Origin of the sequence: Planosporangium flavigriseum (assembly GCF_011947225.1) — a bacterium.
GTDB lineage: Bacteria > Actinomycetota > Actinomycetes > Mycobacteriales > Micromonosporaceae > Planosporangium > Planosporangium flavigriseum.
In genome coordinates this window covers 1-56,837 of the sequence record NZ_JAATVW010000024.1, presented here as the reverse complement: position 1 = coordinate 56,837, position 56,837 = coordinate 1, and the positions used below count along the sequence as shown (strand labels likewise).

General features: G+C 69.9%; 54 protein-coding genes (1 of these 54 running past the window's edge). 27 read left to right on the top strand and 27 right to left on the bottom strand.

The genetic code is table 11. The features are described 5' to 3' along the window. The 3 genes in view from HC028_RS24160 to HC028_RS24150 are tightly spaced (at most 22 nt apart) and all read right to left on the bottom strand, a layout consistent with a single transcriptional unit that may run on beyond the window. Positions 1–205, bottom strand: the 5' portion of a protein-coding gene (locus HC028_RS24160; protein ID WP_168079704.1) for a DUF1697 domain-containing protein. The gene continues 332 nt to the left of window position 1, outside the view; the window shows 205 of its 537 coding nt (coding positions 1–205); its start codon is at positions 203–205; the stop codon falls past the left edge of the window. 22 nt (positions 206–227) lie between these two features. Continuing rightward, positions 228–1,460 carry a YncE family protein gene (locus HC028_RS24155; RefSeq protein ID WP_168079703.1) on the bottom strand — a complete coding sequence of 411 codons (1,233 nt, stop codon included), beginning with the start codon at positions 1,458–1,460 and terminating at the stop codon, positions 228–230. Further along, positions 1,460–2,275: a polysaccharide deacetylase family protein gene (locus tag HC028_RS24150; RefSeq protein WP_168079702.1), complete on the bottom strand. Its 816-nt coding sequence runs from the start codon at positions 2,273–2,275 to the stop codon at positions 1,460–1,462. Before HC028_RS24150 ends, HC028_RS24155 begins: the two co-directional genes overlap by 1 nt. 196 nt (positions 2,276–2,471) lie before the next feature. On the opposite strand from HC028_RS24150, the gene HC028_RS24145 reads away from it, so the two are divergent. Further along, positions 2,472–2,822 (top strand): STAS domain-containing protein, encoded by a 351-nt coding sequence (locus HC028_RS24145; protein WP_168079701.1) that lies wholly within the window; start codon positions 2,472–2,474, stop codon positions 2,820–2,822. Here HC028_RS24145 and HC028_RS24140 read toward each other — a convergent pair. Then, on the bottom strand, positions 2,819–3,121 hold the full coding sequence (locus tag HC028_RS24140; RefSeq protein WP_168079713.1) for a hypothetical protein: 303 nt from the start codon (positions 3,119–3,121) through the stop codon (positions 2,819–2,821). The two genes, HC028_RS24145 and HC028_RS24140, sit on opposite strands and share 4 nt — an antisense overlap. 59 nt (positions 3,122–3,180) lie before the next feature. Next, positions 3,181–3,774: a TetR/AcrR family transcriptional regulator gene (locus HC028_RS24135; RefSeq protein WP_168079700.1), complete on the bottom strand. Its 594-nt coding sequence runs from the start codon at positions 3,772–3,774 to the stop codon at positions 3,181–3,183. A gap of 263 nt (positions 3,775–4,037) precedes the next feature. On the opposite strand from HC028_RS24135, the gene HC028_RS24130 reads away from it, so the two are divergent. The 3 genes from HC028_RS24130 to HC028_RS24120 are packed head-to-tail and all read left to right on the top strand — an operon-like array spanning position 4,038 to position 7,290. Continuing rightward, positions 4,038–5,558: a flavin-containing monooxygenase gene (locus tag HC028_RS24130; protein WP_168079699.1), complete on the top strand. Its 1,521-nt coding sequence runs from the start codon at positions 4,038–4,040 to the stop codon at positions 5,556–5,558. Further along, the gene (locus tag HC028_RS24125) at positions 5,555–6,499 is read left to right on the top strand and encodes an SDR family oxidoreductase (protein WP_168079698.1); all 945 of its coding nucleotides are present in this window, start codon (positions 5,555–5,557) and stop codon (positions 6,497–6,499) included. Before HC028_RS24130 ends, HC028_RS24125 begins: the two co-directional genes overlap by 4 nt. 2 nt (positions 6,500–6,501) lie before the next feature. Beyond that, positions 6,502–7,290 carry an alpha/beta fold hydrolase gene (locus HC028_RS24120; protein ID WP_239075680.1) on the top strand — a complete coding sequence of 263 codons (789 nt, stop codon included), beginning with the start codon at positions 6,502–6,504 and terminating at the stop codon, positions 7,288–7,290. Positions 7,291–7,307: 17 nt separating this feature from the next. On the opposite strand, the gene HC028_RS27910 is transcribed toward HC028_RS24120, so the two are convergent. Next, positions 7,308–8,270 (bottom strand): serine hydrolase, encoded by a 963-nt coding sequence (locus HC028_RS27910; protein ID WP_168079697.1) that lies wholly within the window; start codon positions 8,268–8,270, stop codon positions 7,308–7,310. A 66-nt stretch (positions 8,271–8,336) separates the two neighbouring features. Continuing rightward, positions 8,337–9,854 (bottom strand): alpha/beta hydrolase, encoded by a 1,518-nt coding sequence (locus tag HC028_RS28605; RefSeq protein ID WP_168079696.1) that lies wholly within the window; start codon positions 9,852–9,854, stop codon positions 8,337–8,339. Between the two features lie 248 nt (positions 9,855–10,102). Between HC028_RS28605 and HC028_RS24105 the strand changes: the two genes are divergently transcribed. Beyond that, the gene (locus HC028_RS24105) at positions 10,103–10,312 is read left to right on the top strand and encodes a hypothetical protein (RefSeq protein ID WP_168079695.1); all 210 of its coding nucleotides are present in this window, start codon (positions 10,103–10,105) and stop codon (positions 10,310–10,312) included. A gap of 1 nt (position 10,313) precedes the next feature. On the opposite strand, the gene HC028_RS24100 is transcribed toward HC028_RS24105, so the two are convergent. Further along, on the bottom strand, positions 10,314–10,718 hold the full coding sequence (locus HC028_RS24100) for a barstar family protein (RefSeq protein ID WP_168079694.1): 405 nt from the start codon (positions 10,716–10,718) through the stop codon (positions 10,314–10,316). 182 nt (positions 10,719–10,900) lie between these two features. Between HC028_RS24100 and HC028_RS24095 the strand changes: the two genes are divergently transcribed. Then, positions 10,901–11,302: a pyridoxamine 5'-phosphate oxidase family protein gene (locus HC028_RS24095; RefSeq protein ID WP_168079693.1), complete on the top strand. Its 402-nt coding sequence runs from the start codon at positions 10,901–10,903 to the stop codon at positions 11,300–11,302. 90 nt (positions 11,303–11,392) lie between these two features. On the opposite strand, the gene HC028_RS24090 is transcribed toward HC028_RS24095, so the two are convergent. Beyond that, positions 11,393–12,298 carry a hypothetical protein gene (locus HC028_RS24090; RefSeq protein WP_168079692.1) on the bottom strand — a complete coding sequence of 302 codons (906 nt, stop codon included), beginning with the start codon at positions 12,296–12,298 and terminating at the stop codon, positions 11,393–11,395. Between the two features lie 687 nt (positions 12,299–12,985). On the opposite strand from HC028_RS24090, the gene pgi reads away from it, so the two are divergent. After that, positions 12,986–14,620, top strand: a complete 1,635-nt coding sequence (gene pgi / locus HC028_RS24085) for a glucose-6-phosphate isomerase (RefSeq protein WP_168079691.1) — start codon at positions 12,986–12,988, stop codon at positions 14,618–14,620. Between the two features lie 51 nt (positions 14,621–14,671). Here the strand turns inward: pgi and HC028_RS24080 are convergent, their stop codons facing one another. From HC028_RS24080 to HC028_RS24070, 3 genes are all read right to left on the bottom strand, one after another. Then, entirely contained in the window at positions 14,672–16,483 is a 1,812-nt protein-coding gene (locus HC028_RS24080; protein WP_168079690.1) for a bifunctional metallophosphatase/5'-nucleotidase, read from the bottom strand. Positions 16,484–16,545: 62 nt separating this feature from the next. Then, positions 16,546–17,316: a F0F1 ATP synthase subunit A gene (atpB, locus tag HC028_RS24075; protein ID WP_168079689.1), complete on the bottom strand. Its 771-nt coding sequence runs from the start codon at positions 17,314–17,316 to the stop codon at positions 16,546–16,548. A 125-nt stretch (positions 17,317–17,441) separates the two neighbouring features. Continuing rightward, positions 17,442–18,098, bottom strand: a complete 657-nt coding sequence (locus tag HC028_RS24070) for a cyclase family protein (protein WP_239075679.1) — start codon at positions 18,096–18,098, stop codon at positions 17,442–17,444. 75 nt (positions 18,099–18,173) lie between these two features. Here HC028_RS24070 and HC028_RS24065 point away from each other — a divergent pair, with 75 nt between their 5' ends. Further along, positions 18,174–18,698 carry a DUF2269 family protein gene (locus HC028_RS24065; protein ID WP_168079687.1) on the top strand — a complete coding sequence of 175 codons (525 nt, stop codon included), beginning with the start codon at positions 18,174–18,176 and terminating at the stop codon, positions 18,696–18,698. On the opposite strand, the gene HC028_RS24060 is transcribed toward HC028_RS24065, so the two are convergent. The 4 genes from HC028_RS24060 to HC028_RS24045 form a co-directional block, all read right to left on the bottom strand. Beyond that, positions 18,661–19,476, bottom strand: coding sequence for an aminoglycoside adenylyltransferase domain-containing protein (locus HC028_RS24060; RefSeq protein WP_168079686.1), 816 nt, complete (start codon positions 19,474–19,476; stop codon positions 18,661–18,663). The two genes, HC028_RS24065 and HC028_RS24060, sit on opposite strands and share 38 nt — an antisense overlap. Positions 19,477–19,498: 22 nt before the next feature. Then, the gene (locus HC028_RS24055; RefSeq protein ID WP_168079685.1) at positions 19,499–20,392 is read right to left on the bottom strand and encodes a hypothetical protein; all 894 of its coding nucleotides are present in this window, start codon (positions 20,390–20,392) and stop codon (positions 19,499–19,501) included. Continuing rightward, a complete protein-coding gene (locus HC028_RS28600; protein ID WP_168079684.1) occupies positions 20,389–24,858 on the bottom strand; it encodes a cation-translocating P-type ATPase in 4,470 nt (1,489 codons plus the stop codon). Before HC028_RS28600 ends, HC028_RS24055 begins: the two co-directional genes overlap by 4 nt. Before the next feature lie 497 nt (positions 24,859–25,355). After that, positions 25,356–25,583 (bottom strand): hypothetical protein, encoded by a 228-nt coding sequence (locus tag HC028_RS24045; protein WP_168079657.1) that lies wholly within the window; start codon positions 25,581–25,583, stop codon positions 25,356–25,358. On the opposite strand from HC028_RS24045, the gene HC028_RS24040 reads away from it, so the two are divergent. Then, positions 25,497–26,000: a cellulose binding domain-containing protein gene (locus HC028_RS24040; protein WP_168079683.1), complete on the top strand. Its 504-nt coding sequence runs from the start codon at positions 25,497–25,499 to the stop codon at positions 25,998–26,000. The genes HC028_RS24045 and HC028_RS24040 overlap by 87 nt on opposite strands. Positions 26,001–26,004: 4 nt before the next feature. On the opposite strand, the gene HC028_RS24035 is transcribed toward HC028_RS24040, so the two are convergent. Beyond that, a complete protein-coding gene (locus HC028_RS24035; protein ID WP_168079682.1) occupies positions 26,005–26,454 on the bottom strand; it encodes a hypothetical protein in 450 nt (149 codons plus the stop codon). Positions 26,455–26,512: 58 nt separating this feature from the next. After that, positions 26,513–27,235, bottom strand: a complete 723-nt coding sequence (locus tag HC028_RS24030) for a class I SAM-dependent methyltransferase (protein ID WP_168079681.1) — start codon at positions 27,233–27,235, stop codon at positions 26,513–26,515. Between the two features lie 519 nt (positions 27,236–27,754). Between HC028_RS24030 and HC028_RS24025 the strand changes: the two genes are divergently transcribed. The 3 genes from HC028_RS24025 to HC028_RS24015 all read left to right on the top strand — a co-directional run bounded on the left by HC028_RS24025 (position 27,755) and on the right by HC028_RS24015 (position 32,244). Then, on the top strand, positions 27,755–30,010 hold the full coding sequence (locus HC028_RS24025; RefSeq protein WP_168079680.1) for a glycoside hydrolase family 3 N-terminal domain-containing protein: 2,256 nt from the start codon (positions 27,755–27,757) through the stop codon (positions 30,008–30,010). 96 nt (positions 30,011–30,106) lie between these two features. Next, entirely contained in the window at positions 30,107–31,417 is a 1,311-nt protein-coding gene (locus tag HC028_RS24020; RefSeq protein WP_168079679.1) for a glycoside hydrolase family 16 protein, read from the top strand. A 41-nt stretch (positions 31,418–31,458) separates the two neighbouring features. Then, positions 31,459–32,244 carry a thioesterase family protein gene (locus HC028_RS24015; RefSeq protein ID WP_203981536.1) on the top strand — a complete coding sequence of 262 codons (786 nt, stop codon included), beginning with the start codon at positions 31,459–31,461 and terminating at the stop codon, positions 32,242–32,244. 18 nt (positions 32,245–32,262) lie between these two features. Here HC028_RS24015 and HC028_RS24010 read toward each other — a convergent pair whose 3' ends face one another. Together HC028_RS24010 and HC028_RS24005 are read right to left on the bottom strand one after the other, a co-directional pair. Beyond that, positions 32,263–32,589 carry a DMT family transporter gene (locus HC028_RS24010; RefSeq protein WP_168079677.1) on the bottom strand — a complete coding sequence of 109 codons (327 nt, stop codon included), beginning with the start codon at positions 32,587–32,589 and terminating at the stop codon, positions 32,263–32,265. Positions 32,590–32,675: 86 nt separating this feature from the next. Next, entirely contained in the window at positions 32,676–33,620 is a 945-nt protein-coding gene (locus tag HC028_RS24005; RefSeq protein WP_203981535.1) for a nucleoside hydrolase, read from the bottom strand. A gap of 526 nt (positions 33,621–34,146) precedes the next feature. Between HC028_RS24005 and HC028_RS24000 the strand changes: the two genes are divergently transcribed. The 13 genes from HC028_RS24000 to HC028_RS28595 all read left to right on the top strand — a co-directional run bounded on the left by HC028_RS24000 (position 34,147) and on the right by HC028_RS28595 (position 48,007). After that, on the top strand, positions 34,147–34,629 hold the full coding sequence (locus HC028_RS24000) for a cupin domain-containing protein (RefSeq protein ID WP_203981534.1): 483 nt from the start codon (positions 34,147–34,149) through the stop codon (positions 34,627–34,629). A 6-nt stretch (positions 34,630–34,635) separates the two neighbouring features. Then, positions 34,636–35,169: a pyridoxamine 5'-phosphate oxidase family protein gene (locus HC028_RS23995; RefSeq protein ID WP_168079675.1), complete on the top strand. Its 534-nt coding sequence runs from the start codon at positions 34,636–34,638 to the stop codon at positions 35,167–35,169. 144 nt (positions 35,170–35,313) lie between these two features. Then, positions 35,314–36,123 carry a glutamine amidotransferase gene (locus tag HC028_RS23990; protein ID WP_168079674.1) on the top strand — a complete coding sequence of 270 codons (810 nt, stop codon included), beginning with the start codon at positions 35,314–35,316 and terminating at the stop codon, positions 36,121–36,123. 4 nt (positions 36,124–36,127) lie between these two features. Further along, entirely contained in the window at positions 36,128–37,162 is a 1,035-nt protein-coding gene (locus HC028_RS23985; protein WP_203981533.1) for a LacI family DNA-binding transcriptional regulator, read from the top strand. A 14-nt stretch (positions 37,163–37,176) separates the two neighbouring features. Beyond that, the gene (locus HC028_RS23980; protein ID WP_168079673.1) at positions 37,177–38,157 is read left to right on the top strand and encodes a PfkB family carbohydrate kinase; all 981 of its coding nucleotides are present in this window, start codon (positions 37,177–37,179) and stop codon (positions 38,155–38,157) included. A 136-nt stretch (positions 38,158–38,293) separates the two neighbouring features. Continuing rightward, the gene (locus HC028_RS23975) at positions 38,294–38,683 is read left to right on the top strand and encodes a nuclear transport factor 2 family protein (protein WP_168079672.1); all 390 of its coding nucleotides are present in this window, start codon (positions 38,294–38,296) and stop codon (positions 38,681–38,683) included. A gap of 757 nt (positions 38,684–39,440) precedes the next feature. Further along, entirely contained in the window at positions 39,441–40,901 is a 1,461-nt protein-coding gene (locus HC028_RS23970; protein ID WP_168079671.1) for a nicotinate phosphoribosyltransferase, read from the top strand. Positions 40,902–41,077: 176 nt separating this feature from the next. Next, positions 41,078–41,755, top strand: coding sequence for an HAD family hydrolase (locus HC028_RS23965; RefSeq protein ID WP_203981635.1), 678 nt, complete (start codon positions 41,078–41,080; stop codon positions 41,753–41,755). Continuing rightward, the gene (locus tag HC028_RS23960; protein ID WP_203981634.1) at positions 41,737–42,777 is read left to right on the top strand and encodes a ribose-phosphate diphosphokinase; all 1,041 of its coding nucleotides are present in this window, start codon (positions 41,737–41,739) and stop codon (positions 42,775–42,777) included. The genes HC028_RS23965 and HC028_RS23960 overlap by 19 nt, the downstream gene beginning before the upstream one ends. 14 nt (positions 42,778–42,791) lie before the next feature. Further along, positions 42,792–43,829 (top strand): glucose-6-phosphate dehydrogenase (coenzyme-F420), encoded by a 1,038-nt coding sequence (gene fgd / locus HC028_RS23955; protein WP_168079670.1) that lies wholly within the window; start codon positions 42,792–42,794, stop codon positions 43,827–43,829. A 175-nt stretch (positions 43,830–44,004) separates the two neighbouring features. Then, positions 44,005–46,452, top strand: a complete 2,448-nt coding sequence (gene cofH, locus HC028_RS23950; RefSeq protein ID WP_203981633.1) for a 5-amino-6-(D-ribitylamino)uracil--L-tyrosine 4-hydroxyphenyl transferase CofH — start codon at positions 44,005–44,007, stop codon at positions 46,450–46,452. Then, entirely contained in the window at positions 46,449–47,228 is a 780-nt protein-coding gene (gene pgl, locus HC028_RS23945) for a 6-phosphogluconolactonase (RefSeq protein WP_168079668.1), read from the top strand. Before cofH ends, pgl begins: the two co-directional genes overlap by 4 nt. Before the next feature lie 140 nt (positions 47,229–47,368). Continuing rightward, entirely contained in the window at positions 47,369–48,007 is a 639-nt protein-coding gene (locus tag HC028_RS28595) for a GNAT family N-acetyltransferase (RefSeq protein WP_168079667.1), read from the top strand. A gap of 37 nt (positions 48,008–48,044) precedes the next feature. Here HC028_RS28595 and cofC read toward each other — a convergent pair whose 3' ends face one another. From cofC to HC028_RS23920, 4 genes are all read right to left on the bottom strand, one after another. Continuing rightward, positions 48,045–48,743: a 2-phospho-L-lactate guanylyltransferase gene (cofC, locus tag HC028_RS23935; protein ID WP_168079666.1), complete on the bottom strand. Its 699-nt coding sequence runs from the start codon at positions 48,741–48,743 to the stop codon at positions 48,045–48,047. A gap of 195 nt (positions 48,744–48,938) precedes the next feature. Beyond that, positions 48,939–50,366, bottom strand: coding sequence for an aldehyde dehydrogenase family protein (locus tag HC028_RS23930; protein WP_168079665.1), 1,428 nt, complete (start codon positions 50,364–50,366; stop codon positions 48,939–48,941). Between the two features lie 135 nt (positions 50,367–50,501). Beyond that, the gene (locus HC028_RS23925; protein ID WP_168079664.1) at positions 50,502–51,965 is read right to left on the bottom strand and encodes an aldehyde dehydrogenase family protein; all 1,464 of its coding nucleotides are present in this window, start codon (positions 51,963–51,965) and stop codon (positions 50,502–50,504) included. Between the two features lie 40 nt (positions 51,966–52,005). Continuing rightward, on the bottom strand, positions 52,006–53,139 hold the full coding sequence (locus HC028_RS23920; protein ID WP_168079663.1) for a CaiB/BaiF CoA transferase family protein: 1,134 nt from the start codon (positions 53,137–53,139) through the stop codon (positions 52,006–52,008). A 123-nt stretch (positions 53,140–53,262) separates the two neighbouring features. On the opposite strand from HC028_RS23920, the gene HC028_RS23915 reads away from it, so the two are divergent. Further along, on the top strand, positions 53,263–54,420 hold the full coding sequence (locus HC028_RS23915; protein WP_203981636.1) for an acyl-CoA dehydrogenase family protein: 1,158 nt from the start codon (positions 53,263–53,265) through the stop codon (positions 54,418–54,420). 134 nt (positions 54,421–54,554) lie between these two features. Here HC028_RS23915 and HC028_RS28810 read toward each other — a convergent pair whose 3' ends face one another. Then, the gene (locus HC028_RS28810; RefSeq protein WP_373314024.1) at positions 54,555–54,728 is read right to left on the bottom strand and encodes a pentapeptide repeat-containing protein; all 174 of its coding nucleotides are present in this window, start codon (positions 54,726–54,728) and stop codon (positions 54,555–54,557) included. On the opposite strand from HC028_RS28810, the gene tal reads away from it, so the two are divergent. Beyond that, entirely contained in the window at positions 54,646–55,767 is a 1,122-nt protein-coding gene (gene tal, locus HC028_RS23905) for a transaldolase (protein WP_168079660.1), read from the top strand. The genes HC028_RS28810 and tal overlap by 83 nt on opposite strands. A gap of 196 nt (positions 55,768–55,963) precedes the next feature. On the opposite strand, the gene HC028_RS23900 is transcribed toward tal, so the two are convergent. Continuing rightward, positions 55,964–56,455, bottom strand: a complete 492-nt coding sequence (locus HC028_RS23900; protein WP_168079659.1) for a TIGR00725 family protein — start codon at positions 56,453–56,455, stop codon at positions 55,964–55,966. Between the two features lie 163 nt (positions 56,456–56,618). Next, a partial coding sequence (locus HC028_RS23895; protein ID WP_168079658.1) for an HNH endonuclease signature motif containing protein occupies positions 56,619–56,837 on the bottom strand: 219 nt, incomplete at its 5' end.

Genomic DNA, 56,837 nt, shown 5'->3' with positions numbered 1-56,837 from the left:
GTTCGCGCAGCAGACCGTCGGAGATCCGCCGGCTCACCCGCTCCGGGTCGCCGTCGGAGGTGGTGATCACGGCGTTGCCGCTCTGGAGATAGGTCGACACGTCCATGTACCCGAGCGACTCGAGGACGCGTCGCAGGTCGGGCATGGCGAGCTTGCCGTGCCCGCCGACGTTGACCCCGCGCAGCAGGACCGCGTACTTCGCCATGGCCGAATCGTACGAGAAAAGATCACCGCAGGATGCCGGTGTGCCCCAGGGAGTAGCGCCCGGGCTGCGGCCACACGCAGAGTCCGTGCGGGCCGGCGCCGGTACGGATACGCGCGATCAGGTGGCCGTCGGTGGTGTCGATGGCGTACACCTCACTGTGGTATCGACCGGACAGCCACAGCACCTTGCCGTCAGGAGACAGCCCGCCCATGTCGGGGCTGCCGCCGCCGGGGATGTTCCACTTGGCGACGAGCTTGCCGGTGGCGAACTCCAGCAGCGAGACCGATCCCTCGCCGCGGTTGGAGATGTACATGTACTTGGAGTCCCGGCTGGGGTAGAGGCCGTGGGCGCCGGCGCCGGTCGGCAGGAGGGTCGGTGTCGTGAACTTGTCGCCGTCGAACACCCAGACGCCGTTCGCGTGCATGTCGGCCACGTACCACGTCCTGCCGTCCGGCGAGATCTTCACGTCCTGCGGCCCGGCGCCCTCGTGCGGCAGGTGGATCTTTCCGATGAGCTTGTGCGTCTCGGTGTCGATCTTCAGCAGGTCGCCGGAGAACTCGCAGCTGGCGATGAAGTAGCGCCCGTCGGGGGAGAAGTCCGCGTGGTTGACCCCTTCGCAGTCGACGTCCAGGCTGTCGTGGATCTGGAACGTCTTGGGGTCGGCGAAGTGGATCTTCCGCCGTAGCTCCGCCATGACCATCGCGTACTTTCCATCGGGCGTGAAGTACAGGTTGTACGGGTCGTCGACCGGAATCGTGGTGCCCACCTTGCCCGTGGTCGGATCGATCGGGGTGATCGAGTCGTACGGGGCGGTGTCGGTGTTGATCAATAAGGTGCTCAGGTCCCACGAGGGCACGACGTGCTGCGGACTGTGCGGCACGGGTACGGTCTCGATCACCTGGTAGGTCGTAGGGTCGATCACGGACAGGGTGTCGGACTCGTTGTTGGGCACGTACACCCGGTACAGGTGGTTCTTGACCTTGTCGGAGAGCGCGTTGGGGCGGATGGCGGCATACAGGTCATCGGGTTTCAGCGGCGGGGGCATGCCGGGCAGCATCGCGTTCGCGGCCGGGGCGGCCGGCGTGACGACGCCCGGCGCGTGATGTGTGGACGCGCTCGTTCTGGGGCGGTCGCGACCCTTCTCGGCGGCGGTGCAGCCGCTTGATACGAGCACGACCGTGGTGAGGAAGGTGACGCACGCCCGGCGCCGTCGCGGCTGCGGGGGTGGAGAGATCAGCGGCGGGGACGACTCCATCAACGCATCAGCTCCGTCATCGTGACCGCGCGCAGGCCGCGTTGGCGCAGCCGATCCAGTAGTTCCGGAATGGCGGCCACCGTCGCGGCGTGGCCGAAGTGCATGCTGACGATCGAGCCGTTGCCGGCCGCCTCGATGACGGCGCGGACCACCGCCGCCGGATCCGGATCGGTGAAGTCCAACGCGTCGACGTCGTAGGACAGGCAGACCGGGTACCCGACCCGCGCCGCCTCGGCCCGGATCGTGTCGTTGGCGTACTGGGTCGCGCTCGGGCGGAACCACCGGCCGATCGACCCGGTCAGCCCCTTGAGCACGGCGGCGCATCCGTCGATCTCCGCGTGGACGTCCGCCGCGCCGAGGTCCGCGATGGCCAGGTGGTGCTGGGTGTGGTTGCCCAGCTCATGGCCACCGTCGAGGATGCGCGCAGCCATCCTGGGATACGCGGACAGCCAGCTGCCGACCGCGAGTACGGTGACCCGGGCGCCGCCTCGTTCCAACTCGCCGAGGAGCGTGCGGGCCTGCGCCTCGGCGCCGTCGCCGTGGAAGGTGAGCGCGAGGGCGGGCGTGTCGGGCGGGCCGTGCGTCACGCCGTCATCCGGGGGGTGATCGTGGCCGGCGCTGTCGTGGCTGCCGCTCGCCTGCGGCCGGCTCGGCGGGCTCGCCGGGGGGTTGACCCACCGGGCTGCCGGCTCGTCCCTGCGGCGCCCCGCGATCGCCGTCGCGCCGGCAGCGGCCGTCGCCGCCAGCAGGAGCGCTCGCCGGCGGATTGGCCTGTCTGGACGGTCGAAGCCGGTGCCGGATCTGTCGCTCCACACGTCGGCGGGGTCTTCCCGCGCAGCGTCGCGGATAACGCGGGAATGTTTCAATGGCCGGCCAGCCGGCTCCGGGGACGCCGATTGCTGTTAGCGGACGGACATTAATTGATCACGAACTGCAGTACCCTTGGCCGTCACCCGTTCCTCCGAACGGGGCCTCGGCTTACCCCGCGCGGCCCTCTAAGGTGAAGCGTGGATGTCCGGCCTGCAACGGGAGAAGATCATGGCTGGTGTGATCACCCGCGCCGATCCTGTCCGGAGTACGACGACGATTGAGCTCCACGGCGAGTTCGACCTCGCGGCAGTCGACCACCTGCGGCACGCGCTCGTCGAGACGATCATGCGCGACCGCCCGGGCCACCTCACGGTGCACCTCAGTGCTGTCACGTTCATGGATTCCACCTGCGTCGGCACCCTGGTCGCCGCCTATCAGACGGCCGACGACGTGGGGGTCGGGTTCTCGGTGACGGGCGCCCAACCCTTCCTGACCCGTGTACTGGCGACCAGTGGCCTGCACCAGTTGTTCGCCGGGCACCACTCAGCCTAGTTGCGGGCGATCTTGACCACGACCTGGCTGTCGGTCAGTTTGTCCAGCGAGACGGCGAGACCGCCCACCTGGGTTGCCGGCTGACCGACGGTGAGCGACAGCTGCTCGCCGGCCACCTCGATCGTGACCTTGTCGCCGTCGGCGGCCAGCAGCTTGGCCTCGATGCCGAGGACCTTCGCGCTGGCGCCCACGCCCCGGTTGAAGGTGACCGTGCAGGCGTCCAAGCTGCAGTCCGTGCTGCCGCTGTCGGAGCTGCACCCGGTGAGGAGGGCGAGGCCGAGCAGGACGCCGGAGATCATCGTGGCAGCGCGGGTCGCGCGGGATCGGTTCAGCACGAGCGCAAGGGTACGGGGCTGGGTCAAGTCGTAGGCGGCGGCGGAGAGGTCAGGACGGCGGTCACAAGCTGGACGACGGTGTCGTTGAGGGAGCGCAGCGGTGCCGCCGGGCGGTGATTCCGGCCGTACGGATCGATGGCCTGCAGCAGCAGCTCGTTGAGTCCGCCGACGAGGGCGATGGCCAGCGCCTGCGACAGCGGCGGGATCTCCGGGTTCGCCGGGCGCGCCTCCTCGACGAGGGCGACGAGCGCCTCGGCGAACTGGCGCTGCTTCTCCTGCCGCAGCCGGTACGCGCGCGGCCCGGCTGCCTGCATCTCGACCAGGAGCGTCCGGTTGACCGCCGGCAGCGACTCCATCGTGGACAGGTAGGCCGTCACCGCCACGCGTACCCGTTCCCGCCACGGCTGGTCCGGGCTGCCGGCACCGCGCAGGACGGCCATGAGCTGGTCGCACGCGTCGGCGTACAGCGCCATCAGGCACTCCTCCTTGTCGGCGAAGTGCTGGTAGAAGGTGCGCTTGGAGACGCGGGCATGCGCCACGATGTCGGCGATCGTGCTTGCCGCGTAGCCCTTTTCCGACACGGTGGCGGCGAGGCCGTGGATGAGGTCCGTGCGCACCTGTGCGGCGGCTCGTGCTGTGCCTGCCAACGCCTTAGTCCACCCTGGTGATGTGTGGGAGAGTTGCCGATGAAGCTCCGTCACGGTGCTCTGGTACCGGATGGTACCGCGTTGGGGTAGGGCTCCGATGCAGGTCTTCCGTGTGACCCTACTCAGTGGTAACTTCCCGGTAATCGAGCGGTACTGATTGGTACCGATCGCCTTCGCGTGGATTCAGTGTTCGCGTCGATCAGTGTTCGCGTTGGTTCAGTGGGAGCGCAATCGTGACGTTCAGCGGCGAGCCGGCACACCACCGGGTGGCTGTCGTCGGCGCCGGATTCGGCGGCATTGCCACCGCGATCCGTCTGAAACAGCAGGGCTACCACGACGTCGTCGTGTTCGACCGGGGTGACGACGTCGGCGGCACGTGGCGTGACAACACTTATCCCGGCTGCGCCTGCGACGTGCCGTCGCACCTGTACTCGCTGTCGTTCGCGCCCAACCCCGACTGGTCGCGCAGCTTCTCCGGCCAGCCGGAGATCTGGGAGTACCTGCGCCGCTGTGTCGCCAGGTACGGTTTGCGTCCCCACCTCCGCCTGCGGCACGAGGTCACTGGCGCGGAGTGGGACGAGGGGACGGGGCGCTGGCTGATCGACACCTCGCACGGCCGCTACAGCGCGGACGTGCTCGTCGCCGCCGGCGGACCGCTCGCCGAGCCGTCCGTACCGGACCTGCCCGGGTTGGGGACGTTTGCCGGAGAGATCTTCCACTCCGCCCGGTGGAACCACGACCACGACCTGACCGGGCGGCGGGTCGCCGTGGTCGGCACCGGCGCGTCGGCGATCCAGTTCGTACCCGAGATCGCCCCGAAGGTCGGCCGGCTGCACCTGTTCCAGCGCACCCCACCGTGGGTCCTGCCGCGGGGCGACCGCGCCATCACCGAACTGGAGAAGCGACTGTTCCGCGTGTTGCCGCCGGCGCAGCGGGCGGTGCGCACCGGGATCTACCTGGCGCGGGAAGGGATCATGGGGACGGGCTTCCTGCACCCCGCCGTGATGCGCGTCGGGCAGCAGGTCGCCCTGCGCCACCTGCGCAAGGCCGTGGCCGATCCGGCGCTGCGCGCCAAGCTCACGCCCACGTACACGATGGGGTGCAAGCGCGTCCTGCTGTCCAACGACTACTACCCGGCGCTGTCGCGCGACAACGTCGACGTCGTCACCGACGGCATCACCGAGGTGCGGGCGAATGGGATCGTCACGCGGGACGGCACCCTGCACGAGGTCGACACCATCATCTTCGGAACCGGCTTCCACGTGACCGATCCGCCCATCGCCCAGTACATCCGTGGCCGGGACGGGCGCACCCTCGACGAGGTCTGGCAGGGCAGCATGCGGGCCTACCAGGGCATCTCGGTGACCGGCTTCCCGAACCTGTTCCTGCTGCTCGGGCCGAACACCGGCCTCGGGCACAACTCGGTCGTGTTCATGATCGAGTGCCAGCTCAACTACCTGCTGGGCGCCCTGCGCCACCTGGACCGCACCCGGCCGGGGCGCTACGGAACGTACGCCATCGAGCCGACGCCGTACGCGCAGGAGGCGTTCGTGGCCGAGGTCGACCGCAGGATGGCGGGCACCGTGTGGACCAGCGGCGGATGCTCCAGTTGGTACCTTGACGCCACCGGTCGCAACTCGACCCTGTGGCCCGGCTACACCTGGTCGTACTGGCGGCGTACGCGCCGGTTCGATCCCAGCGCCTTCCGGGGCGTGCCGATCCGGCAGCCACAGACCGTAGGGGAGGACCGGTGACATCACAGTCGCTCGCAGGTAAGACCGTCCTGGTCACGGGCGCCGCGCGCGGGATCGGTGAGCACACCGCCCGCGTCGCGGCGGCCCGCGGCGCCCGGGTCGCGCTCGTCGGCCTGGAGCCCGAGCGCCTCGCGGCCGTGGCGCGGGACTTGAACGCCGGGGCGCGGGACTTGAACGCCGGGGCCGGCGCGAGCGCCGACGCTGGTGACCGGCATGTCTGGTACGAGTGCGACGTCACCGATCAGGCCAGCCTGGAGCAAGCGGTGCGCGGCACGGTCGAGGCGTTGGGCGGCATCGACGCCGTGGTCGCCAACGCGGGCGTCGCCAACCGGGGCACGATCGCGGTCGGTGACATCGAGGCGTTCGTCCGGACCGTCGACGTGAACCTGATCGGGGTCATGCGCACGGTCGGGGCCACCGTTGAACATGTCATCGCCAGCCGGGGGTACTTCCTGCTCGTGTCCTCGGCCGCGGCCTTCACCGTACTGCCCGGCATGGCCGCGTACTGCGCCTCCAAGGCGGGGGTGGAGCAGTTCGGCAACGCCATCCGGCTCGAGCTCGCCCACCGGGGCGTGGCCGTCGGCACCGCCCACCCGGTCTGGATCGACACCGACATGGTGCGCGACGCCAAGGATGACCTTCCCGAGTTCGGCGACACGCTGCGCAAGCTGCCCTGGCCGCTCAACACGTACACCTCGGTCGAGGCCTGCGCGACCGCCTTCGTCGACGGCATCGAACGGCGCCGCCGCCGCATCTACGTCCCCCGGGCCATCGCCGCCATCCAGGCGCTCCGGACCATCACCACGGGCCCCATCGCGGACGCGATCGTGGGCCGGGCGGCGCGCCGCTCGGTGCCGCTGATGGAGGAACAGGTACGCAAGCTGGGCCGCGCGTTCGGCGCGCACACCGCAACGTCGGCAACCACCCGTGAGAGGAGCTGAGCGTGGAGCTTGACCTGGTGTACGAGCGGCGCGGAGCGGGGGATCCGCTGGTCCTGCTGCACGGCATCGGCCATCACTGGCGGGCGTGGCTGCCGGTCATCGACCGGTTGGCGGCCAACCATGACGTGATCGCCGTCGACCTGCCCGGGTTCGGCCAGTCGCCGATGCCGGTGGCCGACCTTCCCCGCGAGATGCCCCATCTCGTCGCCGACATCGCCGGGTTCTTCAAGAGCATCGGCGTGGAGCGGCCGCACGTGGCCGGAAACAGCCTCGGCGGCGCGATCGCCCTCGAACTGGCCGCCGGCGGCCACGTCGCGTCGGCCACCGCGCTGTCCCCGGCGGGCTTCTGCACCCCCAGCCAGCTTCGGTGGGCGGTCAACGTGCTGCGGGCCCACCGGGTCGCCGCCTACCTGCCCGAGCCGGTGATGCGGCGGATGCTCGCCGTGGAGTCGTTGCGGGCGATGTCGTTCGGCATGCTCATGGCCCGCCCCCGACGGATCACCGCCGAGGCGGCCCTCGCCGACTCGCGCGCGCTGCGCAACGCCAAGGCGTTCGAGGCGGTGGCCCGGTCCGGCCTGCGGTACCGGTTCCGGGGCACCCCGGCCGCACCGGTCACGGTCGCCTGGGGTACCCGTGACCGCATCCTGCCCTACCGGCAGGCGGCGCTGGCGCGACAGCTGCTGCCCGAGGCGCGCCACGTCGACCTGCCCGGCTGCGGACACGTGCCGATGCACGACGACCCGGAACTCGTCGCCTCGGTCATCCTCGCCACGACCGGCGTCAAAGTCTGAACGTCACAGGCTGAGCGTCACAGCCCGGTGCTCGGGTCCGGCACGGTCACCGGCGCCGGGGTCGGCGCGCCGAACACCGTCGCCACGGCGTCGCTGACCGCGTGCACCCCGGCGTCGATCGTGCCGCTGCCCGGTGGCAGGTGGTACATGACGGCGACGATGTACCGGGCGTTGGGCCCGGCGAAGCCGACGGCGCTGGTGCACCAGTGCTTGCCGCCCGGGTCCGACTCGATCGACCAGCCGTCCTTGGTGCCGGGCTGCAGGGCGGCACCCGCCGCCCACACGCCCCACTGCTGGATCTGGCCGACGTGGCGCATCGCGCCGACGATGTAGTCGCGGTCGGCCGGGTCGAGCTTGTCCAGCACGTACGACATCAGCCGCCGCAGGTCCTCCGCCGAGGCCTTCATGAAGCCCCAGTACCGCGGGGAGCCGGGCACGAAGGTCAGGCCCGTCATTCCGTACACCTGCGTGAAGCGCCGCACCATGGCGTCCTTGCCGTAGCGCTTCCACAGCGCGTCGGCGGCATCGTTGTCCGAGACGCTGAACATGGCCGCGATCTGTTGCCGGGCCTGGGCATCGACGGTCACCTCGCCGGTACGGCCCCGCTCCAGCACGCTGGTCGCGATCGCGAGTTTGATGGTGGAACTGGTCCACATGACATGCTCCGGCGTGCCGGTTCGCCACACCGCGCCGGTCTGCCGGTCGACGACGACCAGCCCCAGGTAGCCGGGCTTGGTTTTGACAAGAGCGGCGGCGGCGTCGAAGCGGCGCTGCTGCGCGCACCCCCACGGCCCGCAGTCGGCGTCCGGGCTGGGCGGGGACGCCGCCGCCGGGCCGCTCGCCGACGGTGCCCCGCTCACGGCGGGCGTCGCGCCCGTCGAGGGCGACGTCGGGGTGGCCCACCGCGCCTGGCCACCGCCGCAGCCGGTGAGCAGGGCGACCAGGCCGAGAGCCGTGATGGACACGCGTCGCTTCCGCACCTCGGCGAGACTACCGGGCGGCGACGGGCCCGGATGCCAGCGGTCCTGGTGGCGGCCTATCGCGGCTCAGCGGAGCCCGAGGTCGCCTGACAACTCGGGCAGGACCCGGCCGAACGCGTAGCTGGCGAACTGCCAGTTGTGACCGGCCACCCCGGTGAACTCATGCACGATCAGGCCCCTTCTCGACGCAGCCGCCGCGAGCCTCCTCGACACCCTGAGCTTGCCGACATCCTCGACCCCGGCGGCGAACCAGCCGGTGACGCCTTCGTAGCGGCGTGTCCGCAGCAGCCGGAGCGGGTCGTGATCTTCCATCGCGCCCCATGACCCGCCGAACAGCGCCACCCGGGTCTGGGCCCGGTTGCCGAGGTTGGGGCAGATGTCCCCGGCGAGATCGACGAAGTGCCTGAACGTGTTCGGGTGCCGTAAGGCGAGATCGACAGCACAGGTTCCGCCCGCGGAGAACCCGGCGACCGCCCAGCGGCTGGCGACGTGCGGTATCCGCAGGGCCGCCGTCACGAACGCCGGTACGTCCACGGTCAGGTAGGTCTCGGCGTTGCCCTGCGGACCGTCCACGCACTCGGTGTCCGCGGTGGCCGAGCCGTTCGGGTCGACGAAGACCAGGATCGGCGCCCGGCCGTGGTGGGCGGCGGCGTACGCGTCCGCGGTCGCGGTCGCCTTCCCGGAGGTGGGCCACTGCATGGTGCCGCCCGGTGTGCCGGGCAGCATGACGATCACCGGTAGCTCCGTGCGGGCCGGCGTGAAGTACGCGGGAGGCAGATAGGCGCTGCCGGGACGGTGCGCGAAGTGGGAGCTGACCGCCGGCGGGTCCAGCGCCACGAGGATGCCCCTGGCCGGCGGGAGCATGCCGGGTGGCGGGTTCGGCATCCGGTCGTCGCGCACCCCGCTGTCGAGCGCCTTGCCGCCGCTGAGCGTCCTACCGTTGAGTGCCTTGCCGTTGAGGGTGTGGGCGTTGAGGGCGTGGGTGTTGAGCACCTGGGTGTTGAGCACCTGGGCGTTGACCGCCTCGGTGCGCCCGAGCAGGTCGCCGGCGGTCGGCCACACGCCGTACTCGTTGTTCATCAGCAGCAGCGCCCCGCTGAGGGTCAGCGGCACCGCCGTGCCCGCCGCCCATCGCCGGAGCGCGCCGGCCCGCGTGACGACGACGGGTAGGCTGATCAGCGCGGCCAGCGCCATCCCGACCCACAGCGCGAAGCTGGCCGGGTAGGCGTCCGTCACCGTGCCGGTCAGCCGCAGGAGGGCCGCGACGATCGCGGTCACCGCCGTCGACAGCGCCACGACCGCCGGCAGTAGGACGGTGAGCCAGCGCCGCTGCCGGGACATCCACGAGCCGACCAGAGCGAGCGCCGCCAGCGCCTCGACGGTCACCGCGAGGACCGGATCCAGCAGCGGTATCCGGTCGAAGCGACCGGTGCCGGCCGCGTACAGCGTCCCGGCCAGCACTGCCGTTGCCGACGCGGCCGTGCCGGCGCGCCACAGGGTCGCGGCCCGCGCCCGGCCCGTCTGGGATGGCGCCGTGGCCCGCGGGTCGACCGCGACGTGCGACGGGTTCGGTGGGATGGTCACCGGTTTCATGGTCGCGCCAGCCGGCGCCGCGTGCCCGTCGACGCCGGCGGTGGTGCGCCATCTGAGCAATTCGGTGGTGATCCGCGCCACGGAACCGCTCAGTTACGAGATCATCGCGCTGAGTGTGGGAGCGTGCGGGCTATGGTCGAGCCAAACCCCTCGATCTGGGCGTATCGCGCCGCGTGCGACCCGGACGTACCCCCTCCGCGACCGGTCCGCCGACCGTCGCCCTGCCCCTGCCTGGAGCTATGAATCCCCCGAAGAACCACCGGTGTGGTAAGCACGTCGCCATCGCCAACTCGGCGTCGCCGATCCCGGTCTGGGTCGCCTGCCCGGTACACCGCAGCGGCGACCAGATGATTCGCGAACGGTTCGACACGATTATCCGGCTGGAGTTCTACGGCGAAGAGATCCTGCAGCTGGGGTGGATCGTCGAGTACGGGATGCTCGACCAGTAGATCATTCCTGCGGAGCCGCCGCCGCGATTCGCTGTCGCAGCGCGGGCTCGTCAGCCGGCCCGGCGCGCAGGAGCACCTCCAGCCGGCCCGGGGCCCGTCGGGCCACCCCATCCAGGGCCGCCAGTAGCGTGGTCAGCTCAGCAGCCGGCTCGTCGGCGAGTAGCTGGACCGCGTCGTCGACGCCGAGGGTCAGTGGCGCGCGGTCGGCCACCTCGCTCAGGCAGTCGACCAGGGCGTCCCAGTTGTGCCCGAAGTACTCGGGGAAACGCAGCGCCGAGGCGAACTCGGTGAACAGGTCCGCGCGGGTGCGGCAGGCCGATCCCGCTACGTACGTGGCCCCGGCGGGTGGTTCGCCCGAGGTCACCCGCAACCACGGCTGTCGTTCGTGCTCGGGTGCTGTCGGCATCGCAGTCGAGATCCCTGTCAGGAGGAGCCGGGCGGGATCGTGTCCCGCCCGGCTCGGTGTCCGGTCGCGGAGGTCAGAGCCGGTAGACATCGGTGTAGTGGTTCGGTGAGTACCAGGTGGCCCCGGAGCGCCGGTCGGCGAAGTGGTGGCGGCGACGATGTCGCAGCGGGGAAGATACAGCGATGGGCCACGCTCTCGACCTGTCGGACGAGCGGGTGCGGGAGTTCTGGCGGGAACGCCACCTGTGCACCCTGACGACGCTGCGCGCGGATGGAACCCCGCACGTCGTTCCGGTCGGCGTCACGCTCGATCCCGGCACCGGTACCGCCCGGGTCATCACGTCAAGAAGTTCGCTGAAGGCCAGACATGTCACGGCCGCCGGCCCGACCGGCGCCCCGGTCGCGGTGTGCCAGGTGGACGGGCGCCGGTGGGCGACCCTGGAGGGTCGCGCGGTGGTCAGCCAGGATCCGGCGGCCGTCGCGGACGCCGAGCGGCGTTACACCGAGCGGTACCGGACGCCCCGGCCCAACCCTGAACGGGTCGTCATCGAAATCGCGATCACGCGGATCCTCGGTAGCGTGTGACCCCGGTCAGGTGCGGCGGTCGCGAGCGCCGCACGCCGCACCTCCGCACGCCGCACCTCCGCATGCCGCACCTCCGCATGCCGCACCTCCTCACGCCAGGATGGCGTCCACGATCTGCTCCGCACGCTGCTGGTGCTTGGCGTACGCGTCCGGGAAGGCCGACACCTGGACCCGCTGCGCCGCGACGGTGACGTCAAGCTGCTCCCAGCCGGGAAGCTTGGCCAGCACGGCGTAGAACCGGCGGGCGGATTCCTTCGGGTCCATCAGGTCGTCGACGCCGCCCCAGTTCGGCCGCTGCTGGAACAGGCCGATCGAGTCGTGGTCGTACCCGACGCCCTGGTTCGGGTGGTCCATCGACCCCGCTACGCCCGGGTTGGCGAGGACCTGCAGGTTGCTCTCCTGCAGGGCGGTGGAGATCGCCACCACGTAGGCGCGGCGTGGCAGGTTCATCTCCTTGCCCGCCTCGACGATGGCGATGGCGTTGTCCATTTGTGAGTTGTTGAGCCCGGCGACCGGCGCGGGCTTCGCAGGCTTCGCGGGCGCCTGCTGCTGGTGCTGCTCCGCCGGCGCGGAGTTTTGCTCGGGCGCCGTGCGGGTATGACTACGCGAGGCCGCGTTGTCGGTACGTGAGCGGTCTGCCGCGGTGGCGAGCTGCGGATTGCTGGCAGCGGCAGTCGGTGGCCGGTCCTCAGGGGCGGCGCTCGCCGGAGACGCGATGGACCAGGTCGTGAAACCGATCCCGGCGATCGCGATGCTCGCGGCCACTTGCGTCAGGAACGGATTGACCCGTGGTTTGCCCGGCAGGACCGGCTTGAACTTCGGTGCCCTGGCGAACTCGATGCTCGCGGTCACCTCGTCCGCGATGTTTGTGGCAATGTCCGTCAGCAGCGGATCGAGCTTTGATTTCCGTGCGAGGGCGATGTTCTCGACTGCCCCGTTGAGGAATGGGCCGATCAGGGATTCCGTGGTGTGGCGTCCGCGCCGGTAACGTCGCATGTAGCTGGACGCTCTGCCAAGTTCCTGATCGTTTTCACTATTACGTTGCTGATCATTTTCGGCGTTGCGTGGCACTCGGCGAGCTTAGTTACGTCCGGGTGTCGATTGGCGAATGGAAGTGCGCGATGCCACACGGTTTATCCCACACAGTGGGCAGCTGACTACCGTGCGTAATTAACTGTGTCCGATTCATGCACTATTCTCCGCAATAGAGTGATTGTTTATTTATGTGCCTTCCGGTGTCTTAGGGTCAGTTCTGGGCGCCCTGGCTGATCGCTGCCCTCCTGGCTTGCGCTCGCCGTATCGGGTGAGGGGTGGCTGTGTCGGGCGAGAGCCCTCGAATCGGTCAGCTGAGCTGGTGGGCGGCTTGGTAGAAGGTCATGATCGTGAAGGGCGTAGGTGTCGGGAGTTCCGCTGATGATCCGGTCGCTGGCGCGTCTGATGTGGGCAGTCAATTCTGATCTGGATTTATTTTCAGATCATCATTGGATGGGATCGGATAGGCGTTTATCTGATCAATTCGGTGATTCTTTTTGCCGGTTCGCCGACGTGTCCGTGGAGATTTGAGTGAAGCGCCGCCGTTAGCGGATGTACGCCGCCAAGCGGAGGCGGGCCACCCTCGCGGTGTCCCCCGTGCCCGCCAGGTAATTTGAGGCGGTAAGCCACGCTCGAGCCGGAGGCTGCCTGATGAGTACAGACCCCAGCACCACCGCCGAATGGCAGGCGCTGCAGGCGCACGCGGACAAGGTCCGCGACACTCACCTGCGCGACCTGTTCGCCGCCGACCCGCAGCGTGGTGAGCGGCTCACCGGCCAGGTGGCCGACCTGCACGTGGACTACAGCAAGAACCGGGTGACCGACGAGACGCTGTCGCTGCTGATCGCCCTGGCGGAGCGGGTCGGCCTGCGCCGGCAGATCGAGGCGATGTTCGCCGGCGAGCACATCAACACCAGCGAGGACCGGGCGGTGCTGCACACCGCGCTGCGGGTACCGCGCGATTTCCAGCTGACCGTCGACGGCCAGAACGTGGTGGCCGACGTCCACGAGGTCCTTGACCGGATGGCGGCCTTCGCCGAGCGGGTCCGGTCGGGGGAGTGGCGGGGGCACACCGGCAAGCCCATCAGGACGGTCGTGAACATCGGCATCGGCGGCTCCGACCTGGGCCCGGTGATGGCGTACGAGGCGCTGAAGGCCTACCGGGACACCGACATCACCTGCCGGTTCGTGTCCAACATCGACCCCACCGACCTGTACGACAAGACGCACGACCTGGACCCCGAGACGACGCTGTTCGTCGTGGTCTCCAAAACGTTCTCCACGCTCGAAACGCTGACCAACGCCAAGGAGGCCCGTCGCTGGCTGCTGGAGAAGCTCGGCGCCGACGAGTCGGCTGTGGCGAAGCACTTCGTCGCGGTCAGCACCAGCGAGCAGCGGGTACGTGACTTCGGCATCGACCCGGCCAACATGTTCGGCTTCTGGGACTGGGTCGGCGGGCGGTACTCGTACGATTCCGCGGTCGGACTGTCGCTCATGCTCGCGATCGGGCCGGAGCGCTTCCGGGAGATGCTCGACGGGTTCCACGCCGTCGACGAGCACTTCCGGGCTACCCCGATCGAGCGGAACTTGCCGGCGCTCATGGGCCTGCTCAACGTCTGGTACAACAACTTCCTCGGCGCGCAGACCCACGCCGTCCTGCCGTACTCGCAGTACCTGCACCGCTTCCCGGCGTACCTGCAGCAGCTCACGATGGAGAGCCTCGGTAAGTCGGTGCGCGCCGACGGTACGCCGGTCACGTACCAGACGGGTGAGATCTTCTGGGGTGAGCCGGGCACCAACGGGCAGCACGCCTTCTACCAGCTGCTGCACCAGGGCACGAAGCTGGTCCCAGCCGACTTCATCGGGTTCAGCGAGCCCAACCACGACATCGACGCCATGCACGACCTGTTCATGTCGAACTTCTTCGCCCAGACGGCGGCGCTGGCGTTCGGCAAGACCAAGGAAGAGATCGAGGCGGAGGGTACGCCCGCCGAGGTAGTGCCGCACAAGGTGATGCCGGGCAACCGCCCGACCACCTCGATCCTCGCGCCCAAGCTCACCCCGGCGACGCTGGGCCAGCTCGTCGCGCTGTACGAGCACATCACCTTCACCGAGGGGATGATCTGGGGGATCGACCCGTTCGACCAGTGGGGCGTCGAGTTGGGCAAGGTGATGGCCAACCAGTTGGCGCCGCTGTTGACCGGGGAGAAGCCGCTCGACGCGGCCCCCGACCCGTCGACCAGGCGACTGATCGAGCTGTACCGGTCCCAGCGGGGCAGGGCATAACGACGACGACGGGGCGGGCCGATCGGCCCGCCCCGTCGTGGTTTTTCCCGGTCAGAAGACCGGGGTGCCCTCGCGGACCAGCTTCCAGTTCGGCACGTAGAAGTCGGCCGGGTTGATCACGCCCTTGGCCTGCGCCCAGTCGATGAGTAGCTGACGGATCTCCTGCTGCTTGTTGTACACCTGGGTCTTCACGATGCCGGGGAAGTTGCCGCCGCCGCTGCGCCGGTAGTTGTTCACCGCGACGACGAACTGGTCGGTGTCTTCGACCGGGGCTCCGGCGCGCTCCAACCGCACGATCCGCGAGCCGACGGGCTTGCTGATGTCGATGTCGTACTCGACACCCGACAGCACGTCGTAGTTGTAGTCGGGCACGCTCGGGTCGCTGATCGTCGCCGGGTCGACCGGCGCGCCGGGAGCGTGCGTGCGGAAGTACTTCGCCGAGTACTCCAGGTACGTCTTCACCTCGGCGCCACTGAGCACGACGGCCTCCAGGGTGTTGTCGAAGACGTACAGGCCGGCCACGTCGCGGATGCGCACGTCACCGGCGGGGAAGACCGCGCTACGGCTGAACGGCGCGGCGATCGACAGCACCGGCAGGCTCGCGTACTGGGTGCCGGCCATCGCGGCGCCCACGATCTCGGTCTGCACCGTGCTGATGAAGTCGAGGATCGGGGTGTCCCTGTACCGAGACTCCGCCACCGACAGCTCGACGCTCGACTTGGCGACGATGTTGTTGACGTAGGCGACCGTCTTGGCGTGCTGGGCGCGCACCGCCGCCAGTACCTCGGGGTCTTCGACGACGGTGTTGGTGTTCAGCATGGTCGCGCGCTTGCTGGTGATCTTCCACCGGCCGCGCTCGCGGTTGAGCGTGAAGTCCATCCGGGTCAGCCGCTGGCCCCACTTCGACGGCTCCGACATCAGCACCTGCTCGCCGGTCTTGGCGTTGGTGACGAACTTCTCGACCACCTCGTTGTGGGCGTGGCCGAACAGGATCGCGTCGATGCCCGGCACCTGCTCGGCGATCATCGTGCACGGGTTCTCGTTGGGCAGTTCCGGGCCGTAGCTGGAGGTGCCGCTGTCGCCGCCGTGCGCGGAGACCAGGACGATGTCGGCGCCGCGCTCGCGCATGATCGGCACCCACTTCGCGGCGGTCGCGACCATGTCCTCGAGGCGCAGCTTGCCCTCGACGTTGCCCCTGTCCCAGATCGCCACGCCGGGGTTCGTCAGGCCGAGGATGCCCACCCGTAGCGTCGGCGCGTCCTCGCCGAGTTCGACCTTCTTGATGATGTACGGCAGAAATGCCGGCTTGCCGTCCTTCGCGTTGACCGCGTTGGCGGCGAGCGCCGGGAACCCGAGCTGTCGGATCCACCTGGCCAGCAGCGGCAGCCCGTAGTTGAACTCGTGGTTGCCCAGGGTCACCGCGTCGTACTCGATGACGTTCATCGCGCGCGCCATCGGGTGCTTCTCGCCGGTCGAGGTGATCGGCTCCTGCTTGGCGTAGTACGTCGCCAGCGGCGTGCCCTGGATCGTGTCACCGGCGTCGAGCACGATGGTGGCCTTGCCGCGCCGCTCGGCACGGATCTGGTTGACCAGCGTCGCCAGCTTCGCCACACCGACGTCGTTGTGCTCGCTGTCGTCGTACTCGGCGTCCTTGTAGTAGTCCCAGTTGTAGACGTTGCCGTGTAGGTCGGAGGTGCCGAGCAGGGTCAGGTCGTACATCTTGGGCTTCTTCTCGGGTTCTGATGGCCGGTGCGCGCTCGCCGGAGCGGCGGCGATCAGCGGGGCGGCCGTGGCCGCCGCCGCAGTCGCGAGGAGTTGGCGCCGCGAGGGTCCGACGTTAGCTGATCCGGGGGGAGGAGTCATTACGTGCCTTCCGTAACGGTTGATCGCGCTTCGTGGGCGCCGACCGCACGATAGTGGTCGATTTACGACGTGGTCAGCAGCACGAAGACGTACGCCTGCAGCAGCGCGACACCGGCCTCGAACACCGTGAGCCCGATCGCCAGCGCCCACGAAACCAGGGATACCGGTCGCAGCAAAAGGGTCTGTGCGCCGAGGAGCGCGAAGCCGCCCATGGTGAACACCAGCAGGATCAGGTGGCCGGCGAACATGTTGGCAAAGAGCCGCACGGCGAGGGTCAGCGGCCGGGTGATGAAGGTCTGCATGAACTCGAGCGGGATCATCAGGCCGTACATCGCCGGCGGCACGCCCGGCAGGATCAGGTTGCGTTTGAGGTACGGCCCGAGGCCCAACTTGCGGATGCCGACGCAGTGGAACATCACGTACGAGATGAGCGCGAGAAACGCCGGGAACGCGATGTGGGAGTTGGGCGAGATCTGCGCCAGCGGGATGATGCTGAGGATGTTGGTCACCGCGATGAAACAGAAGAGGGTCGTCAGGTACGGGGCGAACCGCACGCCCTCGGCCCCGATCACCTCGCGCGCCAGGCCGTTCCGGATGAAGCTGTAGATCGACTCGGCGATCCACTGGGTGCGGGTGGGCACGATGGCCGGGCGGCGGTACGCGACGAGAAAGAACACGATGGTCGCGGCGATCCCGATCCACAGCAGTACGGTGATCCTGGAGATCCAGGGCGTCCCGCCGAGTCCGGGCGGGAAGAACTCGTGGACGGTCGGCGGAAAGTGGTCGTCAGTGGGCCGGTCTTGAGCGAGCCAGTCCTGGGCGAGTCGGGTCACGACGTTGGCCCCTTCGCGATTCTTCTGGTCCTTGCACTCCCTGTATGAATTGATTCTCTTGGTTGGATCGTACGACACCCATGATCGTGAAGCCGCCGTACCGGCCGGGGCTACCCGCGGCGCCGTCAGGCGTCGTAGGTGGCCACGGCGCGTACCGGGAACGACGCCATCCCACGTACCGGAGCCGGCAACGCGGTCAGTCGAGCGCCGTCTGCGGGCACGCGGTCCAGGTTGGTGAGGTGCTCGATGATCGGGATGTCGGCTCCGAGTAGCCCGTGGTGCGCCGGGCGGTTCGGGTCCGCGGGGTCGTCGATGTTGAGCGAGTCGATGCCGACCAGCGCCACGTTGGCGTTGACGAGCGCCTCGACCGCGTCGGCAGTCAGGTGCGGGCAGTCGGTCTCGAGGTACCGTGAGGTTCCCCAGTGGCGGGCCCAACCGGTGTACACGAGGACCGCCTTGCCCCACAGCGCACCGGGATCGCCGAGGTGGGCGGCCGTGACCTCCGGCTCGCCGAACGCGTCGACGATCGCCACCGGTACGTTGACCAGCCGTTCGAGCGGCACCTGCGCGACGTCGGCGCGGTCGGCGTGGAAGTGGTACGGCGAATCGAGGTAGGTGCCGGTGTTGCCGACCAGCGCCGCCGACCCGATCTCGAACGACACTCCGGTGCCCAGCCGGGCGGCCGACTGCTCGCGTGAGGTCACCACCGTCACCCGGGGCGGCGCGATCCCGGGGTAGGTGGTCATGCCGGAGACGATCTCGTGTGACAGGTCGACGATCATTGCCGGAGCGTAACCCGCGTGGAGCGACGGCGTCGGGCGGGCGCATGAGGGTTGCGTGAGCATTAGAGTTGAACCGTGTACACGTTCCTGGTGACGCTGCACGTGCTCACCGCGGTACTGCTCATCGGACCGTTCGCGCTGGCGCCTTTTCTCGGCAACCGAGCCATCCGGCGCCACGACGCGGACGACACCCGCGACGCGGCCCGGATTCTGGCCCGCTTCGCGATCGGCTCGCTCATCGTGGCGGCGCTCGGCATCGGCGCGCTCTCCTTGTCGCGCGAGTACTCGTTCCGTACGCCCTGGGTGATCATTTCGCTCACCCTGTACGTGATCGCGATGGGCGTCGCCACCGGGTACACGTTGCCGGCGATCCGCCAGGCTGCCGGTGTGATCGGGAAGGGCGTGCTGGAGCGGCCCGCGGCGGCCGCTGAAGGCGACGGCGAGGCGCCGCCGCCCACGCTCGCGGCGACCGCCACCGACCTGGCGACCAAGGAGCGACTGGACAACCTCGCAGGTCGGGTCGCGGCCTCCGGCAGCCTGGTGTTCCTGTTGATCGTGGTGATCACGGTCCTGATGGTGACCCGGCCGTTCGGTCGCTGAGCTCCTGGTCGCGCAGCCGCTCCAGGACGTACTCGAGAAACGCGGTCACCTCCGCCGCGGACAGTGCCTGGCTGGCAGACTGCCGGGCGGGCCGGCCGGCGGCGTGGCTGGCGAGCGCCGCGTCGATCAGGGGACCGAACTCCGGCGCGGCATTGCGGGTCCACCTGCCGGCGGCCGGCTTCGCGTACCAGCGCCGCTCCACGCCGAACCGCAGCGCCCGGCAGCCGTTGAGGACGGAGTTGTCACCATGCTCGCCGATCGCGTCCCCGTGGGCCCGCACGGACTCGATCACCACCGGTAGGAGCACGTCGAACCGGGCGGGAGTCAGCAGGCTCCGCGGCGACGCGCCGTCCAACGCGAGGTCGCTCTGGTAAGTGATCGAGCGGTCGATGGGGTACCAGAAGCTCGGCCCCTCCGCCGGATCGAGGCTGACCTTCGCCGGCAACTCCCGCCCGGTGTTGAAGTCGAGCGCGTACCCCGCCTCGACACCACCGTCCATCACCGTCTGCTTCCGGTAGACCACCAACTCCAGCCCGGTCGCGGGGCACGGCAGCTCCTCGTGGGCCAGCCGCGCCGCGACGGTCCGCAGCGCCGACGCCGTTGTCTGCTCCGCCACCACGGCGATGAGGTCGAGGTCGCTCCGACCGGGCACGTACCCGGCGAGCGCCAGCGAGCCGGTGGGGTAGACGGCGATCAGCGCGTCGCCCAGCACGGCGCGCAACCGGTGTACGACCGAGGTGAGGTATGCGGCTTCAGCCGACGGTATTGGAATCGTCACCCGTTCACGATGGCAGACCCGTCTATCCTCCGCCTTCGCGTTCAGGATGGCGCTGGAGCTCCTCCCGGACCGCGGCTCTCGCAAGCCGTTCGATCACCCAGGTGCCGGCCGCGAGGACCGCGGCGATCGGCCACTCGATCGCGCCCAGAACGGCGGCGCCGATGAGGCCGCCCAACCAGAGCACACGGCCCGGCCTGCCGGTCGGTGAGGGCAACTTCCGCAGGTGCGGCAGATGGGGCAGCGGGGGCGCGGGGATGCGGGCGCCGATGACGGGCACCGTGATGCCGCGCTCACCTTCCGCCTCGGCCCGCGCTGCCGGCCGCTCCTCCCGGCGCTCTTCTCGGCGCTCCTCCCGCTGCGCCGATGGGCGCTCCTCCTCCGGTGCCTCCTCTTCCCGCAGCGGCACGGGAGGCGGTGCGGGGGGTTCCGGGGGCGCCGCCGCTCTCTCACGGCGGGGTGCCGCAGCGCGCTGCTGCGGCAGCATCGCCAGTTCTGCTTCCCGTTCGGCGCGGGCCGCCGCTGGTGGCGTCTCCGGTGCTGCCGCTGCCGCACGCTTGCGAGCAGGAGCGCGCTTCTCGGCCGCCGGTGCTCGCTTCTCGGCCGCGGGTGCGCGCTTCTCCGCTGCCGCGCGCTTGCGGGCCGGTGCGCGCTTTTCCGCCGCGGGTGCGCGCTTCTCTGCTGCCGCGCGCTTGCGGGCCGGTGCGCGCTTCTCCGCCGGGGCCCGCTTCTCCGCTGCCGCCCGCTTCTGTGCGCCCGCACGCTTCTGCGGTCCACGCTCCGGAGGTGCGGCGGCCGCCCGCCCACGCCGCGCCGCCGTCGCTGCCGTGGCCGTGGCAGCCGCCGCGGGTGCTCTCTTCCGCGGCGCCGCGCGCTTCTCAGCGGTTCGGGTACCACGTGCCGTCGTTTGCGTCGTCATGCCTGCTCCCTTCCGCGCCGAGCCGGGCTCGGCTGTTCCTCCGCGAGCTGGTCGTCCACGGGCTCCTCGTCCACGGATTGTTCGTCCACGGATCGTTCGTCCACATTGGGCAGATTCGGATCTCGCTCGGGCGCAGCGAAATCAGGACCCGTGCCGTTGAGCTGTCCTTCGTCGGGCCATACCCGCTCAGCGGCTCTGGATGCGGCGACGGCACCCGCAGTACCAATTCCGCTCGCCCACAGGCTCGTGGCCCAGCCGACCGGCCCCATCGGGCGGCAACCGAAGAACTGGCTGACCCCCGGCGTCTGGATGATGGCGCCGAGCGCCGCGGCGGACACCGCGCTGGCGCCGAGGACCAGCGGGCTGCGGCGCCCGGCGACCAGGGTCTGGCCCAGCTGCGTGCCGACGAGGGTCACGAGCGCCACTGTGCTGGCGCGCGCCGAGGTACCCGTACCGCGCGCGACGACCCACGCCCCCGCGGTGGCCCCGGCGGTGGCGATGGCGCGAACGGCGGTGTCGCGGGCGAGGCTACGGCCGAGCGACGCCTCCGGGCCCTCGTGCAGCAGGTCTTCCGGGTCACGCTTCGGCGGCGGCCGGACCGACAGGGCCAGGGACGGCAGCAGGTCGGTGAGCAGGTTGACCAGCAGTAGTTGCCGGGCGTTGAGCGGCGAGCCGGTGGGTGCGAGCAGGCCCGTACCGAGCGCGAAGGCGATCTCGCCCAGATTGCCACCGAGCAGCACGGACACGGCGTCGCGTATCGACGCCCACATCGCGCGCCCCTCCACGACCGCGTCGATGATCGTCTCGATCCGGTCGTCGGTGACGATGAGGTCGGCCGACTCCCGTGCGGCGTCGGTACCCCGCTGGCCCAGGGCGATGCCGACGTCGGCAAGCCGGATGGCGGCGGCGTCGTTGGCCCCGTCGCCGGTCATCGCCACGGTGTGCCCCTGGCGCTGCAGCGCCTGGACGATGCGCACCTTGTGGGTGGGGGTGACGCGGGCGAAGACCGACACGCTCGGCAGTACCTCGGCGAACTTATCGTCGTCGAGGTTGTCCAGTTCGGAGCCGGTCACCACGATGCCGCTGTCGAGGATGTTGAGTTCGTCGGCGACGGCCTCGGCGGTCGTCGGGTGGTCGCCGGTCAGCATGATCACCTTGACGCCGGCCTTGCGCAGTCCGGCGACCGCGGCCGCTGCCTCGGGGCGGGCGGAGTCGGCCAGCGCGAGCAGACCGAGAAACTCCAGGTTCGCGATCAGACCGGGGGTGATGTGCTTGGTGGTGGCGCCGACGGGGCGCTGGGCCACGGCGAGGACCCGGAAACCCTGCCGGGCCAGCCGGTTCAGCTCCGCCTCGATCGAGGCCCGGGCCGCTGCGTCCATCGGGACGACCTTGTCGTCTCGGCGCCAGCGCGCGCACGCCGGCAGGATGATCTCCGGCGCGCCCTTCACGCTGAGCAGCCGACCACGCGGGATCGCGCCGAGGGTGGCGTGGTAGCCGCGGGCGGGTTCGAACGGCACGTCGTCGATCACGCGCCAGCTGCGGACACCGTCCTCCGGCGACACGCCGACGGACGCCGCTGCCGAAACGACGGCGCGATCGGTGGGGTGCGGGATCTCATGGTCCATTCCGACCGGGCTGGCGCGCAGCCCGGCGGCGAGCACCTGCCGGGTGTTGGGTGACAACCGGTCCAACGGAGCCTCGTCGAGGCCGTCGGAGACCATTTGGAGCCCGACCCGGCCCTCGGTGAGGGTGCCGGTCTTGTCGAAGCACAACACATCGACCCGGCCGAGCGCCTCCGTCGTCGACGGGTCACGCACCAGGGCGCCACGCTGCGACAGCCGTCGCGCGGCGGCGATCTGACCGACCGTCGCGACCAGGGGCAGTCCTTCGGGTACGGCGGCCACGGCAAGGCTCACCGCGGTGCCGAGCGTAGTGGCCAGCGGGCGGCCCCGCAGCAGACCGCCCACGACGAGCGCCGCTGCCGAGCCGAGCGCGATCGGTATGCTCGCACTGGTCAGTAGCATCAGCCGCGCTTGCACGCCGCGCGTAGGAGGGCCGGCGCCGACGGCCCGGCCGCTGCGGCCGAGTTCGCTGTGCGGGCCGGTCGCCACCACGAGACAGGTCGCCTGTCCGGCGGCGACGATGGTGCCCTCGTACAGCATGCTGCGTCGCTCGGCCACGTCGGCGGCGGCCGTCGGTGCCGCTGTCTTGGCCACCAGTTGGGACTCTCCGGTGAGAGTGGACTCGTCGACCTCCAGGTTGGCCGCGTCCAGGACGCGGCAGTCGGCGGGTACGGCGTCCCCCGCGCGCAGGGAGATGACATCGCCCGGCACGATCTCGTCGGCGTTCACCTCGAGCTCTGTCCCGGCGCGGCGGACCCTGGCCCCAACCGAGCTCGCCCGGACGAGGCGGCGGAGCGCCCGGTCCGCGCTCACCCGCTGGGCGGCGCCGAGGAGCGCGTTGGCGCCCATCACGGAGCCGATGAGCGTCGCATCGGTGACCGAGCCGGTCGCCGCCGACATCGCGGCCCCGGTCGCCAGCAACGGCGTAAGCGGGTTAGCCAGTTCGTCGAGCGCGGTGCGGGCGAACCCATCCTCGCGATGCCCGTCGGCGGACGGCTGCTCGGCCAGCCGCGCGCGGGCTTCCTCCTCGCTCAGGCCGGCCGGTGAGCTTTCGAGCCGGTCCAGCGCCGTGTCGACGTCGAGCGCGTGCCACGGCGTCGTTTCGTTCGGTATGGGATCGGGGCGCTCATCCACCGATCGGGCCTCCCACGCGCCCATCGCCATCGCCGCCATGGCGGTGGCGCCGCTGGCGAGCCGCGCCCGTCCGAACTGCCCAGCCCGGGGGCCGGACAGCGCCAGGAGCGCCGCGGCGACCGACCCGTACAAAGCGATCAGCGCACCGCGACGGGAGACGGCGTGCGCCGCGGCGACGGCGTCCAGGATCCGGCAGGCCTGCTGGAGGCCGGGCCCGCAGAGCAGGTCGGCGCCCCACGGCACCGGACCGCCGTCGGCCAGTACGCCGATCGCGACGTCGGCGGCGGTGAGGGCCGCAGCGCCTTCGCTCGCGACCAGCGCGACCACCCGGCCCTGCTTCTGGAGCTTGCGAATCTCGGCGGCCAGGTGGGTGCCGGTGGGAACAACAGCGTCCGCGGAGAACCGATCGCCCAGCCCGCTGCCCACTCCCGCGATGACGAGGGGGCCGACCGACCGCGCCGACGCCACCAGGTCGGCCGCGTTCGGGCTGAGTTCGGGTACGGCGACGAGTACGGCGACCAGCGTGTTGCCGCGCACGAGGCCGAGCGTCACGCCGCCCGGTGTTCGCAGCCTCTCGGCGGCCGCGCGTACCGCCTGCCGCCCGTCCGGTGCGACCTTGTTCAGCGGCCCGAGCGTCCAGCCGCTCCGCCGGACGACCTTCCTCGGATCGGACGGATCCATCGCGTTGGCGGCCTGTGCCCGCAGCCTGCTCTCCTCCTCAGGCGGTAGGTCGGCGTCCACGCCCCGCAGTTCCCCGATGGTGAAGCGGCCGGAGGTCAGGACGCGGGAGTCGATGACGACGGTGTCGACTCGGTCCAACCGCCGCAGGGCCTGGTTGTCGAACGGAATGACGCCGCGGGCGCAGAGCGCGCGGCCCAGCCGGGCGGCGAACACCTCCCGGCTCAACCGTGCCGCCCTGGGGGCGAAGACGGTCAGGGCGGTTCGTGCGTGGATGCGGTTGCGGGTGACGGTGACCGCCCCGACGGCCGTCGCCAGCGCGACGAAGAAGGCCGCGTCGGCGTACCGCTCGACCGATCCGGGCGGAAGGGGAGCGGGCCGCGGTGGCACGTGCACCGGTTCCAGCGGCTCCTCGCCTGCGCGGGCGGGCAGTTCGGCCTCCCTGCGTTGCCAGACCGCCCGGCGGGCGGTGACCTCGCTGATGAGTATCGCCCGGTAGGTCGCGTCGATCAGCACGCCGAGCGGCGGCCCGGGAGACAGTCCCTGGGCGATCGAGCGCGTCAAGGCCAGGGTCAGGTCGGTAGCCGCGCGGCCGAATCGTTCGTCCAGTTCGCGTCGCAGCCGGGGACTGGCGTCCACCAGAGCGAGCACGGAAAGGGCGTCGGAAGGGACGTTACGCCGGCCCGCCAGGGGGCGCACCGCGGACAGGACGACGCCGAGCGCGTCGCCGCCCAGCGCGACGAGTTCCCGGTACAGCGGCTCCACGTCGGCCGGGTGCTCGGGACCGTCCTGTGGGAAGCCTTCGGTCTCCAGGTCGTGCGCTTCCTCGACATCCTCGACCGTGTCGACGATGTCGCCCAGGCTGATCGTGCCCTCGTCGAAGGCGACCACCACCCGACCAAGGACGGCGTTGACCTCAGCCCAGTGAACGCCGCGGATCTGTTCGAGGCGCTTCTCCAGCTCCCTGGCGGCGTCCTCGTTGCCCGGCCGGCGAATGCCGCGTACCTCGATGTGAGCGCGACCATCACCCACCCAGCTACGGCGGAAGATCCGGCTGCGGCCTGGCACGGGTAGGGCCCGTGCGGTGGCGACTGGCAGCCGGCGGAGAGCTGTCAGCAGCCTATTCATGCCCGTCGCAATGCAGGATCGACCGGCGTCCGTTTCGTCTTGAGGAGGGGGTAACCGGTTTGTCCAGAGGGTTCGGGCAGGAGCTAAAGGTCGCGTTTGCGGTCACCGGCGAAGAATCGCATCGCCGTTCCTCAGGCGGCATCACCCTGCCTGGGTGATTCGGCATTAGCGATCGAGTCGGCGGAACCGGAGAGGTAGTCGGCGGAAACCTGATCAGCGGCCGGATCGGAAGGCGGGGTGACGGGCGCAGGTTTGGCGCGGCGCCAGGCAGGTAGAGGCATCCCGGATCGCAGCGCGGGGACTGGCTGGTGATGCGTTAACCGATCGTCCGTTCGCTGATTGTGCGTTCGCTGATGTGCGTAGGCCGATCTCGAGGGGTGTGGATCGAGGTGAATCGTGCGTCAGACGGTGCTGATCGGCCCGACGATGCTGATCGGCCCGAGGGTGCTGATCGGCCCGACGATGTTGATCGGCCCGAGGGTGGCGATCAGACCGGTAGCGCCGACCGCACGGATCGGGCCGGCGGCCGCGCCAAGCGGCCGGTGGGAGGGGACCTCCGCGCAGCGGCTTGGGCGCTTGCCGCGCTGATCGTCGCTACCCTGTCGATTTTCCTGGCGCAACGGCTGCACGCGAACGGGAACGGATCGCAGGGCGGCGGTCGCGCCGCACCGACCGCCGGCCGTGCCCCCTCGCCGACCCCGAGTGAGCGGCCCGGATGCAGCGCGTCCTTCACGGTCGCCGGTGCATGGCCGACCGGGTTTCAGGCCAACGTGACGGTACGCAGCAACGGCACGACGCCCATCGGCGGCTGGACGGTGACGTGGACCTTCCCGAGCGACCAGACGGTCATGCAGTTGTGGAACGGTCACTTCACGCAGACCAAGTCGGCCGTACGGGTCGACAGCGAAGGCTGGAACGCCCTGGCCACGGCGAAGAACACCGCCACGTTCGGCTTCGTCGGCAGCGGAACCGCGCCGCCCGGCGTACAGAACCTGACCTGCACGGTATCGGCCGCGAGCGCGTCGTCGTCACCGTCGCGGCGCTGACCGGTCACCGTGCCTGCCGGTCGGGCCGTCCGTCGTCGTCGCTGGTGGCGGCTTCGATGACGAAGCCCAGACCGATGCCGAGGAGCCATACGTCCTTGACGAGGGCGGTCCCCTGCTGGGTCGGGCGCAGGCTGCCCTCCTCGCGCATGCCCGGGGTGCGCAGGTACAGACCGATCAGGCCGGCCGCGAACGCGGTCAATCCGGCACCCGCCAGCCCCGTGGGTACGACGGGAAGAATGAGCGCGGCACCCAGCGCGATCTCGGCGGTGGACACCAGCCGCACGAACTGCCGCGGCGGGATCCGGTGCAGGAACGGGTACGTACCCACCGCCATCCCGTGCAGCATCGCGACGGTCTCGTCATCGGGGTCGCGCTTGGAGAGGCCGGAGTTGAGGATGACCGAACCCGCTGCCAAGCGGGGCGGAACATGCCAGGGCTTGACGGGCAGCGACATGGCGCTCCTCCCAGCGGTTCAGATGGCTCGGTCCGTGATACCCGCTGTTCGCTGCGGCTCACCTGGCGGCCGGGTCCGCCAGTTCCCAAATCGCCGTGCGCTTGACCCGGATGTCCTCCAGCGCGGGTCGTGTCGGCACGTCGTACGCGTGCAGCTGGCGGAAGAGCCGGTGTGGCAGGAACGCGCGGTCGGGATCGCCGACGAGCACCTGCGCCCCGTTTCGGCCGGCGCGGCGCAGATAGGCGAGTACCCGATCCGCCATCGCTTTGCTGTAGAAGGCGTCTCCGACCAGCACCACTTCGGGGACGTCGGCGAGGCGGAGGACGTGATCCCCGCTGGCGATCCGGCCGTCGGGGGTCCGGCCGTCTAGTGGGTCGTCGAGGATGTCGCCCTGTACGGCGTCCACGACGACGCCGTTGGCGCGCGCGTTCACCTCGATGGCTGACACCGCGTCCGCGTCGATGTCGACCGCCCGTACTGTCGCCGCGCCGGCCATGGCGGCGGCGATCGCGACGAGGCCGCTGCCGGCGGCGAGATCGAGTACGCGGCGCCCGTTCACCGTCTCGGGGTGGTCGAGTACGTAGCGCGCCAGGCCCTGCCCACCGGCCCAGGCGAAGGCCCAGAACGGTGGCGGACGGTCACTGCTGTACCCGCCGCCGATCAGATCCCACAGACCCACCGGCTCGTCGGCCTGGTGCAGCCGGATCTCGGGTACGAACGGCACCGTCGCGAGACGCACGTGGGCGAAGGTCGCCAGGGCACGTGGCAGAGCATCTGACATCCCGGCAATTCTTCCAGTGCGTTCTTTGCGCTGCGGGAGCCGGTAGCTGCCGCCCGCGCCGCGCTGGCGGAACGTCGGCCCTGCGGCGTTTGGGGCCCACGAGGCTTCGGGCCCACGAGGCTTCGGGCCCACGAGGCTTCAAGCCCACGATGTTTCAGCCCTATGACGTCTTTGGGTAGAGCTTATATTGACGGTCCTTGAATGAAGGAATAGCGTCCTATCGATAGCTGAGAGCGCTCCCCGGCCCGGCTGTTTCGAACGTTGTTGTCCCTAATCCCTATGGGCCCGGTCATCGCTGTTCCGATCATCGTTGTGTTGAGCCCGTCGCGCTCCGAATCTGCCGCTGCCGTGGCCACTCAAGGTCGTTCGACCGCCCCGGCTCCGAGAAACCGTCCCCGAGAACCCTGTCCCGAGAACCCTGTCCCGAGAACCCTGCCCCCGTCTCCGAGAACGGAGTCAGCTATGCCCCCAGCCAGTCCACATGGTCGGCGCCGGCCGCGGCGGTTAACCGCTCTCTTGATGATCGGCGCCTGCGTCGGCCTCACGGTTGCGTCGACCGCCTCCACGGCCGCGGCCGAGAACGGCGAGGTCTATCTGCGCGCGAGTGCGCCGGTGAACGCGCGGGTACAGGATCTGGTCCGTCGGATGACGCTCGACGAGAAGGTCGGCCAACTGGAGCAGATCGCCGTCAACCGCCTGCTGGGTGACTGCAACTGGAGTGGCGGCGCGTTCAACGAGACCTGCATGAAGCAGGTCCTCGCCGACGCGCACACCGGTTCGATCCTGTCCGGCGGCGGCATGGGGCCCCAGTCCAACACCCCGAAGGACTGGGCCGTCATGATCAATACCATCCAGAAGTACGCGATGGAGCACTCCCGGCTGCGTATCCCGATCGTGTACGGCGTCGATGCGGTACACGGCCACAACAACGTCCTCGGCGCGACCCTCTTCCCGCACCAGATCGGTCTCGGTGCGGCCTGGGATCCGGCCCTTGTCGGCGCCGCGGCCGAGTCGACCCAGCGGGCCGTCGCGGCGACCGGAGTGACGTGGAACTTCGCGCCCGTCGCCGACCTGGCCCGCGATCAGCGCTGGGGTCGGTACTACGAGACCTACTCCGAAGACCCGCTGCTGGCCGGCGAGAGCGCTGCCAGCGCCGTACGCGGACTGCAGAACTCCGCGAGCGGGCGGAAGGTCGCGGCGTCGGTGAAGCACTTCGCGGGGTACTCCGAGCCCGCCAACGGACACGACCGGGTGCCCGCAGACCTGTCCATGCGCTACCTGCAGGACACCATCCTGCCGTCGTACAAGGCGGCGGTCGACGCCGGTGCGCTCACGGTCATGGTGAACTCCGGCGCGATCAACGGTGTGCCGGTGCACGCGTCGCGATACCTGCTCACGGACGTGCTCCGCAACCAGTGGCGTTTCCAGGGCGTCGTGATCAGTGACTGGAACGACGTCCTGAGCCTGCAGACGGCGTACCACATTGTCGGTGACTACCCGAGCGCCATCGCCGCGGCGGTCAACGCCGGCGTCGACATGGCGATGGTTCCGCCAGACGACCGTCGCTTCCACGCGTCCGCAGTGGACGCGGTCAAGCGCGGCCTGATCTCGCAGCGGCGTCTTGACGAGGCGGTCGGGCGGGTGCTCAGGCTGAAGTTCACGCTCGGGTTGTTCGAGCACCCGTACGTTGACCCCGACAAAGCCAACGCCGCGGTCCTCGGTACCGACTCCGACCTCGCCCGCAAGGCCGCTACCGAGTCGCTGGTGCTGCTGCGGAACTCCGGGGGCGTCCTGCCGCTCGCGGCCGGCAAGCGGGTCCTGGTGACCGGGCCGAGCGCCGACTCGATGCCCAACCAGACCGGTGGCTGGACCATCGGGTGGCAAGGTGTCCCCGACGGCGTCACGGTGCCAGGCACCACCATCGTGCAGGGACTCAAGGCCAACGCGCCGGCGGGCACAAGCGTCGAGTACGTGCCGGACGGCGCCGCCGCGGCCGCTCAGGCGCAGTCCGCGGACGCGATCGTCGTCGTGGTCGGGGAGAAGCCCGGCGCCGAGGGACTCAGCGATGCGCCGCGCCCCGAACTCGCCGCCGACCAGCAGGACCTCGTCGCCTCGCTGCAGGCCACCGGCAAGCCGGTCGTCGTGGTGGTCGTCTCCGCCCGGCCGCTGGTCCTTGGCCGCGCCGCCGGGACCGCCGGCCTGCTGGCCGCCTGGCTGCCGGGCACAGAGGGCGGCAACGCCGTCGCGGACGTGCTTTACGGCAAGGCCAACCCGAGCGGTCGGCTGCCCGTCTCGTGGCCCAAGAACCTGGGCAACGAGCCCATGTACTACCAGCAGTTGCCGGGCACGAACAGCGGCCCGGACTCCGGGTACAGCCCCGCGTACGCCTTCGGGGCCGGTCTGTCGTACACCACGTACACCATGGGGAACCTGACGGTGAACCGGTCACAGGTGCGCCCCGGCGACACCGTGGGGCTCGATGTCACCGTCGCCAATACCGGAACGCGCGCAGGTGACCTGGTCGTACCGATATACGTCAGCCAACCGACCAGTGCGGTCCTCGCGCCCGCCAAGCGGCTCGTGGCCTTCACCCGGGTCACGCTCGCAGCCGGGCAGAGCCGCACTGTCCACCTCACGTTCCCGGCGTCGCGGCTCGCGGTGACCCCGGGTGACGTCGACGGCGCCGGCCCGACGCGGGTCGCGCCCGGCGCGTACCAACTGTCGGCCGGCGATCTGTCCGCCAGCGGCCCCACCGCCGCATTCACCGTCAGGTAGGGCGCGCACCTCGGATAGGGCAGTACCGCGGCGGCGGCCCGTCGACGTGCCGCCGCCGCGCACCCCATACCCGCGCACGAATCGGAGGGCCTAGCCATGGCTCTACCAAGATCCCCGCGTACCGTCCTCGTACTGGTCGCCGTCGCGGCGTTGGCCGCAGCCGGTACGGGTACGGCACTCGCCACGCCCACCGCCCCTACCACCTCCACCGCTCTCGTCCCCGCCGCCACCTCCGATGTATCCGCGGCGGCGGCCCTCACCTGGTCCGACGACTTCAACGGCCCCGCCGGCAGCCCTCCCGACGCCGGCAAGTGGGCCCGCGAAACCGGCGGCAGTGGCTGGGGCAATCAGGAATTGGAGTACTACACCAACAGCACCAGCAACGCCGCGCTCGACGGCAACGGCAACCTCGTCATCACCGCCCGCCGTGAGAACCCCGCCGGCTACAGCTGCTGGTACGGCTCCTGCCAGTACACATCGGCCCGGCTGACCACCAACGGCAAGTTCACCCAGGCGTACGGCCGGTTCGAGGCGCGCATCAAGATCCCGCGCGGCCAGGGGATGTGGCCGGCGTTCTGGATGCTCGGCAACAACATCGGCAGCGTCGGCTGGCCGAACAGCGGTGAGATCGACGTGATGGAGAACATCGGCCGGGAGCCGGGCACTGTGCACGGCAGCCTGCACGGGCCGGGGTACTCCGGCGGCAACCCGCTCACCGGCACGTACACTCTGTCCGGCGGACGCGCCTTCGCCGACGACTTCCACGTGTTCGCTGTGGACTGGGCACCGGGATCGGTCGCCTGGTCCGTCGACGGGGTGCAGTACCTGCGGCACACGTCCGCCGAGACCAACGGCAACCCCTGGGTATTCGACCATCCGTTCTTCATGATTCTCAATGTCGCCGTCGGTGGAAACTGGCCGGGCTCGCCCGACGCCAGCACCTCGTTCCCCCAGCAGATGGTCGTCGACTACGTGCACGTGTCCTCGTCCGACAGCGGAGGCGGAGGCGGCGGCACCGGGGCGACCGGTCAGATCACCGGTTACGGGGGCAAATGCGTCGACGTCGCGGGCGCCAACTCTGCGAATGGCACGGCCGTCCAGCTGTGGGACTGCAACGGTAGCGCCGCGCAGCGGTGGACGATGGCGACCGACGGCACGATCCGGGCGCTGGGTAAGTGCATGGACGTCACGGCGGGATCGACGGCCAACGGCGCCCAGGTGCAGCTGTACGACTGCAACGGCACCGGTGCGCAGCGATGGACGTACACGGCAGGTCGTGACCTGGTGAATCCGCAGGCCAACAAGTGTCTCGACGCCACCGGGGTCAGCTCAGCCAACGGCACCCGGCTGCAGATCTGGGACTGCACCGGCGGCGCTAACCAGAAGTGGACGGTACCCGCCGGCTGATGACCTACCGGTTGAAGTTACCCGTACGTACTGTTTGCTGTGTGGGTCATGACGCCTTCTACGAGCCGGCCGGCGTGGACACGTTCGTCGCCACGCCGGCCACGGCCGGCCCCTGGGACGCCGGCTCGCAGCACGCCGGGCCGCCGTCGGCCCTGTTCGCCCGGGCCTTCGAGCGACACGAGCCGGTCGCAGGTCAGCAGTTGGCGCGGGTGGCCGTCGACATCCTGCGGCCGGTACCGGTGGCGCCGTTGACGCTGCGGGTACGCATCGTGCGTCCGGGCAGGCGGATCACCCTGGTCGAGGGGGTGGCGGAGGCCGACGGCCAGGAGGTGCTGCACGCGCGGGGCTGGCGCATCGCGCAGGCGCCGGAGCAGCCGCCGGTTGCAGCGCCACTCGATGAAGTGCTGCCCGACCTGCCGGCAGAGGATACGGCCGGGTTCTGGCCGGGCGCGCACACCGCGGGCTACGTCGAGGCGATGGAGTGGCGGTTCGTCAGCGGCGCATTCGGGCGCCCCGGTCCTGCCCGGGTGTGGATGCGGCCGCGGCTTCCGCTGGTGGCGGGGGAGGAGACCAGCCCGTTCTGCCGCACGATGATGATCGCCGATTCGGGCAACGGCGTGAGCGCGCACCTCGACCCGGCGCGCTGGCTGTTCGTCAATGTCGACCTGACGGTCGTACTGCATCGACAGCCGCGCGGGGAGTGGGTACTGCTGGACGCCGAGACGACGATCGGCCCGGCCGGCGCGGCGCTCGCCGCGAGCAGGCTGTCCGATCGCGACGGCGTGATCGGGCAGGGGATGCAGACGCTGGTGGTCGCCCGGCGGTAGTCCGCGGTTGCGGCGACCTCAATGGCGGGTGGCGCCCGAGGCGGCGAGCACGACAACGCCGAGGACGATCAGCGCCATGCCGGCGACGGCGGGGAGATTCAGGCGTTCGCCGTAGAGGAGGGCTGCGGCGATGGTGACCCCGGCTGTTCCGGCGCCGGCCCAGATCGCGTACACCACGCCGACGTTGAGCGTACGCAGCGCGAACGCAATCAGGGTGAATGAGGCCACATAGCCACCGGTCACCAGGAGCAGCGGCACAACCCGGAACGCTCCGGAGATGCCACGCAGGGCGAGGGTCGCGACGACTTCGGCAACGATCGCGACTGCAAGCATCAACCAGGCCATGGTCAAGACCTTAACGGCAGGGTCGTGCGCTCGATGCGACAACGTCGCGATCGAGATCGAGGTCGTGGCGACGTCGACTGGCTGACCTATGCCAGGATCGCCTGGGGGACGCGATCCATCACCAGCTTGCGGAAGCGCGGCACGTCCAGGTCGACGGCGACCTGCACACGCGGCCGATCGTCGGCCACCCCACCGCCGTCGGTCGCGTACGGACCCAGCGCGTCGAAGAACGTAAGCGTCTGTCCCCGACCTGGACCGAGGCGGGTGTCCACCTCGATCCTCGCGTCGAGAGTCTGGATCAGGGTGGGGTCGATGACCGCTGCAAGCGCGAGCACGTCATGCATCCGCCAGCCGTCCGGCCCGTGGTCGCTGTACCCGTTCACCATGTCGGCGAGCTGCGCACCCCGGGCGGACGTGCGGCGAAGGGTTGCCAGGTCGGCCTCGTCGATGGTCGCCCGACGGGTCACCTCCAGGCCCACGAGGGTGATGTCCAGGCCGGAGTCGGCGAGCACGCGCTGGGCGGCTTCCGGATCGGTCCAGGTGTTGAACTCGGCGACCGGCGTGATGTTGCCCGGTCCGTGGCTGCCGCCCATCACCACCAGGCGGTCGATCCGGTCGGTCAGCTCCGGGTACAGGGCTACGAGCAGGGCGACGTTCGTGAGTGGCCCGATCGCGGCGATCGTCACCGAGCGCGGCTCCGCGTCGCGTAGCAGCGCAGCGAGGCGTTCGACGGCGTGCTCGGGCTGCGCGGTCCGGCACGCGTCGGGGATCTCGACGCCGCCCAGACCGTTGAGGCCGTGGGGTAGTGGCAGGTTGTGTACGGCGATGCGGACCAGTGCGCGGTTGGCACCGGCGGCGACCGGGATGTCCGGCCGTCCGAACAGGTCGAGCAATGCCAGGGCGTTACGGGTGGTCACCTCGAGCGGCGAGTTGCCCGCCACCGTCGTCACGAGTTGTAGGTCGACCTCCGGGCTCACGACCGCGAGCGCCAGGGTCAGCGCATCGTCGATACCCGGATCGGTGTCGATCACCAGCCGATTCGACACGGCCACAAGTGCCCCCAACGCAGTAGATGTACAGAGCAGGTGTGCGGGCCGCCGCGGGAGTCCGCGAACGGCCGTTTCCGTACCGGACTGGAATCGATCGCATATTCGGCCCGACGAGGTCCTTGGGACCGCGCGGACCGCGGCGTTTGATCCAAGCCGACGACGCTGACTTCGTATTGGCCGAGATCGTCGTACCGACGATTGATCAGGAACCGTATCCACCAGGTAGCGTCCGCGCAAGGGATGATTTTGAGCGGTCCACCTGCCGAGGGATCCGCCCCAGTCAAGCGATCTTCGTCTCACCGGATGCTTGACGGCTACCCGTAGCCCCCCTACGTTAGAAACGAATCAACCGCCCCCCGCTACCCGGTCGGAGCGGCCGGTTCTGGCTTTCAACCCGAATCGTTTCGACGAGGCGGATCAGCGAAGGCCGGGAGCCGGCGCCGTCGTCGGCGTCACCGCGCCCCGGGTGCCTCCGCTCCGGCCGGCCTGGCCGGAAGCGTTACCGATCATGAGCGCTTTGGAGGGAAGAAGTTTCATGCCCGACTACGACCCGTCTGCTCCGAACGCGCGGCGTTATCCCCGCGTGATCTCCCCCCAGGAGATCGACACGATGCCGCGCCTGGAGTTCAACACCGGCATCGACACCGCGATCTTCCTGTCCCGCGAGCGCGACGACGCCCGGTACTTCCGGCAGGGGTACTGCTACATGGAGCCCGACCACAAGCCGTACCACTGGGATCAGCGGGATTTCGACGAGACCCACTACGTCATCAAGGGGCAGATCAAGCTCCGCGTGGAGGACGCTGCCGGGCGCCAGGTGATCATCGAGGCCGGCCTCGGCGAGCACATCTTCCTGCCGGCGGGCTACAAGTACACCCTTGAGGCGACCGGGGTGCAGTCCGCCTTCTTCTGGACGAGTGGGCCGTCCCCGCGCGCCGGGCTGACCGAGTGCCCGGACTACGTCACCGAACTCATCGCGCTGAGGAAGTAGAGGATCATGGCCAGCACCGACTACGCCCCGAGTCAGATGATGCCCCTGAAGGGTGACAAGCGCTGGGCTTACCTCTCCCGCGCCAAGACGATCCGCTTTGCCAGCGCCAACGAGGACGGGTCCATCTACCTCTCGCCGCTGTGGTTCGTGGTGAAGGACCGGAAGATCTACATCCCGGTCGACGCCGGCAGCCGGCACGGCAAGAACTGGGAGGCCGGCCGGCCGACGTCGGCGCTGGTCGACTCCGGCGACGAGTACGCCACGGTCGCGGGTGTCCGGATCCTCGGCAGGATGGCGAAGGTCGCCGACGAGAAGCTCGCCGACCAGCTGCAGGACCTGGTGTTCGAGAAGTACTTCTACGTCGGGCACCCGTTCGCGGAGAACTACCTCGAGTTCGGCGAGTTCGCCGGCCGGACCTACTACGAGCTCGTGCCGGACAAGATGATCGGCTGGGACATGCGGGAGAACACCTCGCTCGCGATGCCCGAGGCGCGCGTCCTGCCGGCTCACGTCGGCGACCGGCCTCTGCCGAGCGCCTAGTCCGCTCGTCACCCTGCCTGACCGGCGCGGCTTCCGCCCCGTCGCCCCGACCCGCCGACCTCGACGCGCCGGCCGGGGCGGCGGGGGCGGCCGTCACACCGGGTAGGCGATCACCCGTAAATGATCTTGGGCTAGGGAGTTCGGATGAGTTCCACCAACAGTAATGCGCTCCGCGTGCTCGTCGTCGGCGAGTCATGGATCAAGCACACGGTTCACATGAAGGGTTTCGACCAGTTCCACACCACCGAGTACGAGGAGGGCGCCGGCGTCTTCCTCGGCGCGCTGGCGGATTCCGGGTTCGACGTGACCTACCTGCGCGCGCACGAGATCTCCTCCCGGTTCCCCAAGGAAAGGGCGGAGCTGGAGGCCTACGACGTGGTCGTGCTCAGCGACGTCGGGGCGAACTCGTTCCTGCTGTGCGACGAGACGTTCCTGCGGTCGGAGATCACGGTCAACCGGCTGTCGCTCCTGGTGGAGTACGTCAAGGGTGGCGGGGGGCTGGTGATGGTGGGCGGCTACATGTCGTTCAGCGGGATCGACGGCCGGGCGCGGTACGGCATGAGCCCACTCGCGGAGGTCCTGCCCGTCGCCATGCTCGACTACGACGACCGGGTGGAGGTACCGGAGGGCCTGGTCGCCACCGTTGACCTCCCGGAGCACGCGGTACTCGGCGGTACGCCGGCCGAGTGGCCACGGCTGCTCGGTTACAACCGCGTCATCGCCAAGGCCGACAGCACCGTCGTCGCCCGGACGGGGGAGGACCCACTGCTCGTCGTGGGGCGGGCCGGAGCCGGCCACAGTGTGGCCTTCGCCTCTGACCTCGCGCCGCACTGGGCGCCGCCGGAGTTCGTCAACTGGCCCCACTACCAGCGGTTTTGGGAGTCGATCCTGTCCTGGGCAGCCGACCGCGCTCCCGTCGCATCTGTGACCCGCGATGCCGCTGCGACACAATGACACGATGACGAACCGCCGCCGGCCCACCATGAAAGACGTCGCGCAGCATGCCGGCGTCTCCGTTAGCACCGTGAGCTACGTGCTGAACAACAGTGGGCCGGTGGCGGCGGATCGACGGGCGCGGGTGCTGGACGCGGTGGAGGTCCTCAACTACACGCCGAACGAGTCGGCGCGGAGCCTGAAACGGCGGTCCGCGTCCACCATCGGCCTCGTGGTGCCGGACCTGGCGAACCAGTTCTTCGCCCTGCTCGCCGAGGGCGTGGAGCGTGCCGCGTCAGAGCGGGACGTCCTCGTGGTGCTCTGTGCGCCGGAAGCGACCGGGGCGGCGGGCTCGGTGAACGCCCGGCTCCTGCGCAGTCAGCGGCTCGACGGGGTGGTGTATCTGTCCGGCGCCGACATGTCGCCGAGTTCGCTGCTCGAGCTCACCCGCCTCGGCCCCGTGGTCCTCGTCGACGAGCAGATCCCCGGGTTCGACCTCCCGGCGGTGGTCTCCGACAGCCGCCGCGGGGCGCGGGCGATCGCGCGCCACGTCCTTGAGCAGGGGCACGAGCAGCTCGCGATCATCGGCGGTCCGGCGCAGCTGTGGACCGCACAGCAGCGCCTGGCGGGATACCGTGAGGCGATCGCCGCCGCGGGACGCGACCCCGACGACCTCCCGGTGCTGGCGGGCGACTACCGCCAGGACTCCGGCATGAAGTTGGCGGCACAGCTGTTCGCCGGCCCGCCGGAGGAGCGGCCCACCGCGCTGCTGTGCGCCAACGACCTGATGGCCATCGGAGCGCTGCAGTACTGCAAATCGGTTGGGCTCACCGTGCCTGACGACCTGAGCATCGTGGGCTTCGACGATCTGCCGGTCGCGTCGCTGCTCACGCCTGCACTCACCACCGTGCGCCAGCCGGCGCGCGACATGGGGTTCGCGGCTGCGAACCGCCTCTTCGACCTGCTCGAAGACAAGTCGGCGGACCGCTCGGCCGATCAGTTTCCCGTGACGATCCAGATCCGCGACTCCGTCGCGCCGCCACCTGGAGCACGCCCATGACGCCGGATACGCCCATGACACCGGAATCGTCACCCCCCGACCCGAACGCGCCGCGGGTCGTGGTCGTCGGGGCCATCAACGTTGACCTCGTGGTGGCCGCCACGCGCCTACCTGGGCCCGGGGAGACGGTGGTGGGTCCCCGATTGGAGAGCCACGGCGGCGGCAAGGGCGCGAACGCCGCCGTCGCCGCCGCACGGGCCGGCGCGGCTGTACGTCTGGTCGGCGCCGTGGGTGTGGACGACAACGGTCGCAGCGCGCTGGACGACCTACGGTCGGAGGGCGTCGATGTCAGCGGTGTCGCGATGCTCTCCGCACACACAACGGGGGTCGCGCTGATCGTGGTCGATCCGAGCGGCGAGAATCAGATCGCCGTCGCCGCGGGGGCGAACGCCGCCGTGTCGGCCGGCCACGTACGTGCGGCGCTCGCGGACGCGCTGCCCGCGGTGGGCTGCGTTCTGGTCAGCACGGAGATTCCGGGCGACGCTGTCGCGGCGGCCGTGGAGGCGGCGACGGCCGCGGGAGTGCCGTGTGTTCTCAATCCCGCGCCGGTCATCCCGGAGGTTCTCGACCTCCTCAAGTTGGGCCCCATCCTGACGCCGAACGCGACGGAGTCGGCGGACCTCGTCCGCCTTGTCGCGGACGGGTCCCCATTGATCACGGGTTCGGCGGGGGCGGGTGGTGCCGCAGCGGAGGCGGCGCGCACCCTCGCAGCCTGTACGGGCGCGCCCGTGGTCGTCACGCTCGGTGGCGACGGAGCGCTGGTGGTGCGGTCCGACCACGAGGTCGACCACGTGCCGCCCCATCCGGTCGCCGTCCGGGACACGACCGGTGCGGGCGACACCTTCAACGGGGTCCTGACGACCCGCCTAGCGGCGGGTGACCCCCTGTCCGACGCCGTGGCGGTGGCTACCGTCGCCGCGTCCCTCTCCGTTCGTGCCGTGGGTGCGCGTGCCGGCATGCCGGACGCCGCCGCAGTCGAGGCCGCGCGCTCCTGACCGGCCCGCTGTCGGGCGTGGCGCGTCCTGGGGCGGTACGGCAGCCTGCGGCGCGCCTCCATCTGACAACAGGGGCCCCTGCCCTCTCCGTCCCTCAGCGGGCGGTGGGAAGTTCGACCGATCGTCCGGAGGAAAGATGACCGAGGCACGAGTAGCACTGATCGAGGCCTTCACGAAGGCCTGGAATGCCAAAGATGTCGATGCGGTGATGGACTTGATGGCTGACGACTGTGAGTTCCGGGCTTCCGTGGGCCCTGAGCCGGGCGCCACGTTCACCGGTCGCGCGGAGGTGCGGCGCGGATTCGAGAGCTTCCTCGCGCCGAGTGATGCCCCGGAACCGGAGACGGAAGTCGGCCCGTTGCTGGTTCATGACGACTTCGCCGTGACCCGGTGGACGTCGCGCTGGCCGCGGCCTGACGGCACGACCGTCGAGGTCCGTGCCTGCGATGTGTTCCAGTTCGATGGTGATCGGATCAGATCCAAGGACACCTACCGCAAGGTGGAGGGCCCGCCGCCCGCAGGCTGAGAACCCGTACGCGCCCCGACGGCGCACCCCGGCACGCGCAGCTGGCTCTCTCGGGAGGTCCGGAGGTGGACCGCTCGCTCCGGTCGGGGGTGCGATGTCCTGGATACGAGCGGTTTGCGGCGTAGAACGGTAGAACCGGTTCTAGTACACCGCGTTACCGCCGAATGGTGCCCGTACCCGTCGGCGCCGGCTGCGGCCGGGTCCGCGTGGCGGGCGCCGGAGGCTGGCGGATCTGGACTGTCCGGCGGGTTGGGGCACGCGGTGGTGATGTTGCTGTAACGCCGCCGACACAGCCGCTATATAGCTTCTGACCAGCTCATACAGTGCTCTGCCAACGCGGGTCGACGGCTTGCGGTACCGCGGGAGCCAGGCACTGCTTCGCGCCTGCATTGCCGAATTCAGGCCGAGTTCGCAGTGCGCCTGGCGCAGTAAACGCGGCGCGCAATCACGAGATCGAAGGAGGGCTCTTGACGGCGATGTGTCGAATCGTTAATAGTCCTGTGGAGTTGAGCACAACGGTTTTGACCCAAGGATCTGCGGCGCGGTCGCGCTACCGATGCCCGGCTCGATCCACCGTCGCCACAAAGTGCAGCCGACCACGCATAGCTGCACTGCACGAACGAGGGGCCGGCGACCGACGCGGTGACGCGCCGAGGTCCCGCTGGCACATGGCCGTCACCTCGGCGCTGAGTCAGCCATCCCCTCCACCCATCCGCCGGAACTCGTACTAGAAACGACTAAGGAAGGGGTTCCCCACATGGCTCTCCCCGCCTCGTTCGGCAACATCATCATCGACACGGACAACTACAAGCACTGCCACTACCCCCTCTATCCCCCAGGCACCGAGTATGTCTCGAGCTACATCGAGTCCCGGGGTGGCGAGTTCCCGGTCACCATGTTCGTCGGGCTGCAGGCGTTCATCCGGGAGCGGCTGCTCAAGCCGATCACCCTCGAGGACATCGACGAGGCGGAGTTCGTCGTCCGCGAGCAGGGGATGCACTTCAACCGCGAGAACTGGATGGGCATCCTCAACGACCACGGCGGCTTCCTGCCGGTGGAGATCGAGGCGGTCCCCGAGGGCACCGTGCTGCCGACCCGCAATGTCCTGGTCCAGCTCATCAACACGGACCCGAAGTACTACTGGGCGACGAGCTTCTTCGAGACCGCGCTGCTGCGGGCGGTCTGGTACCCGACCACAGTGGGCACGATCAGCTGGCTGGCCAAGCAGGCCATCCGGGAGGCCCTCGAGCGGACCTCCGACAACGCCCACCTGCTCCGGTTCATGCTGCACGACTACGGTGCCCGCGGCGTCAGCTCGCAGCAGTCCGCGGCGCTCGGCGGTCTAGCTCACCTGGTGAACTTCAACCAGAGCGACACCGTCCCCGGCATCCTGGCGGCGAAGAAGTACTACAACGCCGGCAACGTCTCGAACTCCGGCCCGAACTCGGAGCATGCCGGGTTCTGCGCGTGGGGCCGTGAGCAGGAGGCCGACGCCATGCGGAACATGTTGCGGGTCATGGCGCCCCATGGCGTCGCGCTGCTGCTCACCGACACGTACGACCACGAGAACGCGGTCAAGAACATCCTCGGCAAGGAACTGCGCGAGGAGATCATGAACTTCCCCGGCCTCGTCGGTGCCCGCCCCGACTCCGGCGACCCCGTGCAGGTCACCGCGGACACCACCGAGTGGCTGATGGACGCGTTCGGCTACGAGGTCAACAGCAAGGGCTTCAAGATTCTCCCGCCGTTCATCCGCTGCGTGCAGGGCGACGGCATCACCCGGGAGAGCCTGCCGCTGATCTACGCCGAGCTCGAGCGGCGCGGGTTCGCCGCCGACAACGCGGTGTTCGGCATGGGCGGCGGCCTACTGCAGCACTGCAACCGTGACACCTTGAACTTCGGCCAGAAGGCCAGCGCCGTACGGGTCAACGGTGAGTGGCGCGACATCGCCAAGGCGCCGACGGGCGCGAGCTTCAAGGCGTCCAAGCGGGGCCGGCTCGCCCTGCGGTACGTCGACGGGGAGTACCAGACCGTCGCCCGCGACTCGTGCCCGCCGGAGGAGAACCTCCTCGTGCCGGTGTACCGCGACGGCAAGCTCCTGAAGAAGTGGGACTTCACCGAGCTGATCGCGAACAGCGAGCGCGAGGTGCCCGAGTCCTACTACCTCGACGCGGTACGGCCGCTGCGCGAGGCGAACAGGGCCGCCGTCGCCGTCTGACCGGCTGGCTCGCCGCACCCGGTCACCGGGTGCGGCGAGCCGCGGGTGGTCGTAGGGCGGGTGGCGACTCGGCCGTGACGCGAGACGCCGCCGGCGCCAGAGAACTTCGTCCCGGGTGAGGAGTGGCAAGGCATGATCCAGGTTCCGATCGAAGGTCGACACGGAGGTGCGCACCGGTGACCAAACTGCATGTGTTCGACATGGACGGAACCCTGCTACGCGGCTCCGCAACTATCGAGATCTGCCGGCACATCGGGCATTTGGCGGCCGCCCGCGCAATCGAGGACGGCTGGGCGCGCGGGGAGATCGACGACATTGAGTTCTGGGACCGGTGCATGCCCCTCTGGTGCGACCTGACCGACGCGGACATCGACCGCGCGTTCCACGCCGGAGAGTGGATCGAGGGTGTCGCGGAGGTGCTCGCCGACATTGCCGCCCGCGGCGAGTACAGCGCGGTGATCACCCAGTCTCCGCAGTTCTTCGTCGACCGGATGCTGCACTGGGGCGCGACCACTGTGCACGGTGCCGCGGTGGAGCTGGGCGGCAAGCCCGGGCCCGAGTGGCTGCTGTCGGTGGAGGACAAGGTACGGATCACCAAATCCCTGATCGACCGGTACGGGCTTACCACCGCCGACTGCGTGGCCTACGGCGACTCGACCTCCGACGTCGGCATCTTCCAATACCTGCCGTACACCGTGGCGGTCAACGGTAATCCCGCCATCCGCGACCTCGCCGTGGCCTCGTACGAGGGTTGGGACCTGCGCGAGGCGTACGCCATCGGCCGGGCCCTGCTGAGCGGCCGCCGACCGGCGCGGGAGGTAAAGGAGTCATCGGTATGTTCCGGTCGGAGCTGACGGCGCGGCGGCCGGAGACCAGGGGCGCCGCGGTGCTCGACCCGAAGGACGGCAAGCAGCTGATGCTCTTCAGCGGGCGGGCCAATCCTGCCCTCGCCGAGGAGATCGGGCGCAAGCTGGGGGTCGGGCTGAGTCCGGTGGCGCTCAAGACGTTCTCCAGTGGAGAGGTGTACTGCCGGTTCCAGGAGTCGATCCGCGGCGCCGACGTTTTTCTCGTCCAGCCGATGTGCGCGAACCCGGTGACCGGCATCAACGCGAACGACGCGCTGATGGAGTTGCTGGTCATGATCGACGCGGCGGTCGGCGCGAGCGCGCACCGCGTGATCGCGGTGACCCCGTGGTACGGCTACTCACGGCAGGACAAGAAGAGCGCCCCCCGGGAACCGATCTCGGCGCGGCTCGTCGCCCGGATGCTCGAATCGGCCGGGGCGGACCGGGTCCTGACAATGGACCTCCACGCCGGTCAGCTGCAGGGCTTCTTCCAGGTCCCGGTCGACCACATGACCGCGTTGATGATCCTCGCTGATTACTTCCGCGACCTCGGGCTGGGTTCCGACCTCGTCGTCGTCGCCCCGGACGCGGGCCGGGTGAAGCTGAACAAGAAGTTCGCCAGCCTGCTCGGCGCCGACCTCGCGATCCTTGACAAGGAGCGGCCACAGCAGCAGGTCGCCGAGATCGGGTACGTGATCGGCGACGTGGCCGGAAAGACCGCTATCGTTGTCGACGACATGATCGACACCGCCGGTACGCTGCGCGCCGCTGGTGAGACGGTGATGCGGGCGGGTGCCGAGCGGGTCTTCGCCGCCGCCACGCATCCCGTGTTCAGCGGTCCGGCATACACCAACCTCGCCGCCTCCGTGTTCGAGCAGATCGTGGTGACCGACACGATTCCGCTCCGACCGGGAACGCCGGACAACGTCCGGGTGGTTTCATGCTCGAGCCTCCTCACCGACTCGATCTGTCGGATCTTCACCTGCGACTCGGTGAGCGAGGTCTTCGGCGGCCAGAACCAGATCTTCTGAGAGGACGTACCAGGATGACAGTCAGGATCGGCTACAAGGCGTCGGCGGAGCAGTTCGCGCCCCGCGAACTGCTGGAATTCTCCGTCGAGGCCGAGGAGCGTGGGCTCGACCTGGTCGCTATCTCGGACCACTTCCAGCCGTGGCGGCACCACGGCGGACACGCGCCGTCCGCGCTCACCTGGCTCGGCGCGCTGGGTCAGGCCACGAACCGGGCCGTCCTCGGCACCAGCGTGTTGACCCCGACGCTGCGGTACCACCCCTCGATCGTGGCGCAGGCGTTCGGCACGCTGGGCGCGCTGAACCCGGGACGGGTGTTCCTGGGCATCGGCTCCGGTGAGGCGATGAACGAGACGCCGGCGACCGGCCTGGAGTTCCCCGGGCCCAAGGAGCGCCGACTGCGCCTCGCGGAGTCGATCGCCCTCATCCGTCAGCTCTGGACGGAAGAGCGGGTGACGTTCAAGGGCGACTACTACGAGACGTCGAATGCCACCATCTACGACCGCCCCGACGTCCCGGTGCCGATCTTCGTCGCGGCGTCCGGCCCGCTCGCGGCCAAGCTCGCCGGCCGGGTCGGCGACGGCTTCATCTGCACCAGCGGCAAGGACCCCGCGCTGTACACGACGCTGCTGGACAACGTGGCCGAGGGCGCGACCGCGGCCGGGCGCGATCTCTCAGCGATCCGCCGCATGATCGAGATCAAGGTGTCCTACGACCGGGACCTCGACTACGCGTACCGGGCGTGCCACTGGTGGGCCGCGCTCGCGCTGACGTCGGACCAGAAGACCGGCATCGAAGACCCGCTGGAGATGGAGCGGGTCGCCGACGCGAACGCAGACAAAGCGCACACCCGGTTCATCGTCTCCAACGACCCGCAGGAGGTCGTCGACCGGATCGGCACGTACCTCGATCTCGGCTTCCAGGACCTGGTGATCCACGGCCCCGGTGCCGACCAGCGCCGCTTCCTCGCGCAGTTCACCGATGACGTCCTCCCCGCCCTCCGCGACCGGGCGAAGCTCGCCACGGCGGGGACAGACCCCGGCGCGGAGTCCTAGCAGCAGCGGCATAGCGCGCCGGGCGGTTGGCGCGCCGTCGCCAATGGTGTCGACGGCGCGCCACAGCCCGCTTACGGGGTGGCCCGGCGGCTTCGCCATGCCCGCTCGGCTTCGCCATGCCCGCTCGGCTTCGCCATGCCTCTCCGGCGCACGGCGCCCCCAGTGAGGAGGAATGATGACCACTCTGCCCAGCGGTGCCCGTCGGGTCACACCGACCGAGGAGCAGCTGCTCGAGCTTCCACTGACCGAGCTGACCGGGTGGGCCAGGAACCTGCGCGACGCGCAGTTCGGGACCCGCGTGACGTACTCGCCGAAGGTCTTCATCCCGCTCACGTCCCTGTGCCGGGACCGGTGCGGTTACTGCACGTTCGCGCAGTCCCCGGCGCGGGTAGCGGCGCCCTTCCTGAGCCCCTCCGAGGTGCTGGCGATCGCGGTCGCGGGTGCCGAGGCGGGTTGCCACGAGGCGCTGTTCACCCTCGGGGAGGCGCCCGAACACCGGTACCAGGTCGCCGCGGACTGGTTGGCCGAGCACGGCTACCGCTCCACCGTGGACTACCTTGCGAAGATGTGCCGGCTGGTGACCGAGGAGACGGGGCTGCTGGCGCACGCCAACGCCGGAGCGCTGGACCCGGTCGACCTCGAACGGCTCCGTCAGGTGTGCCCCAGCCAGGGAATGATGATCGAGTCGCTGGCCCCGGACCTCAGGGCGCACCGGGGCGCGCCGGACAAGACACCCGAGCGGCGATTGGCCACGCTGTGCGCGGCCGGCGAACTCGCGATCCCGTTCACCACGGGCCTCCTGGTCGGGATCGGGGAGACCCGGCGCGACTGGCTGGTCGCTCTCCACGCGATCGCCGACGCGCACAAGCGGTACGGCCACGTGCAGGAGGTGATCGTCCAGAACTTCCGGCCGAAGCCCGGTACGGCCATGCGCGATGCGCCAGCCTGCCCTCCGGAGGAGTTCCGGCGCGCGATCGCCATCGCCCGCCTGGTGCTCCCGCCGGACGTGCACCTGCAGGCGCCACCCAACCTGAGTGAGGACTTCGGCAGCCTGCTCGATGCGGGCATTGACGACTGGGGCGGCGTCTCGCCGGTCACCGCCGACCACGTCAACCCCGAGCGTCCCTGGCCGGCCCTGGATCACCTGCGTGCGGTGACCGAGGCCCGCGGGAAGGTGCTGGCGCCGAGGCTCACCGTCTATCCCGAGTACGCGCATGATCCGGCGCGGTGGCTCGACGAGGCCCTGCACTTCCCTGTGCTCGACCGAGCCGATGCCGAGGGCCTGGGGCGCGACGACCCCGGTGCGGTGTTCCCGGAGCGGTACCGGCAGGCGCACAACGTCGGGACCGGCGCGGAGGTGGACCTCGCAGGCCGCCGCTCCACTGCGTGGTATTCCGGTGCCGGCACGACGCCCCGCACGCTCGTCCCCGGCCGGGCGGAGGCCGGCCTGGTCAGCCGGCCGGCCCGCGCCGGCGGTGCGGTTCGCGAGGTGCTGGCCGGTGCCCGGGCCGGGCAGGAGCTCGGTGTCGACGAGCTGGTCACGCTGTTGCGAGCACGGGGCAGCGAGGTCGCCGCCGTGGCTGGGCTGGCGGACGAGCTGCGTGCGGAGGCGGTCGGTGACGACGTGACCTACGTCCGGAACCGCAACATCAACTACACCAATGTGTGCACGTTCCGGTGCACGTTCTGCGGGTTCTCCAAGGGCCCGCTCTCGTTGAACCTGCGCGGGAAGCCGTACCTGCTCACGCTCGAGGAGGTCGCGGAGCGGGTGCGGGAGGCGTGGGAGCTCGGCTGCACCGAGGTGTGCCTGCAGGGCGGCATCCACCCTCAGTTCGACGGCGACTACTACGTGGACGTGTGTCGTGCCGCGAAGGAGGCCGCACCCGGCATCCATGTCCACGGGTTCACCGCACTCGAGGTCACCGAGGGTGCGAAGCGACTCGGCGAGCCGCTGGACCAGTACCTACGGCGGCTGGTCGACGCGGGTCTCCGCTCGCTTCCCGGCACGGCGGCGGAGATCCTCGACGACGAGGTCCGGGCGGTGCTGTGTCCCGACAAGATCAACACAGCGGAGTGGCTGGAGTGCCACCGGGTGGCCCACTCGGTGGGCCTCCGCTCGAACGTCACGATGATGTTCGGCGCGATCGAGCAGCCCGTCCACTGGGCACGGCACCTGCTGCGGACTCGTGCGCTCCAGCACGAGACCGGCGGGTTCACCGAGTTCGTCGGGTTGCCGTTCGTCCACATGGCCGCCCCGCTCTACCTGAAGCGGGGCGCCCGCCGGGGTCCTACCTGGCGCGAGGTCGTCCTCGTCCACGCGGTAGCCCGGATCGCGTACCACGGTCTCATCAACAACATCCAGGCTTCATGGGTGAAGCTCGGGCTGCCCGGTGTCGGTCAGTTGCTGCAGGCGGGGGTGAACGACGTGGGAGGAACCCTTATGGACGAGAACATCAGCCGAGCCGCGGGGGCCAGTCACGGCCAGCGCGTGGACGAGGGCACCCTGGAGGAGCTCGTGACCGGCATCGGACGGCGACTGCGCCGGCGCAGCACCGGCTACGATCTCCTCGACTCGGCCGGTGCCGGCTTGCTGGCCGCGACCGCCGAGGTGGGCGTCCGATGACCGGGGTCGTCGAGCGTCGCATTGGCTATGTGCCGAAGGTGTTCGTGTACCCGGACGGGCCCCAGCTCGTTGCGTCGGTCGCCGGCCGGCTCGCCACCCGCGTGGCGGCCCTGCAAGCGGAGAAGGGCACCGCGTCGGTCGTGCTCACCGGCGGGCGGACCGGCATCGCGCTGCTGGCGGAGCTCACGGCCGGCTCGGGTCACAGCGCCGTCGACTGGTCCAGGGTGGACTTCTTCTGGGGCGACGACCGCTTCGTGTCGAGCGACAATCCCGATCGCAACGCGCGTCAGGCCTACGAGGCCCTGCTCGACCACCTTCCGGTGGACCCCCGTCGGGTGCACGTCATGGAGCCGGCGAACGGGCGATTCGGGTACGACCCGGACGCCGCCGCGGCGGCGTACGAGGAACTGCTGGTGCGGTACGGCGACGCCACGGGTGGCCCGTTGTTCGACATCTGCCTGCTGGGCGTCGGTGAGGAGGGCCACGTCGCGTCGGTGTTTCCGGATTCGCCGGCGGTTCACGAGGAGCGGCGGATGGTCGTCGCTGTCCGTGACTGTCCGAAGCCACCGCCGACCAGAATCAGCCTGACGCTGCCCACGATACGAAGGTCGGACCAGGTCTGGTTGATCACCACCGGCGCTGCCAAGGCGGAGGCCGTCGCAGCGGCGGTGTGCGGGGCTGACCAGCGATCTCTCCCCGCGGCCGGCGCGCGTGGCCTCGACTGCACGCTGTGGTTCGTGGACGCCGAAGCGGCACGTGGACTGTCCCGGCGCTGAGCGGGCCCGGTGACTGTCCCGGTGAGACGCCTCACGCGGACAACGGTCCAGGTGAGGCGTCTCACCGGCGTTGCGGTTGCGGCACACGGTCAGGCGCGGATCCTTGGAAGGGCCCCCGTTAGCCAGCTGATGGAGTACCCGTGTCCGCCGCCTCGTCCGCGTCCGAGTCGCACTGCGCGGCGTCCCAGGCGCACCCGGCCGCCGAGCGCGGTGCCGTCGGCAGCGCGGTCCGTTGCCACCCGCTGCACGGCGGCCTGCGGCTGCGCCCGGTGACCGTGGCGGACCGCGACGCTCTGATCCGTACCGTGGACCGTTGCAGCCCGCAGACCCGCTACGACCGCTTCCATGAGGCGCTGCCGGCCCTCCCGCTCGGATGGGCCCGGCGCATGTGCGAGCCCGGCCCGGGGCGGGTGGTCGTCGCAGCGGTCGTCGAGTCCGCCCGGCATGTGCTCGCCGACCACACCGACGTCGCGCTCGGTGCCCCCTTCGCGGAGGAGATCGTCGCGCTTGCCCAGGTAGATCCCGATTTCGGCGGTGCGGAGCTGAGCATCTTCGTCGAGGACGCCTACCATCACCGTGGCCTCGGCCGCGTGCTCGTCCATGCGGTACTCGCGGAGGCAGCGGGTCGCGGTATCCGCAGGGCCAAAGCCCACATACTGCCGGACAACGACCGGATTCGTCGGCTCCTGACGTCGCTCGACCTGCCGCTGCGGCAGGGCCACGACGACGGCAAGGTCTGCTGGACGGTCGACATCTCAGGGCTGGCGCACGAGGAGTAGGGGCTGGCGCCCGCGGGGTAGGGGCTGGCGCCCGTCGTCAGGGAGCGTCGTATGCCGGCGCACCGCCACGCCAGCCGTGGACGGGTGCGAGCCCGCGGGCGCGCGCCAGCACCCCCGCGGTGTGCTCGCCCAGGCCGAGCCGGTATGCGTCCCGCAGGTCGTCCTCGCTGTCCACGTCGGAGCCGACGGTGGGCCAGGGGCCGGCCAGGAGGAGGGCGCCGGTCGCCAGGTGGGCGGCCGCCGATCCGGGGCCGAAGTGCGGCCGGAGAGTCCCGCCACGGGCTCCGAGCAGCAGCGTCGTGCCGCCGCCCTGGCGGTCCGGGCAGAACGCGCGGCGCCCGGCGGCGGCCGCGATCGCGGCAGACAGTTCAGTGGGGCGCAGCGCGGGGAGATCCGCCTGCAGCGCGCCGATGACCGCGCCGGGATCGTCGGCCCGCAGAACGCTTGCCCCGTAGCGGAGGGCGGCATTCAGCCCTCCGGCGGGTTCGTCGCACAGCGCTCGTGCCCCCTCGCGCTCGGCGGCAAGCGCGACCAGCGGGTCCGGCGTGACCACGACGACCCGGCGGACGGTGTCCGCGTGGAGCGCCGCCCGTACGGTGTCGGTCACCATGGCGAGCACCAGGGTGGCGTGCGCCCCTGCGTCGCCGACACCGCTGTCCGCCGCTCCGAGCAGGCGGGACTTGGCCCGAGCGAGGGACTTGACCGGGATCACGAGGTCAACGTGAACTGAGGACACGACACTCCCTGGACAGAGCTCCCTGGACAGAGCTCCCTGGACAGAGCTCCCTGGACAGAGCTCTCTGGACAGAGCTCTCTGGACAGAGCTCCCTGGACAGAGCTCCCTGGACAGAGACGGGGGACAACGTCGAGCCCTCGCCGGTGGACAGCGAGGGCTCGACGTGGGCCGGGCTGATCAGCCGACGGCTGTGGATCAGGCGTTGTCGCCGTAGATCGACTTCACCTCGAGGAACTCCCGCAGCCCCCACTCGGCGTACTCGCGCCCGTTGCCGGACTGCTTGTAGCCGCCGAACGGCACCGCGAAGTCCAGGCCGGCGCCGTTGATGTGGACCATGCCGCTGCGCAGCCGGCGGGCGACCGTGCGGGCGCGCTCGTGGGAGGCCGACGAGACGAAGTTCGACAGGCCGTACAGGGTGTCGTTGGCGATTCGGATCGCGTCCTCCTCGTCGGAGTAGGGCGTGATCGTGATGACCGGGCCGAAGATCTCCTCCCGGAAGATCTGCATGTCGCTGGTGACCCCCGCGATGACCGTGGTCTTGACGTAGTACCCGGTCTCCAGCCCCTCCGGGCGGCCCGTGCCGCCCGCGACGACGGTGGCGCCCTCGTCGACGGCGGACTGGATGAGCCGCTGCACCTTGTCGTACTGCGCCTGGGACACCACCGGACCGATCACCGTGCGCTCGTCGTCCGGGCGCCCTACGACGATCGACTCGGCGGCCTTCGCGGCGATGGCCGCCGCCTCCTCCAGCCGATCAGCCGGTACGAGAAACCGTGCGCCGGCGTTGCAGGACTGCCCCGTGTTCGCGCACACGGAGCCCATTTCGCGGGGGATCGCGGTCGCGAAGTCGGCGTCGTCGAGCAGGATGTTGGCCGACTTGCCGCCGAGCTCCTGCGCGACCCGCTTCACCGTGGGCGCCGCGTTCTTGGCGACCTCGATACCGGCCCGGGTGGAACCGGTGAACGAGACCATGTCGACGTCCGGGTGCGACGACAGTGCCACACCGACGGTGGGGCCGTCGCCGTTGACCAGGTTGAACACGCCGGCCGGAACGCCTGCCTCGTCCATGATCTCCGCGAAGATGAGCGCGTTCAGCGGCGCGAGCTCGGACGGCTTGAGCACCATCGTGCAGCCGGCGGCGATCGCGGGGGCGACCTTCGCCGCGATGAGCAGCATCGGCCAGTTCCACGGCGTGATCAGGCCGCAGACCCCGATCGGCTCGTGGGCGACGGTCGACGTGCCGACCCGCTCCTCGAACCGGAACTTCTTGAGGGCCTCCAGCGCGAACGCGAACTGCCCGGTGCCGCACGGCACCTGTGCGTTCGCCGAGAACGCCGCCGGGGCGCCCATCTCCGCCGTCATCGCCTCCGCGAGGTCGGCCTCGCGGGTGGCGTACACCTCGAGGATCCGCTCCAGCAGCGCGATCCGCTCGTCGACGCTAGTGCGGGAGAACGACTCGAACGCCCGGCGTGCCGCCGCCACCGCCCGGTCGACATCGGCCTGGGCGCCCAGCGCGATCGCGGCGATCGGCTGCTCCGTGGCGGGGTTGATGACATCGAGAGTTGCCGACGTCGTCGGCTCCACCCATGCACCGTCGATGTAGAACTTCTTCGTGTTGTCCATGTGACGCTCTCTCCCGGGTATCGAGTGGTGAGGTGCCGTGTGCTGAGGTGTCGTGTGCTGAGGTGTCGTGTGCTGAGCCGGCGTGGGGATGCGGCGGTCGTCCGGCGGCCCGTTGTGGCCGCTGTGCCGTTCGCGTCAGGTGGTGCGCAGGTAGACCGTCTTGGTGGTGGTGAAGAACTGGCGGGCCGCTTTGCCCTGCTCGCGGGCCATGCTGCTGGAACCCTTGACACCACCGAACGGGACGTGTGGCTCCACTCCGGCGGTCTCCCGGTTGACGTGTACGAGCCCGGACTGGGTACGACGTACGAACGCCATCGCCTTGCCGAGGTCGCGGGTGAACAGCCCCGACGACAGTCCGAACTCTGTGTCGTTAGCCGCAGCCAGCGCCGCGTCGAAGTCGTCGACCTCCTCGAGGACGAGGACGGGGCCGAAGATCTCCTCGCACACCAGCCGGCTGTCGGGGCGGACGCCCGCCAGCACGGTAGGGGAGACGAAGCAGCTGCCGTCGTCCGGTACGGAGCCACCGACGACGACCTCCACCTGCTCGTCGCGGGCGAGTTTCAGGTAGGAGGCGACGGTATCGCGCTGCTCGGCGGAGGCCAGCGGGCCGACGTCGGTCGCCTCGTCGAACGGGTCACCGACGACGAGCTCGGCCACCCGCGCGCGCAGTAGCTCGCGTAGGCGGGGCGCAGCCGAGCGCTCGACGTAGACCCGGCTCGTCGCGGTGCACCGCTGGCCCGTCGACAGCATGGCGCCCCGGACGATCTGCACGGCTGCGTCCTCCAGGTCGGCGTCGGCCAGGACCACCGCCGGATTCTTGCCGCCGAGCTCGAGCTGCACCTTGACGTTGCGGTCCGCGACGGCCTGGCGCAGCCGGGTCCCGACGCCGCCCGATCCGGTGAAGGTCAGGGCAGCCAGCCGCGGGTCACCGGTCAGCGCCCCGGACAGGGCGCTGCCCTTCCCGGTCACGAGGTTGAGCACGCCGTCCGGCAGCCCGGCCGCGGCCAGCACCTCGGTGAGGAGGACGGCGCTGCCGGAGGCCGCCTCGGCGGGCTTCCAGACCACCGTGTTGCCGAAGCCGATAGCTGGCGCGAGCTTCCAGACCGGGATGGCGGACGGGAAGTTCCAGGGCGTGATCGCACAGACCACCCCGAGCGGCTCCTCGATCGTCAGCAGTGTCGTCGAGGGGTCCGCGCTCGGGTACGTCTCCCCGCTGGGCTGGAGGAGCTCACCGGAGAAGTAGCGCAGGATCGCGCAGCTGCGCAGGACCTCGCCGCGCGCGTCGCGCAGCGCCTTGCCCATGTCGGCGGTGAGGCGCCGGGTGGCCTCGTCGACGCGTGCCTCCAGCAGGTCCGCGGCGCGTCGCAGGACGTTCGCCCGCTCCGGCGCCGGCGTGGCCGCCCAACCGGGGAAGGCGGCCGCTGCGGCGTCGTACGCGGTCCGTACGTGGTCCGGCGTCGCCAGGGCGTAGGTGCCGGTGAGCTGTGCTAGGTCGGCCGGGTTGAAACGTTCGTACACCGCGTCCGCAGTGAGCCACGAACCGCCGATGAAGAGGCTTCTGCCGTCGGTGCGGGTGGGTGGAGGGGCCAGGCTGGTCACGTGGGGCACCTGCTCTCGTCGTCGGGTTTGGGGCGGGGCTTTAGGAGATCGTGTCGATCTCGTACAGCCCGAGCCGCGGCGGAGCCGACCGATAGACCGGCGGCGTCTCCGACAGGCTGATGGGGTTGCGGGTCAGGGCGACCGTGGTGCCGTCGGGCCGGGGCAGGTCCACGATGGGTGCCAGGCCCAGGTCAGCCGCGAGGCGGAAAGCGGTGGCCAGGTCGTTCACCACTCCGGCCGGGACGCCGGCGTCGGTGAGGCTGGCGGCCCACGCCGACGCGGGCCGGGTGGCCAGCGCGTTCTCCAAAGTGGCACGCAGTTCCGTGCGGTGGGCGACCCGGCGGGGATTGCTGGAGAACCGCTCGTCCAGCGCAAGGTCCGGGATGCCGAGCACCGTGCACAGCGAGGCGAACTGACGGTCGGTGCCGACTGCGAGCACGAGGTCACCGTCGCCGGTGCGGAGCAGTTCGTACGGCGCGATGCTGGGGTGCTGGTTACCCATACGCGAGGGAATCGCGCCGGCAGCCGTGTACGCGGCACCCTGATTGACCAGCGCCGCGAGTAGGGAGGACAGCAGGTTGACCTCAACGCGCTGGCCGGCCCCGGTGCGGTCGCGGTGCCGCAGCGCCGCGAGGATGCCCACAGTGGAGAACAGTCCGGCGAGGACGTCGACCAGGGCGACTCCGACCTTCTGCGGTTCGCCGTCCGGCTCGCCGGTGATGCTCATCAGTCCACCAAGGGCCTGGATCAGCAGGTCATACCCGGGGAGGGCGGCGCCGGCGTCACGGCCGAACCCGGTGATCGAACAGTAGACCAGCGCAGGGTTGTCTGCGCGCAGTTCGTCGTAGCCCAGCCCCAGCCGCTCCATCACGCCCGGGCGGAAGTTCTCCACCACCACATCGGCGTTGGCGGCGAGCCGCTGGGCGTACGCCAGGTCGTCCGGGTCGGCGAGGTCCAGTACGAGACTGTCCTTGTTGCGGTTGACCGACTGGAAGTACGTCGCCTGACCGTATTCGTCGTACGGCGGCCCCCACGAACGGGTGTCGTCGCCGGTACCGGGGCGCTCAACCTTGGTCACGGTCGCCCCCAGATCAGCCAGCATCATGGTGGCGAACGGTCCGGCCAGGACCCGGGAGAAGTCCAGGACCCGGAGGTTGTCAAGCGAGGACGGCATATGGTTTCATCCCCTCGACATGAAACGATTCCACTGACCCTAGGTCCAGGGAACGCAACCGGTCAAGGAGCCCATTGCATGTCCGCCTCTCCGGCATCCCACGCAGCAGCCCGTGACTCCGCCATCCGGCCGTACGACTACCTCGATATCGACCATGCGCTGTCCGATGAGGAACGCGCTATCCGCGACACCGTCCGTGCCTTCGTCCGCGATAAGGTCCTGCCGTACGTGGGGGACTGGTTCGAGGAGGCGCGCATTCCCCGTGAGCTCGCCCGTGAGCTCGGCAAGCTCGGCGTGCTCGGCATGCACCTGGAGGGGTATGGCTGCGCCGGGACCAGCGCGACCGCGTACGGCCTCGCCTGCCTGGAGTTGGAGGCCGGTGACAGCGGCGTCCGCAGCCTCGTCTCCGTCCAGGGGTCGCTGGCGATGTACGCGATCCATCGCTGGGGTTCGGAGGAGCAGAAGCAGGAGTGGCTGCCCCGGATGGCCGCTGGTGAGGCGATCGGCTGCTTCGGGCTGACCGAGCCGGACGCGGGCTCCGACCCCGGCTCGATGCGGACGTACGCGAAGCGCGACGGCAGCGACTGGATCCTGCGTGGTGCGAAAATGTGGATCACGAACGGCTCGATCGCCGATATCGCGGTCGTGTGGGCCCGGACCGACGAGGGGGTCCGCGGATTCATCGTTCCCGCAGGTACTCCGGGCTTCACCGCGCCGGAAATCAAGAAGAAGCTCTCGTTGCGGGCGTCGGTGACCTCTGAACTGCTGCTCGACGATGTCCGGCTGCCGGAGTCCGCGATGCTCCCCGGGGCAACCTCGCTGCGCGGTCCGCTCTCCTGCCTGAACGAGGCCCGCTACGGCATCGTCTGGGGGGCGATCGGGGCGGCACGGGCGTGCTTCGAAGCCGCCCTGGATTACAGCCGGGAGCGGGTCGCGTTCGGCAAGCCGATCGCCGGCTTCCAGATCCAGCAGCAGAAGTTGGCGATGATGGCGCTCGAGGTCAACCGCGCGACCCTGCTGGCCCTGCACCTTGGCCGTATGAAGGATGAGGGTCGGATCCGGCCCGAGCACGTCAGCATGGGCAAGCTTGGCAACGTCAACGCGGCGCTGGAGGTGGCGCGGACCGCGCGTCAGATCCTCGGGGCGAACGGCATCTCGCTCGAGTATCCGGTGATCAGGCACATGAACAACCTCGAATCGGTTGTCACGTACGAGGGCACGGCGGACGTGCACGCTCTGGTCGTCGGCGGTGCGGTGACGGGTATCCAGGCGTTCCGCTAGTGGGGCTCCCGGGGCCGCCAGCCATGAACCAAAACCGCTGGTGGCGGTCGGACCTGTTCGTCAGGTGAGCCCCCTGCGTCGGGTCCGAGCCTCTCCCCCCGCGAGGCTCGGACCCGGCGGTCACCATAAAGCATTCAAGTGCGGCTGGAGGAGCCCGTGACCGACCTGAGAACGCAGCCCGTGAGGACGCAGCCCGTGAGAACGCAGCCCGTGAGGACGCAGCCTGTGAGAACGCAACCCCTGGCCGAGCTGTCAGCGGCCGGCGTGGCCGTGTGGCTGGACGACCTGTCGCGAGCCCGACTGCGCAGCGGCAATCTGGCGGACCTGGTTCGCACCGCCTCGGTCGTGGGCGTGACGACCAACCCGTCGATCTTTCAGAACGCGCTCAGCTCGGGGGAGGACTACGACGAGCAGGTGCTCGACCTCGCGCTGCGCGGGACGGGCGTCGGGGAGGCGGTGCGGGCGCTAACCACGTACGACGTCCGATGGGCGTGCGACGTGCTGCGCGACGTCTACGAGCGCACCGACGGCACGGACGGGTGCGTGTCGATCGAGGTCGACCCGCGTATCGCGCGCGACCGCCGTCGGACGGTGGCTGAAGCCAGGGCGCTGTGGTGGTTGGTGGACCGGCCGAATCTGTTCATCAAGATCCCCGCGACGGTGGAGGGCCTACCGGCCATTACTGAGACGCTTGCGGCGGGTATCAGCGTCAACGTCACGTTGATCTTCTCCCTGGAGCGGTACGAGGCGGTCATGGAAGCGTTTCTCACCGGCCTCGAGCGGGCGGCGGCGAACGGCCACGACCTGCGCGGCATCGCATCGGTCGCATCCTTCTTCGTCTCCAGGGTCGACACCGAGATAGATGCCCGGCTGGACAAGCTCGGCCGGCCCGAGCTGCGCGGACGGGCCGCGCTGGTGAACGCTCGGCTGGCGTACGCGCAGTACGAACGGGTCTTCGACTCCGCGCGCTGGCAAGAGCTTGCAAGGCGGGGAGCGAGGCCGCAGCGCCCACTCTGGGCGTCCACTGGTGTCAAGGACCCCGCGTACGACGACACCCGGTACGTGGTCGAACTCGTTGCTCCGGGCACGGTCAACACCATGCCGGAGGCGACGCTGAGTGCGGTTGCCGACCACGGCGTCGTGCGCGGCGACACGATCGCCGGAACATACGACGAAGCCGAGGCGATTCTCGGTGAGCTTCGGCAGGCGGGAATCGACTACGACGACGTGGTGCGCCGGTTGGAGGAAGAGGGCCTGCAGAAGTTCGAGGACGCGTGGAACTCGCTGCTTGACTCCGTCGCCGGACAGCTCGAGCGGGCCCGCGTACAGGCGGAGGTCCCCTCGTGAGCGGAGCGTCCAGGCCCCCGGGTACAGACCATCCCGCGGTGGCGGTCGCTGAGGGCGCGCCGCAACCGGCTTGATCCAGCGCTACCGGCGGGCGGCCGGGCGAGAAGTGTGACTCATGCGGCCCTCACTGACCCGATCGTGTCGACGGCGCCGCCTGTCGTCTGTCATCCCGTTCGTCTGTCATCCGGCTCGTCTGTCACGCCGTCCATGATGGGTCGTCATCCGCGAGTGCCAGCGCGGTGGCGGCTTCCGGGCTGTCGGCGACGTCGATTCCCGGGACCGGCTGCCCGTACTGGTCAAGCACCTGCCAACCGTAGAGTGAGACAACCCGGAGGTCGCCGCGTCGCTTCGCGAGGGCGACTTCACTCAACGTTCCCCACGAACCACCGACGACGATCACCGCGTCGGCGCTCCACACGATGATCGCGTTGCGGGCCTCGCCCATGTTCGTCACGATCGTTGCGGACAGGTCAGGGGAGGCGCCTGTCCGGCTGTCGTTGGGGCGGATGCCGATCACAAGACCGCCCCGCGAACGGGCGCCAGCGGCGGCAGCGCCCATGACCCCGGTGCCGCCGCCGCAGATGACAACCGCGCCGCGTTCGGCGATCAGCTGACCGACGCGGTAAGCGCTTACGCGCTCCGCTTCGGTGCAGTCGCTTGGACCGCACACCGCGACCTGGTACGCCACGACATCGCTCCGTTCGGATCTGGTGAACGCCTTCCCACCGACTGCCCATCTTGCTCAACGCGTGGGAAGCCGGCACAGGACAGGTAGGCGTGAGCCATCTGGTGGCGCACAAGTTGCCGCTGACCTCGCGGCAGTGGCGGACAGACAGGTAGCAGCTATGCCCTCACTGGCGTCGGTGGTATCGGTTGCGTTGGGGTTTTTGCTCCGGGTCGATGTAGGTGGGTGGGGTGAATTCGGGGAGTCCGTCGGCGGGGTTGATGCGGATCTGCCAGGGGCTGTGGTGGACCTGCCGGTGGTGGTAGCCGCACAGGAGCACGGCGTTGTCGAGGCTGGTGGTTCCGCCGTCTGTCCAGTGCACGATGTGGTGGCCGTCGGTCCAGCG

Bases quoted from the DNA above. Each gene is read 5' to 3' on its own strand.
- HC028_RS24155 (WP_168079703.1), bottom strand. From the start codon at position 1,460: ATGGAGTCGTCCCCGCCGCTGATCTCTCCACCCCCGCAGCCGCGACGG.
- HC028_RS24145 (WP_168079701.1), top strand. From the start codon at position 2,472: ATGTCCGGCCTGCAACGGGAGAAGATCATGGCTGGTGTGATCACCCGC.
- HC028_RS24140 (WP_168079713.1), bottom strand. From the start codon at position 3,121: ATGATCTCCGGCGTCCTGCTCGGCCTCGCCCTCCTCACCGGGTGCAGC.
- HC028_RS24105 (WP_168079695.1), top strand. From the start codon at position 10,103: ATGAATCCCCCGAAGAACCACCGGTGTGGTAAGCACGTCGCCATCGCC.
- HC028_RS24100 (WP_168079694.1), bottom strand. From the start codon at position 10,718: ATGCCGACAGCACCCGAGCACGAACGACAGCCGTGGTTGCGGGTGACC.
- HC028_RS24095 (WP_168079693.1), top strand. From the start codon at position 10,901: ATGGGCCACGCTCTCGACCTGTCGGACGAGCGGGTGCGGGAGTTCTGG.
- HC028_RS24090 (WP_168079692.1), bottom strand. From the start codon at position 12,298: ATGCGACGTTACCGGCGCGGACGCCACACCACGGAATCCCTGATCGGC.
- pgi (WP_168079691.1), top strand. From the start codon at position 12,986: ATGAGTACAGACCCCAGCACCACCGCCGAATGGCAGGCGCTGCAGGCG.
- HC028_RS24080 (WP_168079690.1), bottom strand. From the start codon at position 16,483: ATGACTCCTCCCCCCGGATCAGCTAACGTCGGACCCTCGCGGCGCCAA.
- HC028_RS24070 (WP_239075679.1), bottom strand. From the start codon at position 18,098: ATGATCGTCGACCTGTCACACGAGATCGTCTCCGGCATGACCACCTAC.
- HC028_RS24055 (WP_168079685.1), bottom strand. From the start codon at position 20,392: ATGACGACGCAAACGACGGCACGTGGTACCCGAACCGCTGAGAAGCGC.
- HC028_RS24035 (WP_168079682.1), bottom strand. From the start codon at position 26,454: ATGTCGCTGCCCGTCAAGCCCTGGCATGTTCCGCCCCGCTTGGCAGCG.
- HC028_RS24030 (WP_168079681.1), bottom strand. From the start codon at position 27,235: ATGTCAGATGCTCTGCCACGTGCCCTGGCGACCTTCGCCCACGTGCGT.
- HC028_RS24025 (WP_168079680.1), top strand. From the start codon at position 27,755: ATGATCGGCGCCTGCGTCGGCCTCACGGTTGCGTCGACCGCCTCCACG.
- HC028_RS24020 (WP_168079679.1), top strand. From the start codon at position 30,107: ATGGCTCTACCAAGATCCCCGCGTACCGTCCTCGTACTGGTCGCCGTC.
- HC028_RS24010 (WP_168079677.1), bottom strand. From the start codon at position 32,589: ATGGCCTGGTTGATGCTTGCAGTCGCGATCGTTGCCGAAGTCGTCGCG.
- HC028_RS24000 (WP_203981534.1), top strand. From the start codon at position 34,147: ATGAGCGCTTTGGAGGGAAGAAGTTTCATGCCCGACTACGACCCGTCT.
- HC028_RS23995 (WP_168079675.1), top strand. From the start codon at position 34,636: ATGGCCAGCACCGACTACGCCCCGAGTCAGATGATGCCCCTGAAGGGT.
- HC028_RS23990 (WP_168079674.1), top strand. From the start codon at position 35,314: ATGAGTTCCACCAACAGTAATGCGCTCCGCGTGCTCGTCGTCGGCGAG.
- HC028_RS23985 (WP_203981533.1), top strand. From the start codon at position 36,128: ATGACGAACCGCCGCCGGCCCACCATGAAAGACGTCGCGCAGCATGCC.
- HC028_RS23980 (WP_168079673.1), top strand. From the start codon at position 37,177: ATGACACCGGAATCGTCACCCCCCGACCCGAACGCGCCGCGGGTCGTG.
- HC028_RS23975 (WP_168079672.1), top strand. From the start codon at position 38,294: ATGACCGAGGCACGAGTAGCACTGATCGAGGCCTTCACGAAGGCCTGG.
- HC028_RS23970 (WP_168079671.1), top strand. From the start codon at position 39,441: ATGGCTCTCCCCGCCTCGTTCGGCAACATCATCATCGACACGGACAAC.
- HC028_RS23960 (WP_203981634.1), top strand. From the start codon at position 41,737: ATGTTCCGGTCGGAGCTGACGGCGCGGCGGCCGGAGACCAGGGGCGCC.
- fgd (WP_168079670.1), top strand. From the start codon at position 42,792: ATGACAGTCAGGATCGGCTACAAGGCGTCGGCGGAGCAGTTCGCGCCC.
- cofH (WP_203981633.1), top strand. From the start codon at position 44,005: ATGACCACTCTGCCCAGCGGTGCCCGTCGGGTCACACCGACCGAGGAG.
- pgl (WP_168079668.1), top strand. From the start codon at position 46,449: ATGACCGGGGTCGTCGAGCGTCGCATTGGCTATGTGCCGAAGGTGTTC.
- HC028_RS23930 (WP_168079665.1), bottom strand. From the start codon at position 50,366: ATGGACAACACGAAGAAGTTCTACATCGACGGTGCATGGGTGGAGCCG.
- HC028_RS23920 (WP_168079663.1), bottom strand. From the start codon at position 53,139: ATGCCGTCCTCGCTTGACAACCTCCGGGTCCTGGACTTCTCCCGGGTC.